The organism is Bacteroides bouchesdurhonensis (assembly GCF_900155865.1).
In the GTDB taxonomy this organism is placed as follows: Bacteria; Bacteroidota; Bacteroidia; order Bacteroidales; family Bacteroidaceae; genus Bacteroides; species Bacteroides bouchesdurhonensis.
Window position 1 is genome coordinate 4,227,801 of record NZ_LT707006.1, and the last position, 57,671, is coordinate 4,285,471.

Annotated in this window: 49 protein-coding genes, 1 other RNA gene and 2 pseudogenes (2 of these 52 cut by a window edge); 17 read left to right on the top strand and 35 right to left on the bottom strand. The window is 39.2% G+C overall.

Annotated elements, in window-relative coordinates; genetic code table 11:
- The 5 genes in view from CZ225_RS18565 to CZ225_RS18585 are tightly spaced (at most 37 nt apart) and all read right to left on the bottom strand, a layout consistent with a single transcriptional unit that may run on beyond the window.
- A protein-coding gene (locus CZ225_RS18565) for a zinc-dependent alcohol dehydrogenase (RefSeq protein WP_077155887.1) crosses the window boundary here: on the bottom strand, nt 1-838 show its 5' portion. The gene continues 197 nt to the left of window position 1, outside the view; only the first 838 of its 1,035 coding nucleotides appear in the window; it begins with the start codon at nt 836-838; its stop codon lies off the left edge, out of view.
- Between the two features lie 25 nt (nt 839-863).
- Nucleotides 864-2,381 carry a xylulokinase gene (xylB, locus tag CZ225_RS18570; RefSeq protein ID WP_077154968.1) on the bottom strand — a complete coding sequence of 506 codons (1,518 nt, stop codon included), beginning with the start codon at nt 2,379-2,381 and terminating at the stop codon, nt 864-866.
- 32 nt (nt 2,382-2,413) lie between these two features.
- Nucleotides 2,414-2,893 carry a Lin0368 family putative glycerol transporter subunit gene (locus tag CZ225_RS18575; protein ID WP_077154969.1) on the bottom strand — a complete coding sequence of 160 codons (480 nt, stop codon included), beginning with the start codon at nt 2,891-2,893 and terminating at the stop codon, nt 2,414-2,416.
- 13 nt (nt 2,894-2,906) lie between these two features.
- The gene (locus CZ225_RS18580) at nt 2,907-3,278 is read right to left on the bottom strand and encodes a Lin0368 family putative glycerol transporter subunit (RefSeq protein WP_025076276.1); all 372 of its coding nucleotides are present in this window, start codon (nt 3,276-3,278) and stop codon (nt 2,907-2,909) included.
- A gap of 37 nt (nt 3,279-3,315) precedes the next feature.
- Nucleotides 3,316-4,404, bottom strand: a complete 1,089-nt coding sequence (locus CZ225_RS18585; RefSeq protein ID WP_077154970.1) for an SMP-30/gluconolactonase/LRE family protein — start codon at nt 4,402-4,404, stop codon at nt 3,316-3,318.
- A 584-nt stretch (nt 4,405-4,988) separates the two neighbouring features.
- Between CZ225_RS18585 and CZ225_RS18590 the strand changes: the two genes are divergently transcribed.
- The 4 genes from CZ225_RS18590 (at nt 4,989) to CZ225_RS18605 (ending at nt 8,090) form a co-directional block, all read left to right on the top strand.
- Nucleotides 4,989-5,282 carry a hypothetical protein gene (locus tag CZ225_RS18590; protein ID WP_077155888.1) on the top strand — a complete coding sequence of 98 codons (294 nt, stop codon included), beginning with the start codon at nt 4,989-4,991 and terminating at the stop codon, nt 5,280-5,282.
- Between the two features lie 13 nt (nt 5,283-5,295).
- Nucleotides 5,296-5,586 (top strand): cell division protein ZapA, encoded by a 291-nt coding sequence (locus CZ225_RS18595; RefSeq protein WP_077154971.1) that lies wholly within the window; start codon nt 5,296-5,298, stop codon nt 5,584-5,586.
- A 119-nt stretch (nt 5,587-5,705) separates the two neighbouring features.
- Nucleotides 5,706-7,241: a ribonuclease Y gene (rny, locus tag CZ225_RS18600; RefSeq protein ID WP_077154972.1), complete on the top strand. Its 1,536-nt coding sequence runs from the start codon at nt 5,706-5,708 to the stop codon at nt 7,239-7,241.
- A gap of 87 nt (nt 7,242-7,328) precedes the next feature.
- On the top strand, nt 7,329-8,090 hold the full coding sequence (locus tag CZ225_RS18605; RefSeq protein WP_077154973.1) for a copper homeostasis protein CutC: 762 nt from the start codon (nt 7,329-7,331) through the stop codon (nt 8,088-8,090).
- An 11-nt stretch (nt 8,091-8,101) separates the two neighbouring features.
- On the opposite strand, the gene CZ225_RS18610 is transcribed toward CZ225_RS18605, so the two are convergent.
- Complete coding sequence (locus CZ225_RS18610) at nt 8,102-10,879, bottom strand: transglutaminase domain-containing protein (RefSeq protein WP_077154974.1); 2,778 nt, start codon at nt 10,877-10,879, stop codon at nt 8,102-8,104.
- 180 nt (nt 10,880-11,059) lie between these two features.
- Between CZ225_RS18610 and CZ225_RS18615 the strand changes: the two are divergent.
- Together CZ225_RS18615 and CZ225_RS23960 are read left to right on the top strand one after the other, a co-directional pair.
- A pseudogene (locus CZ225_RS18615) lies at nt 11,060-12,262 on the top strand (IS110 family transposase).
- Nucleotides 12,263-12,767: 505 nt separating this feature from the next.
- A complete protein-coding gene (locus tag CZ225_RS23960) occupies nt 12,768-12,905 on the top strand; it encodes a hypothetical protein (RefSeq protein WP_168770337.1) in 138 nt (45 codons plus the stop codon).
- Nucleotides 12,906-13,251: 346 nt separating this feature from the next.
- On the opposite strand, the gene CZ225_RS18620 is transcribed toward CZ225_RS23960, so the two are convergent.
- The 5 genes from CZ225_RS18620 to CZ225_RS18640 form a co-directional block, all read right to left on the bottom strand.
- The gene (locus CZ225_RS18620; protein ID WP_077154975.1) at nt 13,252-14,799 is read right to left on the bottom strand and encodes an SUMF1/EgtB/PvdO family nonheme iron enzyme; all 1,548 of its coding nucleotides are present in this window, start codon (nt 14,797-14,799) and stop codon (nt 13,252-13,254) included.
- Nucleotides 14,800-15,100: 301 nt separating this feature from the next.
- Nucleotides 15,101-17,035, bottom strand: a complete 1,935-nt coding sequence (locus CZ225_RS18625; protein WP_083714671.1) for a heparinase II/III domain-containing protein — start codon at nt 17,033-17,035, stop codon at nt 15,101-15,103.
- A gap of 107 nt (nt 17,036-17,142) precedes the next feature.
- Nucleotides 17,143-18,234 (bottom strand): DNA polymerase IV, encoded by a 1,092-nt coding sequence (gene dinB / locus CZ225_RS18630; RefSeq protein ID WP_077154977.1) that lies wholly within the window; start codon nt 18,232-18,234, stop codon nt 17,143-17,145.
- 136 nt (nt 18,235-18,370) lie between these two features.
- The gene (locus CZ225_RS18635) at nt 18,371-21,157 is read right to left on the bottom strand and encodes a glycoside hydrolase family 78 protein (RefSeq protein ID WP_077154978.1); all 2,787 of its coding nucleotides are present in this window, start codon (nt 21,155-21,157) and stop codon (nt 18,371-18,373) included.
- A 29-nt stretch (nt 21,158-21,186) separates the two neighbouring features.
- Complete coding sequence (locus CZ225_RS18640; RefSeq protein WP_077154979.1) at nt 21,187-21,453, bottom strand: hypothetical protein; 267 nt, start codon at nt 21,451-21,453, stop codon at nt 21,187-21,189.
- Nucleotides 21,454-21,713: 260 nt separating this feature from the next.
- On the opposite strand from CZ225_RS18640, the gene CZ225_RS18650 reads away from it, so the two are divergent.
- The 6 genes and pseudogenes from CZ225_RS18650 to CZ225_RS18665 all read left to right on the top strand — a co-directional run bounded on the left by CZ225_RS18650 (nt 21,714) and on the right by CZ225_RS18665 (nt 27,538).
- Complete coding sequence (locus CZ225_RS18650) at nt 21,714-23,153, top strand: DUF4419 domain-containing protein (RefSeq protein ID WP_077154981.1); 1,440 nt, start codon at nt 21,714-21,716, stop codon at nt 23,151-23,153.
- Between the two features lie 204 nt (nt 23,154-23,357).
- Nucleotides 23,358-23,609, top strand: a pseudogene (locus CZ225_RS24505) (carboxypeptidase-like regulatory domain-containing protein); the annotation flags it as partial.
- Nucleotides 23,604-25,013, top strand: a complete 1,410-nt coding sequence (locus CZ225_RS18655) for a DUF4419 domain-containing protein (protein ID WP_234983196.1) — start codon at nt 23,604-23,606, stop codon at nt 25,011-25,013. The pseudogene CZ225_RS24505 and the gene CZ225_RS18655, both read left to right, overlap by 6 nt.
- Before the next feature lie 170 nt (nt 25,014-25,183).
- Nucleotides 25,184-26,095, top strand: coding sequence for a helix-turn-helix transcriptional regulator (locus CZ225_RS18660; RefSeq protein WP_077154982.1), 912 nt, complete (start codon nt 25,184-25,186; stop codon nt 26,093-26,095).
- Nucleotides 26,096-26,217: 122 nt separating this feature from the next.
- On the top strand, nt 26,218-26,382 hold the full coding sequence (locus CZ225_RS23750) for a hypothetical protein (protein WP_159441789.1): 165 nt from the start codon (nt 26,218-26,220) through the stop codon (nt 26,380-26,382).
- A 427-nt stretch (nt 26,383-26,809) separates the two neighbouring features.
- Nucleotides 26,810-27,538 (top strand): DNA-deoxyinosine glycosylase, encoded by a 729-nt coding sequence (locus CZ225_RS18665; protein WP_077154983.1) that lies wholly within the window; start codon nt 26,810-26,812, stop codon nt 27,536-27,538.
- 510 nt (nt 27,539-28,048) lie between these two features.
- On the opposite strand, the gene ssrA is transcribed toward CZ225_RS18665, so the two are convergent.
- Nucleotides 28,049-28,445: a transfer-messenger RNA gene (ssrA, locus tag CZ225_RS18670) on the bottom strand.
- A 438-nt stretch (nt 28,446-28,883) separates the two neighbouring features.
- On the opposite strand from ssrA, the gene CZ225_RS18675 reads away from it, so the two are divergent.
- Nucleotides 28,884-30,041 (top strand): lactonase family protein, encoded by a 1,158-nt coding sequence (locus tag CZ225_RS18675; protein WP_077154984.1) that lies wholly within the window; start codon nt 28,884-28,886, stop codon nt 30,039-30,041.
- Nucleotides 30,042-30,654: 613 nt separating this feature from the next.
- Here the strand turns inward: CZ225_RS18675 and CZ225_RS18680 are convergent.
- From CZ225_RS18680 to CZ225_RS18715, 8 genes are all read right to left on the bottom strand, one after another.
- Nucleotides 30,655-31,290, bottom strand: coding sequence for a M23 family metallopeptidase (locus CZ225_RS18680; protein ID WP_077154985.1), 636 nt, complete (start codon nt 31,288-31,290; stop codon nt 30,655-30,657).
- A gap of 16 nt (nt 31,291-31,306) precedes the next feature.
- Nucleotides 31,307-31,969, bottom strand: coding sequence for a B3/B4 domain-containing protein (locus CZ225_RS18685; protein ID WP_077154986.1), 663 nt, complete (start codon nt 31,967-31,969; stop codon nt 31,307-31,309).
- A gap of 28 nt (nt 31,970-31,997) precedes the next feature.
- Nucleotides 31,998-32,810 carry a peptidoglycan editing factor PgeF gene (gene pgeF / locus CZ225_RS18690; RefSeq protein WP_077154987.1) on the bottom strand — a complete coding sequence of 271 codons (813 nt, stop codon included), beginning with the start codon at nt 32,808-32,810 and terminating at the stop codon, nt 31,998-32,000.
- Nucleotides 32,807-33,970 (bottom strand): GTPase ObgE, encoded by a 1,164-nt coding sequence (gene obgE / locus CZ225_RS18695; protein WP_077154988.1) that lies wholly within the window; start codon nt 33,968-33,970, stop codon nt 32,807-32,809. Before obgE ends, pgeF begins: the two co-directional genes overlap by 4 nt.
- A gap of 20 nt (nt 33,971-33,990) precedes the next feature.
- On the bottom strand, nt 33,991-34,560 hold the full coding sequence (locus CZ225_RS18700; RefSeq protein ID WP_025075236.1) for an adenylate kinase: 570 nt from the start codon (nt 34,558-34,560) through the stop codon (nt 33,991-33,993).
- A gap of 33 nt (nt 34,561-34,593) precedes the next feature.
- Nucleotides 34,594-35,130: a hypoxanthine phosphoribosyltransferase gene (hpt, locus tag CZ225_RS18705; RefSeq protein WP_077155890.1), complete on the bottom strand. Its 537-nt coding sequence runs from the start codon at nt 35,128-35,130 to the stop codon at nt 34,594-34,596.
- A gap of 40 nt (nt 35,131-35,170) precedes the next feature.
- Nucleotides 35,171-36,715 carry a peptide MFS transporter gene (locus CZ225_RS18710; RefSeq protein WP_077154989.1) on the bottom strand — a complete coding sequence of 515 codons (1,545 nt, stop codon included), beginning with the start codon at nt 36,713-36,715 and terminating at the stop codon, nt 35,171-35,173.
- Between the two features lie 182 nt (nt 36,716-36,897).
- On the bottom strand, nt 36,898-37,122 hold the full coding sequence (locus CZ225_RS18715) for a winged helix-turn-helix domain-containing protein (protein ID WP_129585831.1): 225 nt from the start codon (nt 37,120-37,122) through the stop codon (nt 36,898-36,900).
- 292 nt (nt 37,123-37,414) lie between these two features.
- Here CZ225_RS18715 and CZ225_RS18720 point away from each other — a divergent pair, with 292 nt between their 5' ends.
- From CZ225_RS18720 to CZ225_RS18730, 3 genes are all read left to right on the top strand, one after another.
- Nucleotides 37,415-38,926, top strand: coding sequence for a bifunctional ADP-dependent NAD(P)H-hydrate dehydratase/NAD(P)H-hydrate epimerase (locus tag CZ225_RS18720; RefSeq protein ID WP_077154990.1), 1,512 nt, complete (start codon nt 37,415-37,417; stop codon nt 38,924-38,926).
- A 72-nt stretch (nt 38,927-38,998) separates the two neighbouring features.
- The gene (locus CZ225_RS18725) at nt 38,999-40,063 is read left to right on the top strand and encodes a DUF4831 family protein (RefSeq protein WP_077154991.1); all 1,065 of its coding nucleotides are present in this window, start codon (nt 38,999-39,001) and stop codon (nt 40,061-40,063) included.
- Between the two features lie 4 nt (nt 40,064-40,067).
- Nucleotides 40,068-40,358 carry a hypothetical protein gene (locus tag CZ225_RS18730; RefSeq protein ID WP_077154992.1) on the top strand — a complete coding sequence of 97 codons (291 nt, stop codon included), beginning with the start codon at nt 40,068-40,070 and terminating at the stop codon, nt 40,356-40,358.
- Here CZ225_RS18730 and CZ225_RS18735 read toward each other — a convergent pair.
- From CZ225_RS18735 to CZ225_RS18805, 15 genes are all read right to left on the bottom strand, one after another.
- Nucleotides 40,323-40,688, bottom strand: coding sequence for a PqqD family protein (locus tag CZ225_RS18735; RefSeq protein ID WP_077154993.1), 366 nt, complete (start codon nt 40,686-40,688; stop codon nt 40,323-40,325). The two genes, CZ225_RS18730 and CZ225_RS18735, sit on opposite strands and share 36 nt — an antisense overlap.
- A gap of 107 nt (nt 40,689-40,795) precedes the next feature.
- Nucleotides 40,796-42,184, bottom strand: a complete 1,389-nt coding sequence (locus tag CZ225_RS18740; protein ID WP_077154994.1) for an MFS transporter — start codon at nt 42,182-42,184, stop codon at nt 40,796-40,798.
- A 246-nt stretch (nt 42,185-42,430) separates the two neighbouring features.
- On the bottom strand, nt 42,431-42,829 hold the full coding sequence (gene secG, locus CZ225_RS18745; protein ID WP_077154995.1) for a preprotein translocase subunit SecG: 399 nt from the start codon (nt 42,827-42,829) through the stop codon (nt 42,431-42,433).
- A gap of 7 nt (nt 42,830-42,836) precedes the next feature.
- Nucleotides 42,837-43,589, bottom strand: coding sequence for a hypothetical protein (locus CZ225_RS18750; RefSeq protein ID WP_077154996.1), 753 nt, complete (start codon nt 43,587-43,589; stop codon nt 42,837-42,839).
- A 5-nt stretch (nt 43,590-43,594) separates the two neighbouring features.
- Entirely contained in the window at nt 43,595-44,122 is a 528-nt protein-coding gene (lptE, locus tag CZ225_RS18755) for an LPS assembly lipoprotein LptE (protein WP_077154997.1), read from the bottom strand.
- Entirely contained in the window at nt 44,109-45,332 is a 1,224-nt protein-coding gene (locus CZ225_RS18760; protein WP_077154998.1) for a sigma-54 interaction domain-containing protein, read from the bottom strand. The genes lptE and CZ225_RS18760 overlap by 14 nt, the downstream gene beginning before the upstream one ends.
- Nucleotides 45,333-45,339: 7 nt before the next feature.
- The gene (gene pdxA, locus CZ225_RS18765) at nt 45,340-46,434 is read right to left on the bottom strand and encodes a 4-hydroxythreonine-4-phosphate dehydrogenase PdxA (protein WP_077154999.1); all 1,095 of its coding nucleotides are present in this window, start codon (nt 46,432-46,434) and stop codon (nt 45,340-45,342) included.
- Nucleotides 46,435-46,438: 4 nt separating this feature from the next.
- Nucleotides 46,439-47,476, bottom strand: a complete 1,038-nt coding sequence (locus CZ225_RS18770; protein ID WP_077155000.1) for a DUF4837 family protein — start codon at nt 47,474-47,476, stop codon at nt 46,439-46,441.
- A 19-nt stretch (nt 47,477-47,495) separates the two neighbouring features.
- Entirely contained in the window at nt 47,496-48,530 is a 1,035-nt protein-coding gene (gene rlmN, locus CZ225_RS18775) for a dual-specificity RNA methyltransferase RlmN (RefSeq protein WP_077155001.1), read from the bottom strand.
- A 140-nt stretch (nt 48,531-48,670) separates the two neighbouring features.
- Complete coding sequence (locus tag CZ225_RS18780) at nt 48,671-50,809, bottom strand: peptidylprolyl isomerase (protein WP_077155002.1); 2,139 nt, start codon at nt 50,807-50,809, stop codon at nt 48,671-48,673.
- A 120-nt stretch (nt 50,810-50,929) separates the two neighbouring features.
- On the bottom strand, nt 50,930-52,186 hold the full coding sequence (locus CZ225_RS18785) for a hemolysin family protein (protein WP_077155003.1): 1,257 nt from the start codon (nt 52,184-52,186) through the stop codon (nt 50,930-50,932).
- Between the two features lie 19 nt (nt 52,187-52,205).
- A complete protein-coding gene (lptC, locus tag CZ225_RS18790; protein ID WP_077155004.1) occupies nt 52,206-52,805 on the bottom strand; it encodes an LPS export ABC transporter periplasmic protein LptC in 600 nt (199 codons plus the stop codon).
- A gap of 44 nt (nt 52,806-52,849) precedes the next feature.
- Nucleotides 52,850-54,175, bottom strand: coding sequence for a tetratricopeptide repeat protein (locus CZ225_RS18795; RefSeq protein ID WP_077155005.1), 1,326 nt, complete (start codon nt 54,173-54,175; stop codon nt 52,850-52,852).
- A gap of 63 nt (nt 54,176-54,238) precedes the next feature.
- The gene (locus CZ225_RS18800) at nt 54,239-55,513 is read right to left on the bottom strand and encodes a BamG family beta-barrel-assembly machinery protein (RefSeq protein ID WP_077155006.1); all 1,275 of its coding nucleotides are present in this window, start codon (nt 55,511-55,513) and stop codon (nt 54,239-54,241) included.
- Entirely contained in the window at nt 55,500-56,288 is a 789-nt protein-coding gene (locus CZ225_RS18805) for a type III pantothenate kinase (protein WP_077155007.1), read from the bottom strand. The genes CZ225_RS18800 and CZ225_RS18805 overlap by 14 nt, the downstream gene beginning before the upstream one ends.
- 275 nt (nt 56,289-56,563) lie before the next feature.
- On the opposite strand from CZ225_RS18805, the gene lnb reads away from it, so the two are divergent.
- A protein-coding gene (gene lnb / locus CZ225_RS18810; protein ID WP_077155008.1) for a lipoprotein N-acyltransferase Lnb crosses the window boundary here: on the top strand, nt 56,564-57,671 show its 5' portion. The gene runs 77 nt beyond the window's last position; the window shows 1,108 of its 1,185 coding nt (coding positions 1-1,108); the start codon lies at nt 56,564-56,566; its stop codon lies off the right edge, out of view.

A 57,671-nucleotide genomic window follows, 5' to 3' on the forward strand; every position in this document is an offset into this window, starting at 1 on the left:
TATAAGGTGCTTTCGATAAATCGAATGTCGGATTCTTTGTCATTACCCCATACACACACACATCACCGCCCATCTTTACCAAAGGCAATACGGAATTAACCACTACATCCAGACCTACTGCATCAATAACAGCATCATATGAGCGTCCTGCTGCTGCAATAAATTCAGGAGTACTAATTTCAGCCGGTGTATATCCATTGTCAGCTCCCATCTTACGAGCCACTTCCAGCTTGGAAGGAAGCATATCGACAATATCAACCTGTCCCAGTCCGAACAGCTTACCCAGCTTTACAAAACTTAATCCTACCGGACCTGAACCCACTACCATGACTTTTTTGCCCGGAGCCAGATTGAAATCTTTAAACGCTCCCAAAACTTCACGCCATGTACAAGAGATAACTGCTTCTTCCGGCTGCACATGTTCGGGAACTGAATTCTGAATTTCAAAACTGTCCCAACATCCTTGTTCAGGTGTAGCCAACCCTTCTTCTTTCAGAACTTCAAAATCGTTCACTACCACATATTCGCTGAAACCACCCCAGCCACTGTCTATACCTTGAGCACCAAAATCAGAGATCAGTCCACCGATAGCACGATCACCCACTTTGAAGTTACGTACTTTCTCACCTACAGCTACTACGATTCCGGCATTTTCATGTCCTAAAGCCAAAGGATAAGTATCTACTCCGGGAAATTTTCCGGCAATCAATTTACTATCCGTCGCATTGCATAAAGCAACCATTTCTGTTTTCACCAAAGCCTGATAGGCATTGATTGCAGGAGTTTCCACCTGTCGTATTTCTATTTTACCGGGAGCCGGCACAATTACTGTTTTCATTGTCGTCATTTTCAGTTATTATCAATTATAGTTTAGTTTTCGCTATCTCGCTATACATTCCACATAAAGCATGATAAGCTTTATCAAAAACAGGCATCCAAGTTTCGTACTTCTTCACATTCTCCGGAATCGGTTGAACAGTCTGTTCGATACGGACAAAACGATCGATTACAGAAAAATCTTTAAAGACTCCCGCACCGATACCTGCCAGAATAGCTGCTCCCATTGAGGTTGCTTCTTCCAGATAGTTAGGTACCCGAATCTCGGCCTGATATATATCCGCCATCATCTGACGCCAAACAGGATTCTGAGCACATCCGCCAATAACCGTAACTTGATCAATAGGAACATGTTTACGGAAGATATTGACGATAAATCCGAGATTGAGAGTAATACCTTCCATCACAGCACGCAACATATCTCCATGCTTATGTCCTAATGTCAAACCAATAAATGCTCCTTTGGCGTCCACATTCCAACGAGGCGTCCGTTCACCCAGCATATAGGGTAAGAACAAAAGTTTATTGGCTCCAATCGGAGATGAAAGTATCTGCTCGTCAATCAGTTCAAATACACTGCGTCCCGATTGAGCAGCCAGTGCCCGTTCGTTTTGACAAAGTTCGTTGATCATCCAGTTGTAGGAAGACCCGGCTGCTTGCATCGTTCCCGACGGGTGTAACATACCCGGTACGACATGCGCCCAATTCATGGTACGGCGTTGTTCGTCCACAATCGGTTTTTCAACAGTAAGAGCCACCCATGAGGAAGAGCCTAAATAGTTGTACGCACTTCCCGGAGCCACACAACCAACGCCTACTCCGGCACAACTACCATCTCCACCACCACATATGACAGGGGTTCCTACCAACAATCCGGTTTCCTTAGCCGCTTGAGCTGTAACCTCACCGATCACGTCAATAGACGAACGGACCTCCGGAAAGAGAGACAGGTCAAGTTCTGCAGCTTCTATAATTTCTTCACTCCACTGCCAGCGATTCAGATCGTATGCATTCGTACCCGAAGCATCCGAAGGATCAGTAGCGATAGTGCCACACAAACGGAAATTAATATAATCCTTTGCATTCAGGACTTTAGCAGTCTGCGCAAAAACTTCCGGTTCATTACGCTTTACCCACATCAGTTTTTCGATTGAGTACGAAGCACTGATTCTATGCCCTGTGATTTCATAAAAATGAAGCGGATCAATCTTTTCAGAAAGCGTAGCTTCTTCTTCCTGAGAACGCTGGTCACAATAGAGCATGTGCGGACGAAGCGGTATCCCGTTTTTGTCCACGCAAAGACAGCCCATCATTTGTCCGCTAAGCGCGACTCCCGCAATATCATTGGGAGAAACAAGTTCCAAAAGAGCTTGTGTGGTATCCACAATGGCTTTCCACCAATGGTGCGGATTTTGTTCCGCCCGATTGCCGGTAGCATAATCCGTAGGGTAAGCAGCTGTACGCGAAGCTATCAGTAAACCCGATTCATCGAACAAAGTCGCTTTATTGCCACTAGTACCCAGGTCATGTGCTAATATATACATATTTATATCTTTCTTTATTTTAGTAAATAAAATTAGAGTGCGGCATTCGTATAACCGGTAAGTCCTACGAAGATTCCTCCGACAATACCACCCAGGATAATTACTATCCAACGAGGGAATGCTTCTTTCAGCAATCCGGCACGTGTACCTTTCGGTGCACAAAGCACATCAGACAGAATGAATCCCATTGCAATCGCCCATCCCATGTCTACCCAAGGAGCACTACCACGATTACCTTGATGAATCATACTGAATTGCATAGGCAAGCCGTTTGGATCATTCAATAGTCCGGTTGAAAAACCGAATCCGGGCAGTTTATGATTAACCAGCCAGAAAGTACCTATGATAACGGCAGCTGCCATAAATCCGCCTATCGGACCGAAGTCTTTCACCAGTTTAGGCCAGCACATCAATACAGTGAATGTCACGGCAAAAGCACCGAAAATAGAGGTGATGATTCCTGCATGATACATGCCGAACCATTCGTTATAGGTTTGTAACCATTCGCTCATTGTTCTTTCCTCCTTAGTTTATTTTTCGGGCACAATCGCACGAACGGATTTTCCATACTAATATTCCTGCCAAGGCTCCTCCTATCAAGCAGCAGATTAATGTTGGCACAGCATATAGGAAATTGGAAATGTCACCTTGAAAACGGACAATTCCCCATGCTATACCGGCAGAGCCGATACACCATCCCTGGTCCAGCCAGATTTTTCCCGGAGGATTCAATATAGCACCATTATAATGGTTCATATACCACATGATACCGATAATCAGTGTCGCTGCTATCCATCCCCCCATCAGACCATACGATTTCCAGAGTTCCGGCCATATACCGAATGCGAATCCGCCACAAATGGCAGATCCTGCAAACGTCGATAAATATTTTTTCATTTTAATTACGTGTTTTCCGGTTTGTGACTATTCTTTTTTATTCTAATGCTAGTTTAGCCAATGTAAAAGGTTTATCATGTTTAGTATTCACTTTGTCCGGTCCGGTCACAAGATCAAAACATGATACGATCATCTGACCGTTCCACATAATCGGTTCACCCGGTTGATCCAATTCTCCCTTACTACCATCGCTATCAGGACTTTGAGCAATACGTTGAATTTTACCCTCTTTGTCTACACGAGCGACAGCATTTGCAGAGAAATCTGCAACCCAAATATTTCCTTTGTTATCAATACACATACCGTCTGTCGTACGTAATTGTGTGGTATCTTGTGCCCATACATCGTTACTAAGCACATTTCCTTCTGCATCCATTTTGATACGATGAATTGCACCGTCACCAAAGTTTCCTACATACAAATCTCCCGCTTCATCAAAAACAATTCCGTCCAGTCCGTACTGTACTTCGGGATTTTGAGTAACTACTGCCGTAATCAAATTCTTGTCCTCGCTTGTATTGGTCACTACGATATCACGATCGTTCATATCAAAGCAATACACTCCACTGACCAGCAAACCGGAAGGATCTTTAATCTGCGATAGAGAACTTTGAGTAACATACAACTTTCCATTACGGATACGAATACCATTAGGATGTTCCATGCCGGAGGCTACCGTAATGGTTTCTACCAACTGATCATTGTCAAACCTCAAACGAAGAATCCGTCCTTTGTTTTTAGCTTTTTCTGCTCCACTCCAACCTTGGTTATCACAAATAAACAGATCTCCTTCTTCATTAAAAACAATTCCCATCGGAGAAGCCCATCCGGTTTCTTCCAAAACAGGCACATCCAGCCATTTTGAAATTTTACCGTCCTTAGTAATGCGCATCAGACAGGCTGGTTGAGTAATGTCGGCAAAGTTCGGACATGCCAAAATTAAATCTCCATTAGGAGCAATTGCCATACCATCCGGTGTAGGACAACAATCCGGTAGTTTCATAAATAGTTCACTCTCTTGAGGAAGGCTTTTCGCCACTTTGTTGTTTTTCGGAGAAGTACATTGAATGCAAGTCGTCCCAATCAACGAAGCCGCAATAAAAGAAAATAAATAATTCTTTTTCATGGTTAGTAAATACAAATGTTTATGTTTAAAATTTGGTCTGTTAGTTCGTTTGCAAACATACCGTAATTTATCGATGAAATGGGAAAACTATTATTCAATAAAGGAAAAAATTGATTCAAATCCACATAAAATCAGATTAAATCTGATATAAAAGGTTAATTCATTCCCTAAAAACAATATTTCTCTTTTCTAATTAATTTATCAATGGAAGCCTTACATCCCATGTAAATTTCATCATTATTGAAACGATCAAAAAGTTCAATACTACTAAAAACACGACAGTTATTTAAAGCCCTATGGGAATGAATCAAAAAGCTAAATCTAACATCTCGATTCACGATCACTATTTCATGGGACCAAAAGATAACAACTGTGGAACGAATAAGAATAACTATAAAATTAATATAGAATATACATTAGTTTAAATTAGAGTATACATACGACTTACTGTGTGATGAGATACATTCATCTCCCCCTTTCTTCATTGCTTCCGGCTATTTTTAAGCAAAAAAGAACATTTTCTCTAAAAAAGTTTTTGTAATATCAGAGTTAATCGTATTTTTGTGTACAATTTTGGTGTAGTGATGACAGAAGAAGATAAAAAGTTATTGAGTACCTTTGAAACGCAGCTACGGCATTTGATTTTTTTGCATGATGAAATCAAACGTGAAAATGCCGAGTTGAAAAGACTTCTTGAGATTGAAAGACTGAAGAACGAGAAGATACAAGCTCAGTATGATGAATTAAAAGTCAGCTATACAAACCTAAAAACAGCTACGGCAATCAGCCTTAACGGCAGTGACGTGAAAGAGACGAAACTGCGATTGTCAAAATTAGTGCGTGAAGTCGATAAATGCATCGCTTTATTAAATGAATAAATAAGTAAGATGTATGAACGATAAAATAAAGATAAACCTGCAAATAGCAGATTCTAACTATCCGCTTACTATCAACCGAGAGGAAGAAGAAATGGTACGGGAAGCTGCTAAACAGGTAAACATCAGGCTTAATGCGTACCGGGGATATTATAAGAATCTTGAACCGGAAAAGATTATTGCCATGGTGGCCTATCAGTTTTCGTTGGAGAAACTGCAATTGAAGCAACGTAATGATACTAGTCCGTTTACGGAAAAGGTACAAGAACTAAATGAATTGCTGGAAAATTATTTCAAAGAGGAATAAGAAATCCCAGTCGTTCGCTGATAAGAGAAAACAACCACGCACTGCATAATATCCGAACATTCTATTGTTCTGATGTTTGGCGGTGCGTTTTTATTTATATATTTAAATTATAATGTAGAATGATAGCAACAATATCAACAGCAATTGCTTGCTTCATCGTAGGAGGAGTCCTGTCGTATGTACTGTTTAGATACGGTTTGAAATCCAAATACGATAATGTCCTGAAAGAAGCAGAGACAGAAGCGGAAGTAATTAAGAAAAACAAATTACTGGAAGTGAAGGAGAAGTTCCTGAACAAGAAAGCTGATTTGGAAAAGGAAGTGGCACTGCGTAACCAGAAGATTCAACAAGCTGAGAACAAGTTGAAACAGCGTGAAATGGTCCTTAACCAGCGCCAGGAAGAGATTCAACGTAAGAAAATGGAGGCGGAAGCTGTAAAGGAAAACCTGGAAGCTCAGCTTGTCATAGTAGATAAGAAAAAGGAAGAACTGGATAAACTGCAACATCAGGAAATCGAGAAATTGGAAACTATTTCCGGTTTGTCTGCTGAAGAAGCTAAAGAACGTTTGGTAGAGTCGCTGAAAGAGGAGGCTAAAACCCTGGCACAGTCGTACATCAACGATATTATGGATGATGCCAAACTGACTGCCAGCAAGGAAGCAAAACGTATTGTGATTCAGTCTATCCAACGAGTAGCTACTGAAACTGCTATTGAAAACTCTGTAACTGTATTCCATATTGAATCGGACGAAATCAAGGGACGAATTATCGGTCGTGAAGGACGTAATATTCGTGCGTTGGAAGCTGCTACCGGTGTTGAGATCGTAGTAGACGACACTCCGGAAGCTATCGTACTTTCTGCTTTTGACCCGGTTCGTCGTGAAGTTGCCCGCTTGGCACTCCATCAGCTTGTGACTGACGGACGTATCCATCCGGCACGTATCGAAGAGGTAGTAGCCAAAGTGCGTAAACAGGTGGAAGAAGAAATTATTGAAACAGGTAAACGTACGACTATCGACTTGGGTATCCATGGTTTGCATCCTGAATTGATCCGTATCATCGGTAAGATGAAATATCGTTCTTCTTATGGTCAGAACCTGCTGCAACATGCTCGTGAAACTGCAAATCTTTGTGCTGTTATGGCCTCGGAACTTGGTCTGAATCCAAAGAAAGCAAAACGTGCCGGACTGTTGCACGATATTGGTAAAGTGCCTGATGAAGAACCGGAATTGCCACACGCATTGCTGGGTATGAAATTGGCTGAGAAGTATAAAGAAAAACCGGATATTTGTAATGCAATCGGTGCTCACCATGATGAAACGGAAATGACTAGCTTGTTAGCTCCTATCGTACAGGTATGTGATGCTATCTCTGGTGCTCGTCCGGGTGCTCGTCGTGAAATCGTGGAAGCATACATCAAACGTTTGAATGATCTGGAACAATTGGCCATGTCATATCCAGGTGTAACCAAGACTTATGCTATCCAAGCCGGACGCGAACTTCGTGTAATCGTTGGTGCTGATAAGATCGACGACAAACAAACAGAAAGCTTATCCGGTGAAATCGCTAAGAAAATCCAGGATGAAATGACTTATCCGGGACAAGTGAAAATCACCGTAATTCGTGAGACACGTGCGGTAAGCTTCGCTAAATAAAAACATTCAAAAGAAGATTCATACAAGGGCGAAGGTATTCGCCCTTTTTTAATATCTGGTCCTATCGTTAAATAACTAGTATCACTCATGAAAAAGTATCAATTTGAAGTCTGTGCCAACTCAATAGAGAGCTGTTTGGCTGCACAAGCCGGTGGAGCCGACCGGGTAGAGCTATGCGCTGGTATTCCTGAAGGAGGAACCACTCCTTCTTATGGAGAAATCTCTGTTGCACGTGAATTACTGACAACAACTCGTCTACATGTTATTATCCGTCCCCGGGGAGGAGACTTTCTTTATTCTCCCATTGAAATAAAAACGATGTTAATGGACATAGAGACAGCTGGAAAGATAGGAGCAGATGGAGTTGTATTTGGTTGTTTAACGGCTGAGGGGGAAATCGATCTTCCGGCAATGCAACAATTAATGCAAGCTTCCAAAGGGTTATCTGTTACTTTCCACCGCGCCTTCGATGTATGTCGTAACTCCCGGAAAGCTTTAGAACAAATAATAGAATTAGGTTGTAATCGCATCTTAACCTCAGGACAACAATCTACAGCTGAACTTGGTATTCCTCTCCTCAAAGAGCTACAGATACAAGCAGCAGGAAGAATCATTTTACTTGCGGGGTGTGGAGTAAATGAGAAGAATATTTCCCATATTGCCCGAGATACGGGAATTGAAGAATTCCATTTCTCAGGCCGTGAAACAATCAAAAGTGATATGAATTATAAAAATGAATCAGTATCTATGGGCGGCACTATACATATCAACGAATACGAACGAAATGTAACGACCGCCCAAAGAGTTACGGATACGATACAAGCCTTATGCAAATCTATAGATAAGTAACAATACTACCATTATAATCCGTGAATCACCTTCATCAACTGCTCTCCCAACCCAATCGTATATCCTTGTGAGACAAAAACTACCCGATTAAATGTGTCAGCAATGATAAACATTGGAAGAATAGTTTGATTGGATAATTTCATCGATTCAGCAATCTGTTTCTGGATACTGTTATCAATGTCGATGCCATATATTATAGTAGATGGTAATCCTTGAAATTCAGCAGGACGAAACTTTTTATATTGTTCTTCGGAAGGGAAAAGAAATACCATCTTTCTACCCCATTTTTCAAATTCACTACCTAATGCGGCAATATCTCTCAAAGCGTGATTAGTAGGCTCCTGCCCTACTCCTAGCACACCGACAACAAAATATCCGCGTCCGCAAGCCTGAAGAAGACTTTGTGATGCCATATCCTTAATGTCTCCCTGAACAGTTCCACAACTTTCACTAGTCAGGTTGTTTCCACTTTCTGTTCCTATAGGGCGATATAATGACTCTGAATTGAAGTTTCCGATTACCTGAACTTGGTCTTTACTTTCACGCATTACCAAATCCACTGTAGTTGTTTTTTCCGGCTCTACATTGAAAAAGCTAACCTGGGATAGCACCGCTCCGCTAGCCATACGCGTTCCTGAAACAAGCATATAGTAACCAGCATCCAATCTTATACCTTTCTTCAAAAGATTTGACCAGGTAGCACCTCCCCCCATATCCACATCACCTTCATCATAATTCAAAAGCCGGAACGTTCCATCCTTATATTTAGAAAGGGTAAAATGAGAGTAATACTTAGGATCAGATAAAGAAGGAATAGGATGATAAGTAGCATACAACAATCCGGTAGAAGCTCGAACAGGAGTACTTGCATTGAAATTTACGTCTAATGTCCGTCCTTCTTTTAAATTTATTTGCTTTCCATTTTCCATAAAAGGATTCATATCCACATACTGCACTTTACCCGTCACTTCATCGATCCATGCCGGAATGCCTAATGTACGTGCCATTGCAACAAAGAATATATCACGTGATTTTTCATCTGCTACACGCGCTTTCCACACTCCTTCCGGAGAAATAGGAATACGTTGTGAATTCAAATCATTATCTATCTTAATTTCCTTCTTACACCATTCCACTAAACGAGTAGGATCTTTCACAAAAGTTTCTGCATCCGACTGTGGAATCGCATTACGCAGAAAACTACGGTACGGAGTCAGCATTTCATTTGCTACACGCGGATTAATAATTTCCACACTTGTACCCAGCCTTACTTTCTGTGGATCGGGGGCATTCTGATAATGATCCTTCAATACTTCAATTGAAACATCTCTCCAATCTTTAGCAGAAAGAACTCGTAACAATTTTATCGCAAGGTCCTCTTTTCCTTCACCGGCAGCATTTTTCAAGAAATCGATTAACGTTTGGTAATTACCGCGTGAAGCGACTAATATTTTAACCATCTTATCGATTTCAGACTCATTTAGTTTAAAAGTAGAAAGAGCAGCTTTCGCGCGTTCTTCTGTCATCATGGTACCCACATAAGCATTACGGATTGAGTCCTCTTTCGCTAAACGGAGATCATTCGTTGCCCGTTGTCCAGGAGTGACTTCCGGAAGATTGGCTCCTTCTACAGGAGGGACAATATCCAAATCAAGAGTATATGTTTCTCCTTCTTTTTTATCTAACGTAAGAACAAGCGCATCTTCTTTTCCGAGAGATAACTTACTATATCCAAATTGACCATCTTTAGAAGCCCATACTAACATATCTCCCTTACCTGCTGTTAATGAAGTTTGCCCGTTGGCATCGGTATATTTGGTAGCAACAGTATAGAATTCCGCATAATTATAGACTTTAAAGTCTACTTTAGCTCCCGCTATCGGTTTACCGTCTGTATCAGTAACCGTTACTAACGCCTTCGCAGTCGGAGCATAGTTATCTATTACATTTATTTCAGTATAGTTCGGTGTTTCAAGCATAATTTCTTCCGGTCCGTTATAACGCCCGAAGACCTTGGTATGCATCAGCATTCCCCGACTGGCAGGTGCATTAAACCATCCCAAATTCAATACAGGTTCCGGTTCACAGGCTCCGAAAAAGTACCATTGACCATCTGCCCAAGCCTCTACCCAAGCATGGTTATCGTCTGTATGCGCCCAACGGGGGGTGTACACTTGCCTTGCAGGAATCCCAACTGCCCGAAGTGCAGCCACCGTAAAAGTAGATTCCTCTCCACAACGACCGTAAGCCGTCTTCACCGAAGCTAGCGGAGAACTGGTACGGGCATCACTCGGACGATATACAACTTTTTCGTGACACCAATGATTCACTTCAAGAATAGCCTCCTTCATAGACAAATTCTTTACCCGATCCTTTAATTCTCCATAAAATACTTTACGGGAATCATCCAGATTCTCGTTATTCACCCGAATAGGAAGTACAAAATGGCGGTATAACTCATCAGGAACGATTTTTCCCCAAGGCATTTCTCCACGAGTTTGCTCAGACAAACGGAAATTTTCCAGATAATAATCTCCCGGATAATCGGTTACATCACCTATTGGCATATAAGCATATAAAAACATGAGGGCTTCCCGTTCGGAAGCCGTTAAATCTTTATTAGAGAATATAGCAAATAGATCTCCGTTAGGAAGAGCTTGTTGTTTCTGCTCAAAATCTTGAATGACTTGATTCCGATACGTTTCCTCTTTCAGAAAGTGGGGTTCACTACAAGATACTATCATCGCCGACAATATCGGTACAATCAGAAGTTGAATCTGTGTTTTCATGCTTATGTATTCCATATATATAAAGTATGAGGGTACTTACGTACAAAATTATATAGAAAAATCGAGTTTTTCTACACCAGCGTAATAAAAACCGAGGCCAACCCGCAAACTCTGCTTCATACTTCGTTTAATTGTTATGAATGTCCTATATTTAAGGAGTGTAACTAAAAAATCTCAAATATGGACAAAGACAGAATCGTGGCCGGCCTTGATGTCCACAAAGATACAATTTATCTCTGTGTGATGGACAATACAGAGTCCGTTATTTTTGCAAAAGTTTATGGTACATTGACTCCTGATTTACAACTTATGTGTTCCGACATGGTTTCTCATGGGGTGACAGAGGCAGCAATGGAAAGCACTTCGACCTATTGGGTTCCAGTGTGGAATGCCTTGTGCGAGAGCATGTCTCTCAAATTGGTAAATCCTTATTTTATAAAGCAGCTTCCCGGTCGCAAGAGTGATGTGAAGGATGCCCAATGGATAGCGGAATGCTTGTTGAAGAATCTGATTCGGGGAAGCTTTGTGCCGGATAAGACAGTGCAGGACATGCGCAAGTATAACCGTCGCATCTTCGACCTGAATGAAGACCTGACGTATAACACCAATAAACTGGACGCTGCTTTACAGCGATGTGGTTTTCGGTTAAGTAACTATGTATCCCGAGTCAATGGAAAAAGCTATCAGAAGTGCGTCCGTGCAATAATAACCGGTATAACAGACCCTGAGGAGCTGGTGAAACTCATTCATGGAAAAACTCTGCGTAAATACGGACGCAACATCATAAAGGATGCCGTAACGGGTGACTTCCACCAGGCAGACATCTGTTTGTTAAAGCAATACGCAGAGCTTATAGAGGTAATCGAGCGACAAATCGAAGAATGCAGGAATGCCCTCATTGCCATGTGCCAGGAACACTTCCCGAAACAATTCAAACGTCTACAGAGCATCCCCGGTGTTAAAGAACGCGCCGCTTCGGCTATAATTGCGGAGACCGGGGCTGACATGAAACCGTTTGAAAAAGCAACAAACCTCGTAGGATGGTGTGGATTGAAACCACGCAATGATATAAGCAACAATAAAGTCAAGAGCAACAGGACGACGCATGGGAACCGATTCCTGCGTCAGATATTGATTGAAATATCCTGAGTCGCATCCAGAACCCGAAACTGCTTTTTCTCAAACTTCAGCTACGTGCAATGCACCCAACGCCATAAGAACAAGATGAAGATACAAGTAGCCATCGCCCGAAAGCTATTGGTCGCGGTATGGCACATGCTGACAAAAGACGAGGATTTTATAGATGTTTACCTCAAGCGTCTTGAAAAGGAGGCGGAATGGCAAAATGATATTCAGGCATTAGAATCGTTATGGGTCGGATAGACCTTTCCGATATACCTCTATCGACAACATAATTACCTTTGTGCTGCCACAGGAGCGCGTTTACAAAATTATTGTATCCATAGAGGGATTGGACACCGGCGTAGTCCTTTCAGGCTGAAGAGGAAAGTAACAAACTTTATTACTTCGGACGACAAAACACTTGTCGTCTTAGGCGTTTTGTGGGAAAATTTACGGACTATAAGTATAATTAATTAGATACAAGTAAGTTACATACGAATATAAGAGCTGGGGATTTTTCTTTTTAGAGGAAAGGTACAAGATTTTTTCTTAAAGTAATTACAAGTAACCTTATTTGTATGTAACAGGTTTGTAATATCTCTGCATTTATCCCCTCTATAAGAATAAAAATCAGACAAGAAAGAAATATTTTATGTTATACAGCATATATTTCAAGAACTTTTCGTACCTTTGCAGCGTTAATAAAGAAAACAAGATGTAAAACCGCTCTTCAAAACGTGGAGGGCAAAAAAAGAGGAAACAAATTATGAAAAAGAATGCAAATGAAAAAGTAATGATGTTACAGTACCGTATTAAACGCTATCAAGCAATGGGAAACGGTGCAATGTGCCAAGCCTTGAATGGTAAACTTCAAAAACTGCTGAATCAGCAGCCTACCATGTAAATAAACACACACTATATTATACAAAGCGAGAGCGGAAAAACCAATTGGTTCTTCCGCTCTTTTTTATATACTCTGAGACACTTTTCATGTGCTTCCCATCTTTTACTTCTCAGATATCGCCATGAGAATCTTATCCATTAAGAAATTTGTTTTAAATCAATAGGAAATTTACATTCAATCACTTCGATGTTTTTACATTTTTTTTAGAAGGCAATAAATAGTTATGTTCAAAGCTGGTTACAAGTCCTTTTTTATCTTAAGACATAAATTCTTCTATCTTTTCATCTTCAAGTTGTAATTCATCAAAAGCATATTTCACTTTATATTTATTACCGGGTATCCCATATTATTCTTCTATCCTAATGATTACTCTTAATCCTAAACCACTGGTTCTTTTATCCGGTTTACTTGGATATCGCTTAGCCACTCTACAGTTGCATGCTTCATGCCACCAACTGCCACCACGACGGATAAAATATTCGCTCATCATATCATTGTTGTTTTGCAAATATGAATGAGCCGGAGTTTCAGTCCATTCCCAAATATTACCGCTCATGTCATACAATCCGAGTTCATTAGGCTTCTTCTTTCCTACCGGATGCGTTTTACCATCCGAGTTATCTTTATACCAAGCTACCTCGTCAATATCATTACTTCCGGAATATTTATAATGCCTGCTCTTTTGACCTCCACGTGCTGCATATTCCCATTCTTCCTCACTAGGCAACGTGAATTGGATTTTAGTCATAGAAGACAGACGTTTTACAAATTCACGTGCTTCAAACAAAGAGATACACTCGGCAGGAAGTCCGTTGTCAAGGTTTGATATTGCTCCCCAAATGCCACCAGCTATTGTTGAAAATGCACCTGGAAATAACCAACTGACAGCTATACCCTTTGATACTCCTTTTGTCATTTTTCTCATTGTCGATTCTTCTTTAAAACGAGACTTATTGTATCCCATCACGACAGACCATAATGTTTGTGTAATAGGAAACTCCGACATATAAAACGTTTTAACAGATATTTTATGGGCAGGTTGCTCGTTCACTTCCGCTTCAGTCTGTTCTTCTGTTGCCCCAACAAACATTTCTCCACCAGCAACACGAATCATCCTGAATTTATGAACACCAACAATTACATCATAGGTATCACCTTCTATTACTGGTTTTGTAAAACCTGTATTCTCAGGAAGTGGCACCGTACGCTCTGGCCATGATATATCGACCAACTGTTCTTCATTGGAATCAATAGATACATTTATGATCTTGTTCTCCATTGTGTAATTATTCACACATTTATATCGATATTGTCCTTTACGTTTCACAAACAAATAGAAAGGTTCGTCAGACTGTCCCGCCAATGTACATACTATTTTCTTTCCTTCATATACCTTACAATCTTCTGTTGAATAGAATTTGAAAACAGAAAGATTTGACTCTTTATTGATAGCTTCTGCATACAACATTTTCTTGGAAATGAGTTTATCTATATATGCATCGAAAAAAGCAATATCAAACTTAGGAGCATTATACTCGGTTATACCCCGGATTTCTTCCGGCAGGGTTTCGGCAGCAGGCATATCGAAGTCTTTCAACAACATCGGGATGATGTGTTTTTTGTTCGCTAGAGCTATTTGCAGTTCCTTACAAAACCAATCATCATTATAGGTACCATTATAACAAGCAGACAAAGACTCGTGTTCCAATAAAATGAACACATCCTTGGCATTCTTGATATAATTCTCTATCTGTTGAGGAAACTTATCTGTACGCATCTCCTCCAAATCAAAAAAGACACTATACCCCTTTTGTGTTAAACGGTAATAGAGGTTATTGGCCGTCTCAATACTTATACGCTTATAACTAATGAATATGTCAAATCTTTCATCCATATTTAGGAACTGTATAAATTAAATAACGGTATTTATAAGTTGAGCATTGCCTTTCTTTCTCATTCTTTAAATATATGGACCAAACCATATTTAAAGAGTAATGAAATAAGATGTTGCATTGACCAAACTGATAAAGAGTGGCAAGTTATAGAAAATATTTTATATAACAAAGGACATAAGCGTAAACATTTTAGCTATTGCATTATTATGATATTTCTCGATAAATTTCCCCAATTAAGTGATAAGAACTATAGTTCTGTTTTTTGATTTAGCTGACAATACAAACGTCAAAAGTTCTCCTCTATTTAGCCTGTTGAATTACAAATTTATAGTTTCCTGTTATCTTCTTCTCCTCTGTTTTTAATGTAATACGATAAATCTCTTTTCCCCAAACATTGGAAAGCCTAGGGTCATCCAACTTAACAGTCTCAAGCTCTGCTTTAAATTGAGAGGGATAATTCAACTCTACTTTCTGTCCCTTTACTTCGATAGATACTTTTCCTATAGACGGGAAGGTTACTTTCCCCCATGTCAGGAAATTAATCTGGTTTGAAGCAAGTACCTCACTCAGTACATAACTATCGGAAATAGTCAATTTACGTCCATCCAAAGTATAAGAACGAATCCAACTTTTAACTTTAGCTTCTGCCGGATATGCTCCTGCAATATCAGTAGAAAAAGTGTGTTTCTTTTCACTGCAAGTGGTATTTGCAGCTTTATACTGCTGACCAAACTTCTGCGGAATACCATTAATCATTGGTAAATTATGGTAATCGCTCTGCATAGTCCAAATGGTATAGCGGTCTTTGCTAAATGTCTGTTTAGTATATGTGCCTACTCCTGCATCAATAAAAACAGGAATCGTATTCACATATAAAGAGAATGTACCCACATCATTATGATTATGACTTTCATTATTAAAACCACCTTTCGTTGCTAAAAACAAACCATTCTTATTTTGCATATAGCAGAATTCAGTTTCAGGATACCAAGTTATGTCGGGAGTGTCGTGTTTTGGAGTGACTCGTCCCAAATCGTTATAACAAAGTAATGATTGAAGAGAGCGGAATGCATCATTTCCCATCGTCGCATAAGGTTTCTTGCCCTCCAAAAGATAAGCGGCGAAACTCATCATCTCATCACTATTGACAGCTTTACCATAGCGGTAAATCAATAAAGGATCTCCTCCCCCTTGCGCTGAAGCATCCGCAAAGTTCACCACCCATCGATTACCAACATAAGAACGGGACATATACTCACCCATACGACGAATCATAGGTTCAGCAAACAGAGACAGTTTACCTCCGGTACCTTCGGAAAGGATTTGCAGGTAATCGTAAAGTTTCCCCGCTGCATGTCCCCAATAAGAAGTTCCTTCTTCACAGGCACCATCAGATTTCACAAAGTTGATGAATTTATCAACAGATTGCATGGTGCGATATACCGCTTTAGCCAAACGGTCTTTATCATTCTCCATTAAAAGGAAACATTGCAATACATTAGAGTTACACCAAGGATTCCAATTATTTATGATTTGTCCCGGTTTCCAATGGAAAGCCATCCACCATAACTTATCATTATTCATATACGGATCTAAAATACGTTCTTTGATTGCTGCACGCATCTGCAAAGAAACGACAGGATTAATTTTGTCGAAAGATTTATGAAAGAAAAAATGTATCCATGCCATCAAAGCACCGTAGCCACCCGATCCTAGGTCAATTACCTGTTCACGAAAATCAGGTAACGAACGTTTACTACTTTGGTAAGGCAAATGAGCAGACAAAACCCATGAGTTCATTTCACAACTCATATATGCTCCATTAAGCAGTTGATCAATGAAACGTCCTTTTCCTTCGGCAAGTTCAGCAAGCATCAGCGTGTTCAGAGCTTGTGTATTAGCTCCATATGGATTCTCCATCACCTTACGATCTCCCGTACGTTCATATTCCAGATAGGCAGTGGCAGGAATGAGTTGCCACTTATAATTGAGAAGTTTTTCTCCGGCTTCGATCAGACGTTGTTTGTTAGGTCCCATCAGTGCATCCCATGCGGTACGGTCCGTATAGGCGGGGTAAGGTACCCATGCCTGTTGCATTACTAATACATTTTTCAACGTAGTTTCATCCGCTGCTTTTTGCAGCATATTGCGTTCAGTATACGCATTCGCCTTAAAGGAGATATTTCCCAAGGCTACCACTAAAAAAATACAAAGTAGATGTTTCATTCGATTCAAGGTGTTTTATTCATTTAAGTAATACAAAGATAGTATATTTAATTGAAAACGAGGCAAACAAATCATGTGAACCTGATGATAATCAGAGGGAAACAGCCCCTTCGTTTTTAGTCCCAGTCACTAAATTCAAAACTCAACTGTTCCCAAGCCCTATGCCGGTCATCCGCTTCTTCTTTCGGATTAGAAACAGAAAGTCCGATGAGACGGATAGGGTGTTGCTCATATTCAACACTTTTCATCAATTCTTTGGCAAGTGGAAGAATAAGATCCAAAGTCGTCAATTCCTGTGATTGAGTAATGCTTCGTGTAATCTGGTTAAAATCGTGGAACTTGATTTTCAATGTCAGAGTATTCCCTTTGAACTCTTTCTGGTGAAGACGTTCGATCAATTCCACAGCCACATGATAGAGTTCAATGATAACGGAAGAGCGTGTAGAAATATCCTTTTCTAAGGTCCGTTCACAACCGATGGATTTTCGGATACGAATAGACTCAACGGGTCGTTCATCAATTCCGCGGGAACATTCATAATAGAGTGCACCAACCTTGCCAAAGTGAGCAGTCAGCATCTCCAATGAGCATTTCCGAAGTTGCAGTCCATTACTAATTCCAAGCATATGCATTTTCTTGGCAGTAACAGGTCCTACTCCCCAAAAAGATTCGATAGGAAGGCGAGCTATAAAATCAAGTGCCTGTTCCGGGTGGATTGTACAAAGTCCGTCCGGCTTGCGATAATCAGAGGCAATCTTAGCTAGGAACTTATTATAAGATACTCCTGCGGATGCAACCAGATTCAACTGTTCCCGAATACGAAGTTTAATTTCTTTTGCAATATCAACAGCCAAAGAGATATCCTTCTTATTCTCCGTCACATCCAAGAAAGCCTCATCTAACGAAAGAGGTTCAATGATATCTGTATACTCATGGAAGATTTCATGAATCTGGCGGGAAATGGATTTATAAACATCCATTCTACCCGGGACGAAAATCAGTTGCGGGCAAAGACGCTTTGCTTTCTGAGAGGACATAGCAGAACGAACGCCATAACGACGTGCTTCATAGCTGGCAGCAGCTACAACTCCCCGCTCTTCGGCATGTCCTACAGCTAAAGGTTTTCCGCGAAGCTCCGGATGATCACGCTGCTCTACAGAAGCGTAGAATGCATCCATATCTATATGTATGATCTTTCGCAAAGCCATTCTCTATTCAGTTAGCAGAGCAAACTTACTACAAATTTCCGAATAAATAAAACATCTTTTTTGCTGCTATTTATTCATTGTTGAGATTAAATGCAAAGCGATAGAATCTGTTCAATTTCTATTTTAAACCCAGAAGTTATTTACCTATAAAAACTTCGAACAAATATGATCCTGAACCAATCGCCCATTTCGTCTTACCATTTACAGTTTCAACCAATGTAATACCTTTTTGTTGTGTTATAGGTCTGCCAAATTCTTTAATCATGTTCACATCAGTTGTAGGTAAACAAACGATAGCTTTACTATTAGCAGGAATACTCACTTGTAAAGTATATACTTTATCATCTTTTTTCCATTCACAATCAATCCGTCCATAAGGAGATTCGTAGGAGGTTTTAGCCCCTTTTACATCTCCGACAATTTGCGGGTCAATGAATACCGTTTTATAAGCTATTGAATTTTCATTTTGACGGATACCTCCTACCCCACCAAATAACCATTCCATTAAATGACCTAACATAAGATGGTTATTAGATACATTCTCATAAGCTTGCCATGATTCTGTCAAAGCTGTTGCACCATGGGCCAACTGCCAGCCATATCCCGGCACATCATACTTACTGTTCATTTTGAAAATCAAATCCGATTTGCCATTATTCTCTAATGCACGCAATACATAACGATAACCAACATCACCCGCAGTCAAAGCATAATCACGTCCGACAATATCTTTAACAAGATTATCCAGTACTCTTGTCTTATTTTCCGGTGTTACTAAGTCCATGTATAAGCTGATAGCACTGGCTGTTTGGCTGTTTCTATCATAAGTTCCATCTTCCGGATGAAAGAATGCATCATTATATGCTTTTTTAATATCCTCAGCCAATGTCGCAAAAGATTTCTCATCATCTTCTTTTCCCAATAATTTAGCCATTTCCTTCAGCACCATTGCATTATAGTAATAAATGGCAGTTGCCGTCACCCCATTGGATGTTAATTGCGCATAGCCGGGACTTTTAGGACCAATATCAAACCAGTCTCCCAATCCATAAGCAATGATATGATTATTGGAACGTGTACCTAAATATTCCAGATATCTTTTCATAGCCGGATAATGTTTGATAATCAAACGCTTATCTCCATACCATTGATATATATACCAAGGACAAATAATGAAAGAACAACCCCATTCAGGAGTGTCTTCAAAACCATCGGCAAAGCGTACATATTCCGGAGCAATGGTTGGTATAGCTCCGTTTTCCAGTTGAGAGGCTGCCATATCATCCATTATTTTAGCATAAAGGGATACCAGATTATATCGGTATTGCATAGAATATTGCATCAGATGATCTTGTTCCAGCCACCCCAATTTCTCACGATGAGGACAATCCGTCAATACACTCGCCATATTGCTACGTATCGCCCAATCTATCAAATTATAAATTTGATTGAACATTGGCTTCGAACAAGAAAAAGAACCTATTTCCGGAGCGACATTACAAGTATGCAGCCCTTCCAGCTCCACAATCTCCGGTAAATGATCGGGATTTTCTTTTCCTACAGGAACCGCTCCTTCCACTTGCACATAACGAAAACCGTAATAACTAAATTGTGGTTGCCAATTTTCTATTTCCCCTTCACCTTTAGTTATATATTTAAAATAAAAAGGGTCACCTGTAGCTCTCTGATTGACTGTTTTATCAGCACTCTGTAGTTCACCAAGCCGAAAAATGACAGCCTGTTTTTTCTTACCTTTTACTTTAGCACGAATAATTCCAGAAAAGTTCTGTCCTAAATCATATATCCAATATCCTTTCTCATTCTTATAACAAGTAACGACCGGTACAATCTCCCTCACTGTCAAATGCGTTCCAATCTGACTCTTTAACTTTATGTTCTGTTCTACCTCTATTGCTTCCTGCCAATGACTATCATTAAAAGACGGTACTTCCTTCCAGCCATTTTGTTCTAATGTAGCATCATAATCTTCTCCACCATAAATACTGGAATAAGTAATAGGACTGACTGCCACACGCCACGATTGATCACTTATTACCTCTTCTGTAGACCCATCAGCATAACAGATACATAGTTTTAATCTCATTTTAGGGGCTCCGAAAGAACCCAGCAATTTATAATATCGTTCACGAGGAATATTATAAAATCCATTTCCTAACATCATGCCAATTACATTATCCCCATTTTTTAGTTCATCCGTAACATCAAACGTTACATATAAGGCTTCTTTATCATATTTTGTCCATCCCGGATCCAGAAAATGATCACCTACCTTCTTTCCATTCAAAAAGAAATCAAAATGTCCCAAACCGGTCACATAAGCCAACGCTTGTTTTATCTCTTTAGAAACGGGAAATACTTTCCTGAACTGGGGCAATTGATACTTTCCTACCATTTCATCTTTCAATTCATTTTGCACCAAAGGAGCATGAATGGCAGGAATCACCAACTTCCCATCTTTTTCTAAAGCAATCCATTTCGCTTTGCCCCAATCCTGTTCGTTCATCAGCCCCGTTATAAAGGTCGCCGGCTCACTCCATCCGGAACATTCCTTCTTTTCATTCCAAGAACGTACCTTCCAATAATAAGTTGTGGCAGAAGTTAATTTCTTACCTGCAAAAGGAATTAATACAGAAGCATCAGAATGGACTTTTCCACTATTCCAGACATTACCCTTATCTTCTTTTATTAGTTCTTCCGAGTCCGCTACCAATATTTGATAAGCAGATTGCTGTGTACTACGTTGAGTACTCTGCAATTTCCAACTAAAACAAGGTGTCTGCGTGTCTATGCCAATAGGATTTTTCAATTGTTCACAAGTCAAACTATATATCTGATAAGATATATTTGCAGACATAGCATAACTACTAAATATAACAAAAAATAAGATAAACAGTCGTTTCATATCTCTACTTAAATTTGACTTTTATATATTTATACAAAAAAATGATTATTAAAAACTACAAGAAATGCGGAGGCAATTAAAATAATTCTCACTATCACAACTGGCACACGTAACCAATATCGCTTAAATTTAAGCTCTCCAGTCAATAAGCATAATCCCAAGATTACATAAAGACCATAGTCATCTTGCTTGATAATTAATTTCCAAAGACTTGCAAGAGTCAATATAATTAAAATAATGACAACCAATTTTCTTATTATCTTTAAATATTTATCAGAATCGTCTGTGTTTTCCATACTTTTCAAATTTATATTATACGACAATTTTGAATAAATCTCTTTTCAATGAATATACCTTCAATACATCATCAAAAAAGATGAAAAGTGCATCAAAAGTGCCGTAAATTATCAATAATTGATTAAATGAACAAGAATATCTGAAAATATTCCTGCTTTTATATTCAATTATATTCATAATAATATTATATTTGTAAAACATCACTATAAATAATGCTACTTTATAACCGGAAGTCTAATACAAATAAAAAATTACTATTATGAGAACACTACTAGTCAATATTTTAATTCTTTGTTGTACTACCAGTACGTATGCTCAAAATGGAATTACTTTTGAAGTTGAGAAACTTTCAAAACCTGCAAGCTTACTCCCGACAATATCTGATGAAACTCTTTACCGAAAAATAATATTATCCGATGCCGGTATAGACGCTCGCTCTGTAGCAGTAAATAACAAATACCCTTATAACATTATCGCAAAAAATGAAACTCCCGATAATTTAGTAGATGCCGGCAATAGTGCTTTTTTTAAGGGTATGCACCTTGCCTATGCAGAACATAGGCCTTTTATCCTATCTCCAGATATGATATGGTTGCTAATCAGTCAAGGATTTGCACAACATATCAATGCAAATAAAGAAGAAATGAGAAGCTATCTTGTCGATTTCTCAGGCAAGCAATCTTTAATCGCACAATCAAAGAAGTCACTGAATGATTCGACTCTTGTATGGGAAGAGATTTTCTCTCAATTTACCGAACAAATAAAGAAAAATGTCAAAGGCAACTTGGTTGAATTGCTAACCTGCAATTTCTCAACAACAACTTCATTAGAGAAAACCGCTTCTGAGATAACAATCATGGAAACAATGAAGCCCTATTTCGAGTTTATTGTTATATACATTGTTTGTGGAATCCCGGAAATTACTCTTGAAGGAACGCCGGAAGACTGGGAAAAGGTATTAACCAAAGCCAGAGAACTAAAAGAATATAAACTTGAATGGTGGATTTCTGAACTAGAACCGGTTTTAGAGGAATTTGTAAAAGCCTCAAAAGGGAAAGTTAACAAAGAATTCTGGCGTAATATGTTTAAATATCATTCTAAGGGATGCGGAAATCCAGAAATAATTGACGGATGGATTGTTAAATTCTTCCCTTATGATAAATATGGAATAAGGAATGATTTAAAGCAAATTAAAGGAGGAGATAGCCTGCCTAACGAATTTGTAAAAGTCGATGTGAAATTCCTAGAAGTAGGTCATAACTTAACCGAAGAAACTGAATTGGAAGTTTGGTCAGGTTTTATAGGTCTGAAACAGAATAAGGATAATTTTGCTTTAAGACCTCAAATGGGTTGGATGGTCAGAAAGAAAGAGACTCAAAATACCGAATTAGTACGTAAATTAAAGACAAATGCTCAAGATAAAAGTTCTACTCCTGGTAGCGGTATTTGTCTAAGAGTGAAAAAATTCCCTCCCGTTGTATTATCTGAACTTCTAAGAATCTCAGAAAACAGAATTGAGAAATTTACAATAAACAGATTAGAATTACAGTTTGTTGATGATATCAATATACCGGACGAACTATCTAAAGTTAATATTAAAGAATTAGTATTATCCGGAAAAATAAGTATTACAGGAAAGATGCGTATTAAAAAGCTGTTCCCTAACACTAAACTCACTATAAACGGGGACAGATGGTAATGTTATATCACTTCAACTATACTAACAAAGATAAGAATAGAAATGATAAATCACAACGGATAGAAGAAAAATAAAAAAACTTTAGTCTGTTTATGGAATTTATGTGTATTCTGCATCTTTATAGTAAAAGTGAATTAATAATAACATTAAATACTTGTAGTTATGAAAACAAATCAATTTAGAGTGTTCATGCTCATGCTGCTAATGGCAGTTATTTCTTTGGGAGAAGTAAGTGCACAGCTTATAGAAGTAAAAGGAACAGTTGTAGATAACAAGAATAATCCGTTGATAGGTTGTAATATAACCGTTAAGGGAACAAAAGACGGGACTATTACAGATATCAAAGGAGCTTACTCTATTAAGATAGCTAAAGGTGGAATTTTATGTTTCTCATATATAGGTTATGAGACAATAGAGGTGACTGTTAAGTCTGAGAAAATAAATGTGGTGATGAAAGAATCTGCTACAGACGCTGTAACATACGCTCAAAAGGGGATTACTTTCAAGGTTGAAGAGCTTTCAAAGCCCGAGAAAATACTTAAGACAAAATCTTATGAGGAGATCTATCCCAGTCTCATACTATCTGATACCGGATTAACGCCATTTGAAGTGAAAGAGAAGAATATAAATGTACCCTATAATATTCTTGCAAAAAGCAAAGCTCCCGATCAGCTGGTAAACTATGACTACAACTCATTCTTTTACGGCATGTATGAGGCTTATTCAAATCACAGACCATTCATCTTATCCCCCGATATGATTTGGTTATTAATCAGTCAAGGATTTACAAGACATGTAAAAGCCAATCCGGAGTCTATGAGAAAGTTTTTTGTCGATTTCGTTGGAAAACTATCTTTAGTTGTAGAATCATATAAGCCCCTTAATGATCCGACTCTTGCATGGGAAGAAATTTTTCCTAAATTTACTGATCAGATCAGACAGCATACCGGAGATGAGTTAGTCGAATTATTATCCTGCAATTTTTCAACAACTACATCTGTAGAGAAAATCGCTTCCGAAATAACCATCATGGAAGCAGTAAAACCTTACTTCGAATTTATCATCCTATATGTAGGATGTGGAATTCCAGAAATAACACTTGAAGGAACGCCGGAAGACTGGGAAAAGGTTCTAAACAAAGCCAAGGAATTAAAAAAGTACAATCTCAAATGGTGGATTTCCGAACTGGAACCTCTATTGCAGGAATTTGTAAAAGCCTCAAAAGGAGACATTAATAAAGAATTTTGGCAGAATATGTTCAAATATCATTCACAAAAGAAATATGGAGCTCCTAATATCATTGACGGATGGATAGTCAAGTTTTTCCCTTATGATAAAGACGATAAAAGAAATAATCTGAAACAGTTGGAGGGTGGCAAAAACCTACCTAACGAAATTGTGAAAGTTGATGTCAAGTTCCTAGAAGCAGACAAAGACTCTATTATAGAAACTGAATTAGAGTTCTGGTCCGGTTTTATTGGGTTGGAACAAAATACTGATAATTTTGCTCTAAGACCTCAGATAGGTTGGATGGTCAGGAAAAAAGATATTAATGATAGCGGGCTAGAGAAAAAATTAAGACTTGATGCCCAAAGGGATAACTCCGGTTTTTATAATGGTATTTCACTCAAAGTAAAAGAGTTTCCTATTATTTTATTAAAGCTAGATAATATCAAAAACTTGCAACTCCAATTCAAAGATGAAATAGACATACCTGACGAACTATCAAAGGTAAAAATTGGAAAATTAGATTTATCCGGAAAAATTACGCAAGAAGGAATAGAACGAATTAAAAAACTGTTCCCTACTACTATAATCAGAATAAATGATACGATTGTACAGGGAAAATTATCTTGGTAAGTAGAGCTCCTTGTCGGCACTATTTAGTTTAAAACTAGTCTCTACTCATATAAAGTAAATGCCGAAAGTTTATTAAAAGAGAAGATGACCGGAATAAAATTTGTTCAACGACACGTTTTGTCGCTTGCCTTCAATATCTTTGCCCATAATAAAATCAAATTTATTCTAATATGGGGAAAAAACTGGAAGGATTACAGCGTATGCTGGTTATCATCAATAAACTGAAAGGACTTCAACGGTATGTACCCCGTGAAGAACTGGAAAATTATGTGGCTCACCGCATGGAAGAACGTGGCGAGACGCCTATAGACCTCAGAACACTGCAACGGGACTTTAATGCGATAGAAGAAATGTTCGGCATTCGCATCTGTTTTGACAAGAAACGAAACGGATATTATATCAATGAAGAGGATGACATGAAAATGGAACAATATGAAAGGCTTCTTCTCAATTTTGATATATTGAATGTTTTGGATACTTTCTCCGGTATTCATACTTATGTAATTGCAGAACATCATCGTCCATTAAATAACGAATACTTGCCACTTCTAATCAAGGCTATCAAATTCTCACATCCTATTACTTTTAAATATATGTATGTTCGGGAGAATGGAAAGGTCCGTGAAAAAGAAGTGCTTCCACACTATTTGAAAGAAGACCAATATAGATGGTACCTTCTTGCTTACGAAAAAAACATATTGAAAACTTTCAATGTGGACTGTATTATTGACCCTCAGATATTGTATGGAAAAACATTCAAGCGTAATATGGACATAGACATAAACAGCCTTTTTAAAGATTGTTATGGCATTTGGAACCAGACGAATATTCCTATAGAAGAGATCGAATTGAGTTATAGTCCTTTGGATGGCAGTTTCCTGAAGACTGTTCCATTGCATCATTCCCAAGAAATTATTGTAGATGATGAAAAAGAATTCCGGATCAGGCTACATCTCCGTATTACCAATGATTTTGTGATGGCCCTACTTTCAAGAAGCCGCTCGCTGACAGTCATCAAACCTCTACATCTGAGGAAACAGGTGAAGACTGTTTATGAAGAGGCACTGAGAAGAAACAGATGACAGCGATTCGTTCCCTAAATAAAACCATCTAAAGATAAAAAAACTGAATAACAATTCTTACTGGAGCAAAAGTAATCTTATGAAAGGCATAGGCACTCTTTGCGTCCTTATCATTTTTGGATATGACTGGAAAAATGCAGAATGCAGAATCTGGGGACTTGAACGATTGCAACACCTTCAACGAACATCCGAATGAATATCTTGAAGACCTAGAAGATGAAGCCACTTATCCACCTGAAATCTATGATGCACTGATAAATGACTCAGAAGAGTTGATGACAGAATAAATTAATTAACAAAAAACATAATAGTATGAATCATTTCAAAACATCCCGTACAAAAGAAGCATTTCTATTTAAAGATGCGTTCATTCTTACCTTATTTACAGTTATTTGTCCTATCTTGGGGATTCCTCTTTTATGGCTACTGCAAAGACAGAGCAATTGGTATTATCCCTTCTGCCTAACTGGCATTCTATTATTCATTTGTTGGATTACTTTTGTGGAACAACATTTTGACATTGTATATAAACCATAGTTTTGTCAGAAGTGAACAACAATATCCACTTTGAGTTTAACAATCCATAAACTTTTTGTAACTTCGCAAAGATACGACATGGCTGGTTAGAACATACACAGTTTATTGGAGAAAGCTTATAGAGAACGAAATTTACGACTGAAATAATAGAACAATAATATTAACATATTACTGATTATGAATGAATCACTAAAGAACAGAATACAATCATTGCAGCCTATTATTGACGAAAATTCCGAAATCCTAATATTAGGAACCATGCCTGGCAAAGAATCACTGGAAAGTGAAGAGTACTATGCTTCGCCCAATAACAGTTTTTGGAAAATAGTAAAGCAATTATTCAATTCCAATAGGGAATTCAAAGATTACGAAGAGAAAATCTCATGTTTAAAAAAACACCATATTGCATTATGGGATACGCTACATACTTGCACACGGGAAAGCAGTTTAGATAGCGATATAAAAGAAGAAGAATATAATAACATTGACGGTTTGTTGGCTCGTTATCCCAAAATAAAAAAAATTGTATTTAATGGAAAGAAAGCTACAAACTATTACAAGCCCCAACTGCCATCTTGTATAGCTTGCTCTACCAGCAATGCTTTCGCTAAAAAGATAGAAGAAAAGATAAAGATTTGGGAATCCGCCCTAAACATTAAATATCAAAAAAATATTATGAAAAGTAAGAAAGAATTCAATTCAGAAGAAGTTTGCAAAATTAAAGAATTAATCAGACTAAAACTACAAGCCTCTAATATCGAACAAAAAGGCATTAGAGCCAAGATTCGAAAAATTGGCTTCTTTTGGGAAGATTTTCATCCCAAAACAGAGAAAACGAAAGTGGAGTATAATGTTGAGAACTTTGAAAAATTGATAAAAGACGGATCTATTACTATTCGAGAATAGTACCTATTCAATATCAAATGGCACTATAAATATTTAATATGAATGTGAAATACGGATTTCATCCCTTACAAAACTGAACATCCATAATGTGTTGATCAATAAATTAAGTGAATATTTATTTCATGATAACGCCAGAAGAACTAATACAAGATTTAATAGATTTTTATGGATATGAAGTTGATTTATCCTATGCTATCAACTACATAGACATGGTAGGTCAATATGCAGAAGTTGACAGTTTCCATCTATGGCTACAGGATTTGTCAATAACATAGCTCCAGAATAATGATTGAATGTCTGACCATTTACTTTATTGATTTCAAGATTGATAGAAAGCAAATTTCCTGATTAATATCTATATCTCTTCCAGCGGATTGAAGACCTTGTTTTGTAGTTTAATAAGTTAAAGTAGTATATACTTAAGGCTCCTTTTAATGGGGAATAGGATGGGGAAATAAAGAGATTAGTAAAAAGAAAAAGCTCTGATAATCAGAGCTTTTATTTGTATTTAAGTGGAGCTGGAGGGAATCGAACCCTCGTCCAAACGAGGAAATCATAAGCTTTCTACATGCTTATCTTTGCCTAAATTTTCGTGTTGGAACAGAACCAAAGCCATCAATTCCAACCTTATCCTCTAAAGTTTCATCAAAAGCACGAGGCTACTTTCGACTATCCCCGATGTAACTGCACCACTGGACCGGAATGCTTCGGAGCAACAGCTTCCGAGTGATGTCTCGTCCTGGCACCTAGTGCCTGGATTAAGCTAATCTACTATGATTCGATTAAGCAGCAAGAGCGTAATTAGTTTCGCCAGATAAAATTTTGATAACTGATATTTAAGTGGAAATTACCGACCCACTGCATGCTTACCTACCATTTCTGCCCGCTGTCAAATCCAGTCAACCCCAGAATTCACTCGTACAGAATAGCGAGTTTCAGAACTCTTTCCGAGGGGACAAAGATAGGAAATGTTTTCGGATTTACGATGAGCTATTAGCAAATATTATATTCATCAGGCTTTCATGAACTACTATTAGAACTTTTTCGTACGAAAACAACTAACGAATCACATTCTTGCCGCAAGATATGATTAACGCTGAAGATATAATGAAGAAGTATACGTCAAATCACCCTATCAAGTTATCAGAATGAAATGAGAAAACAGCTAATAACGTTATTGGTAATAAATTAACTGCTTCTTGGAAAGATAACAGGAAAGATTACATTATCTTTGTCTCGCAGAAGGATGTCAAAGTAACGTGGCAGAAACAACGAAGTTGGCATCGCAGAAGTAAAGTCCGTTACCCGAAACAAAAAAATAATAACCATTAAATATACCAGTTTTATGCTCAAAACACTTGCTACCATTTGTGTAATCGGTATGGCCGCCACAAGTTGCACGTCCAAAAGAACGCCCCGGCAGGAAAATTCGGAAGAGCTGAATCACGAACTGACGATGGTCGTAGGCACCTACACTACTGGAGATAGTAAAAGCAAAGGCATTTATAGTTTCCGTTTCAACGAAGATGACGGAACAGCAACTCCACTTAGCGAAGTAGCCATTGAAAATCCGTCTTACCTTACTCCATCGTCTGACGGTAAATTTATTTATGCAGTGAGCGAGTTCAATGATGAACGGGCTGCGGTAAATGCACTGGCTTTTGATAAAGAAAAAGGAACTTTCCGTCTCCTAAACACACAAAAGACAAAAGGCGAAGATCCTTGTTACCTCATCAGCAATGGTAAGAATGTGATAACAGCTAACTATAGTGGTGGAAGTATTTCAGTTTTCCCTATCAGCAAAGATGGCTCTCTCTTGCCTGCATCCGATGTTATACAGTTTCAAGGTTCAGGAATAGATAAAGAACGTCAGGAAAAGCCTCATCTACATTGTGTCCGCATTACTCCTGACGGGAAATATCTGTTTGCTGATGATTTAGGAACAGATCAGATACACAAATTCATTATCCATCCTAATGCTGATTCTGAAAATAAAGAAGCCTTTTTAAAAGCAGGTGATCCGGCCTCTTTTCAAGTGTCTGACGGTTCAGGTCCCCGTCATCTGACTTTCTCACCGAACGGAAAATACGCATACCTTATTAACGAACTTTCAGGTACAGTTATCACTTTTCAATACACTGACGGGATACTAAAAGAAACACAGGTAATTGCTGCAGATACGGTTGGAGCGAAAGGAAGTGCAGATATTCATATTAGTCCCGATGGGAAATTCCTATATGCCAGCAATCGTTTGAAAGCAGACGGGATTGCAATTTTCAGTATTCATCCGAATGATGGAATATTAACAAAAGTGGGTTATCAACTAACGGGTATTCATCCTCGGAATTTTATTATCACTCCTAACGGAAAGTTTCTGTTGGTTGCTTGCAGAGACAGCGATGTCATTCAAGTATACGAAAGGAATCCGGAAACAGGAATGATTAAAAATATACATAAAGACATCAAAACAGATCGACCGGTTTGCCTGAAATTTATTCCATAAACTGTAAAAGCGTCAAACTTAGTACATAGATAGCTCTACATAAGAAAAAACAGCATTTTCTCTATCAACCTATCACCGACATCCTGTACTCCCCTATTCATCGGACATACAAGTGGTGATAGGTTGAAAAAAGATCTATCACCACATCTATCACCTATCACCACTGATACTATAACAAATGACTAATCCCCTGAAGCATACATATCTTTTCTCTAGTATTAATAACCCCAATATAAAGTATTAATAGCTAACTAATAGGCAGATAATAGCTTCATATTAGGAATTAAATTGATTCAAATCTCAGAATAAGCATACGAAACAAAGTGTTTATACGTTTTAAACAATATGTTCTCCTATATGAAACAAAGTGTTCTCCTATATGAAACAATGTGTTCAAAGGCTTAGAACAATGTGTTCAAAGGCTTGAAACAACATGTGGAGAAGAAACGAACCTCATCATTAATCTAGTATATTGGAAATAAATCAGGTGATAGGTGATAGATGGGGTGATAGGTCTTTTTTTAACCTATCACCACTTGAATGTCCGATGAATAGGGGAATACAGAATGCCGGTGATAGGTTGATAGAGAAAATGCTGTTTTTCTACAGGAGGCTATTTCTTGTTCTGAGCAATACAATTATTGTCCTGGTTTTGTTTCACAATAATTCCATTTCCATTTTTCGTGCATTTGATAGACCCCTTACGTAATGTACCATCTTTCAGATTAAAAATTATATTCGGATTGAAATGCTGTCCATTGATACGGGTTTCAAAATGCAGATGTTCCGTAGTTGCCCGTCCGGTACGACCAGTCAGACCGATAGGTTGCCCTGCTTTTACTATATCTCCGCTATGAACTAAATTCTGGGAATTATGGCTGTAGATAGTTTCCAGTCCGTTAGCATGACGGACTACTACCACATTTCCATAAGCACTATAAGGTTTCGACATACGCACTACTCCGTCGAAAGCGCAACGGATCGTATCTTTAGCACATGTCTTGATATCTGCACCCGAATGTCCTTTACGAGCACCGTAAGCAGAAATGACTTTACCGCCCGGCAATGGGAAAGCATAACCCATTTCTTTCAAAGAATCCAAATGCAAATAAATACTTTTGTCTTGCGAAAAAAGCCCCGGGGTAACTACGCGGATATGGTTTACTTCCATCGAAGAGAAAGATGGCTTATCCTGTGCCTGTATAGAGATAGAAAATAAGATAGCAATTAATAAGGTGATGTTTTTCATGGTGGTTTTTCTTTTATTAGAAATAGCTGATTTCTCCTCCTACCGATTCTGTGTATTTCTGCAATAAAGTCTGAATCATTTCAGCAGCCTCTCTCAATCCTTCTCTCCCATTATAGCCATTGACAATAGCAAGAATATGAGTCGTAGCGATATCCATTTTAGTCCTCTCATGATCACTGGTAGGCGTACCTATTCCACCGATGGCATCCCGGTAAACCGGTAATCCTTCGATATTCAACACACCTCGCCCGATACCTTCGAATGGCTCATTAGCCTTACCAATTCCCAATTCCAGTTGCTTTCCCTGTATCTTGTCCGCATCAAAGCCACCTATAGAATGTCCCGTACGAAGAGATACCAAGTTGATAAGATCAACCAATGTATCAATCTGATACAAAGGAATCCCGCGCATCAAACGACGACGTAAGGCTTCTGCCGAAGGGCGATACCGACCGGGATCTTTCCCACAACGTTTATATGCTTCACGAGTGGCAGCAATGACCGGTTGAAGTTTGATATCATCTATCTGTGTAGTAGTAGTCAGTTCCTTGGTAAATTCATTAATTTCATTCCAAAGCCCTTCACTGTACGTCGAATTTTTGACTGCCGCATATACAGCAGCTCCGGCAAACACCGGACAAGCTTGTTTTATTTCCTGAGATACTTTTATTTCAAACATAGTAGATACATTTTAAAACAGCATAAACTCAATCATTGATCATAATTCCCGACAGTATACGACCGGAATTAATTCCCAGCCTACGTGCCGAGAAGAAATCCTCGTGATTCTTATAAGTACATATACCCGATACCTCAATTTGATTGGCAGGAACTCCGGAGTTCAACAATTCAATCCGGTTTGCTTCCCATAAATCAATATGATGCTTTTTCGTCTCCTCTTTCCAGAGAGAGATGCGTGACATATCAAACCCTTCCTTACGAAAAGCTTCAAACACTTCCTTCCCTACTTCAAATGATTCGAGTGAAATACTGGGGCCAATACAAGCAATGACATCCTCTCCTTTGGTCCCGAACTTTTGATTCATGTGATACAGCACTCCTTGAACAATATGTTTCACAGTCCCTTTCCAACCGGCGTGGACAGCGGCCACTACCTGAAGTTTTTTATCATAAAGTAATACCGGCACACAATCGGCCGTCGAGACACAGATGCAATACCCCGGCTTGGCAGTTATCAATGCATCGATACCGTCCAATACTGCCTGTCTCATAAGCAACGGAAGTCCGAAGTAATAATCATCAATCACCAGACTAGCATCATTATGAACCTGTTGCGGAATGATTAAGTCTTTTACAGGATGTTTTATGCTCTGCAACAGAGTGAATTGATTCAACAAAACATCTTTTGACTTGTCCTCCGTATAAGGTGAACAATTAAATGAATCGTAGTTCCCCTTGCTACAACCTTTACTACGTGCCGTCACAAAATGAGAAATGTTGGAATAAGAGTTTAACAACTCGTATCCCAACAATCTTTTATCTTTTGTAATAGCGATCATTTTTCTTCCCAGTCTTCTTCGTATTCGTAATCTAAATCATCTTCATCCTCTTCCAACTCTTCCTCATATTCATAGTCGAGATCTTCGTCCTCACCCATGTCTTTGAGTTCTTGTTGCAATTTATTTACATCTTTCGGACGATGAACAATTGCTTCTATTTTATTGTTCTCCTGATTCAGTTCCTCCCAAAGAATATCCTTCAATACGGAAATGCCTAAGCCGGAAACAGAAGAGATAAATACATGCGGAATGCCTTCGGGCAACGTCGGCTCTATCTCATCCATCAGCTCCTGATCGAGCATGTCACTCTTTGTAATAGCTAGCACCCGCTGCTTGTCGAGCATTTCAGGATTGAAAGTAGCCAGTTCGTTCAGCAATACTTCATATTCTCTGCGAATATCATCACTATCCGCAGGAACCATAAACAAAAGCAATGAGTTACGTTCGATATGACGCAGGAAACGCAATCCTAATCCTTTACCCTGACTGGCACCTTCGATAATTCCCGGTATGTCCGCCATAACGAATGACTTTCCGTCACGATAGGAAACAATGCCCAGATTAGGTTCGAGTGTAGTAAACGGATAATCCGCAATCTTCGGTTTCGCTGCAGAAATAGCAGAAAGAAGCGTAGACTTTCCCGCATTCGGGAAGCCTACCAAGCCAACGTCTGCAAGGAGTTTCAGCTCTATGATCACAGTCATTTCCTGCATTGGTTCCCCCGGCTGCGCAAAGCGCGGAGCCTGACGGGTAGCTGTCTTGAAATGAGAGTTACCCAGACCGCCTCTTCCACCTTTCAGCAGAATCACTTCTTGACCGTCTTCGGTCACATCACAAATATATTCCCCCGTTTCGGCATTATAAACTACCGTCCCACAAGGTACTTCAATTACTTTATCCGCACCGTCTTTTCCGAAGCTACGGTTCTTACTTCCCGATTCTCCATGACCAGCCATTGCATGACGGTCGAACTTCAAGTGAAGCAATGTCCAATAGTTACGGTTACCGCGCAAGATGATATGACCTCCTCTTCCGCCATCGCCCCCGTCGGGACCACCGTTAGGACAATATTTCTCGCGCCTCATGTGCGTAGAGCCTCTTCCGCCCTTACCGGAGCGGCAGTATATCTTTACGTAATCAACAAAATTCGATTCAGCCATATTGTTTCTATTCCTTTTAATTAAATGTTATCTACTACTTTGCAGATATCAGCAAAAATACCATCCATCGTACCTAAACCGTTGATATGCTGATATTTTTTTTCTCCTTTATACCAATCGATCAGCGGAGCAGTCTGTGAATGATAAACAGTCAGGCGTTTCTTAATTGTTTCTTCGTTATCGTCGGCACGACCGGAATCTTTACCACGTTTGATCAAACGAGTCATCAATTCATCTTCCGGAACTTCCAGATCCAGCATAACAGAAACATCCTGCCCTCTTTCCACCAGCATCTTCTTCAATGCTTCTGCCTGTGCAATTGTTCTTGGAAAACCGTCGAAAATTACACCTTTACTATCTTTAAAGCTATCAAATACGCTTGCCAAAATATCAATCATCAATTCGTCAGGAATCAATTGCCCCTGATCGATATAACCTTTAGCAGTTTTGCCCAGTTCCGTACCATTCTTAATTTCTGCACGCAATACATCTCCTGTCGAGATGTGATTAATTCCATACTTCTCTACAATACGTTCACTCTGTGTTCCTTTTCCAGAACCCGGAGCACCGAAAATTACAATGTTCAACATCTTTTCTTCCTAAAATTTAATTTGTATTTGATTTTAATCTATCACAGTATAAATATCGGGATAATTACGCCCGAAACCGTCATAATCCAATCCGTAACCCACGATAAAGTCGTTAGGTATCTCCATCGCTACATATTCAATATTCAGATCTACTTTCAGTTTGTCCGGCTTTACCAACAGAGAAGCGATGTGAATGGCTTCGGGATTACGTGTCCCCAATGTTTCCAGCAATCGTTGCATAGTAAGTCCCGTATCTACAATATCTTCCACGATAACGACCGTACGTCCGGCAATGTCTTCATTCAGACCTATTACTTCTTTTATCTTTCCCGTAGAAGTCACTCCCTGATAAGAAGCCAGCTTAACAAATGAAATTTCGCAAGGAATTGTGATATGTTTCAGCAAGTCGGCAGTAAACATAAACGAACCGTTCAACACACTAAGAAAGAGCGGATTCTTACCAGCCAAATCACGATTAATTTCGTTCGCTACCCGAATCACTTCTTTCTGAATATCCTGTTCTTTAATTGAAACAGCAAATTGTTTATCTTTTATCTGAATGGTATTCATAACCGGTAATTTTAAAAAAGTTGAGGCAAAAGTACAATTTTTATTCCACTCCATGCATCATCTTCTGTAATTTCTTCGAAAGGAGGAACAGAATCAGGGAGGCAACACCGGACATTACTACGAACACCATAAAGAAATCGTACATGCTGGCAATCTGAAAACCAAGGATTGATTTTACTTTTCCATCTTCGGGGTAAAGTCCGCTTAGCATACCTGCAAACTTATTGGCAGTGGCTGTAGAAAGATACCAGATACCCATCATCAGGGAGGCAAAACGCAACGGACTGAGCCGATTGACCATCGAAAGCCCTATAGGAGACAATGCCAATTCACCCATTGTATGAATAAAATAAAGACCTGTCAGCCAAATCATACTAACTTTCACACCGGGAATCGCATCTTTCACACCAAAACAAATAAAGAGATATCCTAATGAAAGAAGAAGTAATCCGATCGCTTGCTTGGTCGGAGAAGACGGCTCCATTTTACGTTTATTCAGAAAATTCCATATTTCCGGCATAATATAAGCCAACAATACAACAAAAAGCGGATTGAAGGATTGGAACCAGGAAGCGGGCATTTCCCAACCTAATATATCACGATTGGTTTGTTCGGCTGCAAAAAGGGTCAGAGAAGCACCCGCCTGTTCGTAAGCAGCCCAGAAGAATATCACAAAGAAAGCTACAATATAAATCACAAAAATACGACTGCGTTCAATTTTCGTCAATGAACCATCCAACAGAATAAGGATAGGGAATACAATACAAGCGGTAAAAATACCGATACTTACCCAATCTCCGCTAAAAGCATAGCTGAAAAAAATCAATAAGACGGCTGTCAGCAGAGTGATGATAACACCATTACGCCACTTGGTTGCCGAATTCATCTTCGGATGTGAAATGTGTTCGGCTTTATCTTCTTTCTTTTCACGCTTTGCGTCAGGAATTATACCAATAGGTTCTCCGGAAGGATTGAAAAGATATTTGTTCTTCTGAGTTTCAAAAAGGATTACTGTGAATAGTGTCATAATGCCGGATGCAAGAAATCCCCATTTGAAATCCTGTGGATTTCCGGTTTCTCCCAAATATCCGCAGATTAAAGGGGCCGCAAAAGAACCGACGTTTACTCCCATATAAAAGATGGTATAAGCAGCATCGAGACGTTTATCTCCCGGTTCATAAAGTTGTCCGACAAGGGAAGAAACGGTAGGCTTGAAACAACCATTACCTAATATAAGGAAGCCAAGCCCTCCATACATTAACCAATGTGCGAGTTGAGTACTGTCCAGTGTAGAGGCACTCATAAACATCATGAATTGTCCGACTGCCATCATCACTGCTCCCCAGAATACCGAACGACGGATACCCCAGTATTTATCAGCAATATAACCACCGATCAAAGGAGTCAGATAAACTAATCCGGTATAGCTACCATAAATAGATGCGGCCGCTTCTTTATCAAACATTAAAGCTTGCGTTAAGAAAAGAATGAAAATGGCACGCATACCGTAATAACTGAAACGTTCTGCCGTGCTTGTCGCAAAAATAAGATAAAGGCCTTTCGGATGCCCTTTCAATGCACTCATAAATATAAATGTTAGTAGTTTACGAGTTGCAAAGGTATAAAAAATAGATTAAACGGCTCATAAAAGCGAATTCTTATGAAGCAATAAAAATCAAAACGCAGTAAATTCCATTCATCCACCTAATTAAGTTTTCAACAGTATAAATAATCGAGTGGACACCAACCTTCATGCAAACAAAACCTTTAACCAAAGGTAAATTCTACATTCTCAATGTTTGCAAAAAGCATTTCATCTTTTTTCCGAAGAAAGATTTTGTTTTCCCTAGCCAACCAACCGATAGCCAGAGCTACATCTTCAAATGTCAAACCTAAGTCGCGACATAAGTCAAACATAGAAAGTTCACCTTTCTCATTTAAAATACGCCATACTTTTCCTGCATTTACGCCAATTTTAGTTTTCTCCATCATGCAAACTTTAAAAGATTAAACAATATATTTATAATCAGAATTGTAAGCAAAGGAAAATAATACTATTTTATACTATCACAAAGATAATATTTTTTCGCAGAATAACAAATAATCAGCCTCTTCCTATTCAAATAATATGAAAAAAGAGGATATATAAATACTGATACAATGACTAATCGATCAATGAGTAGTAAATAGCAACTCATTTTTCTTTGTGCTATCTTTATCAATAAAAGGATTAATTCAGAGTTTTTGTGTAAATTTGTAGGTCGAAAACTAAAAGAACATTACAATGAAAATATTTCCAAGCAGTAGTATTAAAAGACTGGACGCTTATACCATTGAAAACGAACCGATTGCCTCTATAGATTTGATGGAACGTGCCGCAAAAGCACTTACTAAAGCCATTACTCAAAGATGGGATACAGAAACACCTGTTACTGTTTTTGCAGGTCCGGGAAACAATGGCGGTGATGCCCTTGCCGTGGCTCGTATGATGGCAGAGAAAGGATATGAAGTGGAAGTATTTCTCTTCAACACCAAAGGAGAACTTTCTCCTGACTGCCAAACGAACAAAGAGTTGGTAGAAATGATGGAAGAAGTGAAATTCCACGAGATTACCACACAATTTGTTCCCCCGACATTAACTTCCCGACATTTGGTAATCGATGGTTTGTTCGGTTCCGGACTGAATAAACCTCTCAGCGGAGGATTCGCTGCCGTTGTGAAATATATCAATTCTTCCCCAGCTACTATCCTATCTATTGACGTTCCTTCGGGATTGATGTGCGAAGAAAACACATTTAATGTCAAAGCACATATTATCCGTGCTGATGTTACTTTTAGCTTGCAATTTCCGAAACTAGCATTCCTCTTTGCTGAAAATACTGAATTTGTAGGTGAATGGGACATTTTGGATATTCAATTGAGTCAGGAAGGCATCGAAGAAACTGAAACGAACTATGAGATGTTGGAGGTCGAAGAGATTCGTTCTTTGATCAAACCACGAAAGCAATTTGCTCATAAAGGAAACTTCGGACATGCTCTGCTGATAGCTGGTTCCAAAGGTATGGGAGGAGCATCTGTATTGGCAGCACGTGCTTGTCTTCGTTCAGGAGTGGGATTGCTCACTGTACACGCACCGTTCTGCAATAACGATATCCTGCAAACCTCCATTCCTGAAGCAATAGTAGAAAATGATGCGAATGAAACTTGCTTCGCTATACCAACCGATACGGACAACTACCAAGCTGTAGGCATCGGTCCGGGACTTGGACGAAGTAATGAAACCGAAGCTGCTTTACTGGAACAATTAGAACATTGCCAATCACCCGTGGTACTGGATGCAGATGCACTAACTATTTTAGCCAATCATCACCATACGCTTACTCATCTCCCTAAAGGCTCTATCTTGACTCCACATCCCAAAGAGTTAGAACGTCTGGTCGGAAAATGCCAGGATTCCTACGAACGACTAATGAAAGCTTGTGAACTGGCACGTACCGCAAAAGTACATATCATACTAAAAGGTGCATACTCCGCTATTATCACTCCCGAAGGTAAATGCTATTTCAACCCGACCGGAAATCCGGGTATGGCAACCGGAGGCAGTGGCGATGTACTCACCGGAGTGGTATTAGCGTTACTCGCTCAGGGGTATTCTGCAGAAGAAGCTGCCAAAATAGGTACTTACATTCATGGCCTGGCAGGAGATTTCGCACAAAAGAAACAGGGTATGATAGGACTTATAGCAAGTGACATTATTTCCTGTCTTCCTACCGCATGGAGATTGGTAAGCGAATAAAAGTTAAGAACTTACAGATTTATAAATAACTTCATTAACTTTGTTTTCAGAATCAGCAAAAAATAACCGAATATGAAGAAATTAATAATAGCAACCGGACTATTAATAGCAACTACCGCTTATGCACAGACTGAAGTACTGACAGGTGTCACGCGGGGAAAAGATTATGGAGTAGTGTATACCCTCCCAAAAACACAGATTGAACTTGAAATTAAAGCAAATAAAATAAGATATACTCCGGGTGAATTCAGCAAATATGCTAATCGCTATTTACGTTTGAATAATGTTTCTACTGACCCTGAAGAATATTGGGAGCTTACGAGTGTAAAAGTGACTCCGATAGGTGTACCCAACGGTGATGCGACTTATTTTGTTAAACTGAAGGACAAAACCGTAGCTCCTCTAATGGAACTAACGGAAAACGGAATTATAAAATCAATAAACGTTCCTTATACCAAAAGTAATCCCCCCAAAGCACCTGTAGCAACTCCTACTATACCAAATAAAGTAAACCCTCGTGATTTTCTCACAGAAGAAATCTTGATCGCAAGCTCCACTGCTAAGATGGCAGAATTGGTAGCCAAAGAAATTTATAATATTCGCGAAAGCAAGAATGCCTTATTAAGAGGACAAGCTGATAATACACCTTCGGATGGCGCACAACTGAAAATCATGATCGACAATCTGAATGCACAGGAGGAAGCCATGACCGAGATGTTTGCCGGAACTCGCGATAAAGAAGAAAAAACATTCACTATCCGTTTGACTCCTGATAAAGAGTTAGAAAATGAAGTCGCTTTCCGCTTCTCTAAAAAACTGGGTGTAGTTAGTAATGACGATTTAGCCGGAATTCCTTATTATATCAATCTGAAAGATTTGAAAACGGTTAAAATGCCGCAAGAAGACGAAAAGAAGAAAAAAGATCTGGATGGTATTGCTTATAACGTGCCGGGACAAGCATTGGTGACCCTGACCGATGGTAAAAAGAAACTTTACGAAAGTGAAATCCCAGTTACCCAGTTTGGAATTGTAGAATATCTGGCTCCGGTTCTATTCAACAAAAACTCAACCATCAAAGTATATTTCGATCCGAACACCGGTGGTCTGCTCAAAGTAGAAAGAGAAGAAAATAAATAAGACTATGGTAGGAGAAGGATTTGCATTTGACATGATACGGCGAATTAAGCTTAACAAAGAAGCTTCCCGTTTACGACGAGAACGTGCCAGTGAAAGAGTCCAGCGTATGCATTCTGCTGAGAGTCACTATCCACTGCCGGATACTACTCCTGAAGAAATGGAGAAGATTATTCACCAATCTGAAGAAAAGAAAGAGAAAGATGAAAGTTACTTTAAATGGGGAGGTTTCATCATTTTTGGAGCACTGATCGTACTCACCTTAATTGCTTGGGGTATTTTCCTTATTTATAATTAACTTGATGAATCCATCTTTCTGTAACTGAGAAAGATAAACAGATACACGAGACTCGTAGCCCGCTTCATGATGAAAGTGGTCTGCGAGTTTTTCTATAATATCCTGAACCGTTCGCTTATTGTCTATCAACTCCCAGACAGCCGTTCCATGTTCTTCCAAACGTACATGAATCTCCTTTGACATTCCTTTGGGAACCAGATAACGGTTCATCCACGAACGTTTGAAACGGGGAAAGGAGAGAATCACCTCCTCTCCTTCCTTCACCGCTGTAATATGTTCACTACGACAGGGAATAACCTCTAACAGGTTTATTTTCTTTTTCTCCGCCATTATTTTATCTTTTTTGTTGTCCGCACCTTTACCTAACGTGATTTTGAAAGTACATTGTCAGACAAGTGATATCAAACTCTTTTTGTATCGTATATAGAAATAAAATATTATTTCTTGATATTAGGTTCTTCCAAACCATAACCTTTCTTCCGGTTTTCTGCTTTCAACAGCAAAGCAACAATCAAAGCCAGTACACCGAAGACAGCAAAAATGGTCATAGGTAATGTGTAATCATAAGTCTGTGCACCATCTACAACCGGACCTTTACAGTATGAATTAAGCACCCACCCAATCAACAAAGGTACACCCATCAATCCCCAATTCTGCACCCAGAAAATTAAGGCATAAGCTGTACCCAACTGTTTTTCCGGAATAATCTTAGGAACAGAAGGCCACATTGCAGAAGGAACCAGAGAAAATGCAAATCCCAATATAATCATAATCACAGTAGCAAACCACCATACATTCAATATAGGAAGAGCAAACATAGTATGTACAAAAATCAACATAATGGAACCGATTACCATCAAAGTAGCACCCTTACCAATCCGGTCATATAATGAACCGAACAAAGGTGTCAGCACAATAGCACCAATTGGCAACAATCCAGGAATGGTTCCTGCCAACTTCGGATCCACATTATATTTCTGTACCATCAAATCAGCCGCATACTTAATAAACGGGAATACTGCTGAATAGAACAATACACACAACAAGGCAATCAACCAAAAACCTTTGTTAGTGATAATATATACAATATCTTTCATGCGGAACGGTTCTTCCGGTTCCAAGCCTTCTGCATCCAACGAAGCATCTAGTTTCCTGTCGTAGAACGTATATATAAAGAAAGCGATAGTTCCTACACAAAGCATTACCAGGCAAAACAAAATAGGAGCAGGAATATTAGTATGGAAAGTTCCGGTCTCGTCTGTAGTACCGAAGAAGTCTGCCAAAGGAACAGTCAACACCATAGCCAACGTCGTACCGATACGTGCAGTAGCCATCTCAAGTCCCATAGCAAGAGCCATTTCTTTTCCTTTGAACCATTTCACTATAATCTTAGAAACCGTAATACCTGCAATTTCCACTCCCACGCCAAAGACAGCATATCCAATGGCAGCAAGTGTTACCTGCATCCTAAATCCGAAAAGCATCGAACCTTCGGGAAATGTGGTTGATACCGCATAATATTTTAGTCCACAACCAAATACCATCAACAAACATGCCCCCATTCCTGTGAAACGGACTCCCATCTTATCTAGGATGATACCGCCGAAAATCAGCATTAATAAGAATACATTGAACCAACCATAGGCACTCGTAAAGAAGCCATAGTCCAAACTATCCCATAACAGTTCTTTCTCCAACATGGGTTTTAAAGGTGACATGACGTCGGTAAGGAAGTAGCCGCACAACATTGTAAAAGCGACCAATGCAAGAACACTCCAACGCAACATAGCGGAGTCATTCAATTTTTGTTTCAATTGTTCTGTCATTGTTATATTTCAAAAAGTATTAATAATCAGATTACGGGCAACAAAGGTAGTTAAATATCGTTTGTTTTCCTCACAAAGTGTTTGTTTTTACAGGAAAAAGTTAAGCGCAGAATCAATGAATCACCCAGATATTGATTTACTCCGGGCACTTCATTCAATCTGCGCTTAAAAAGAGAGTGATGCAGTACCATTCTTCTGCATCCTCAAAATAGTTTTAACCGAATAATACCGATGTCTCGCTGAATGTTACTCTGCTGCCGGAGCAGGAGTTTCAGCAGGTGCCGGAGTTTCTGTTGCAGGTGCAGATTCTGTAGGAGCAGCATCTGTCTTAGGAGCGGCAGTACCGGTAGGCATGTTATACGGGTTGGTTTGTTGTTCTTTCTGTGCTTGTTCCATTACTGCATCTTGTGTTTTAGATTTATCAGAAGGAACTACATAAGCAGTCGCAATGCTCATTACAACCATAAAAGCAGCTAAGCCCCAAGTTGCCTTTTCCAGAAAGTCAGTAGTCTTACGCACGCCCATGATGGCGTTTGATGAAGAAAATCCGGAAGCAAGTCCGCCTCCTTTTGAGTTCTGAATCAGCACGATGAAGCACATCAACACGGCTGCAATAACCATTAAGATAATGAATAATAAGTACATTTTTGAGTTATTTTGAATTAGCGTTAATAATCAATTTCTCCAAAAATCTGATTTGGTCTGCAAAGTAAGCATTTTTTTTTGGATATTTCAAACTTAATTTTTTAATTATTTCAAGTGCTTTTGAATATCGTTGCTGTTTTACATAAATTTTCGCCAATGTTTCTGTAAAACAGCTATCATCTTCCTCTTCACTATCAAGAGTCTCTTCCGAAGAGGTAACAGGCACTACATCTTCTTCTTTTAAAGGTTTCACACATAATACAGATTCACTTTTCTCAATAAATCCATCAATGAGTTCATGTCCTTTCAATGGAGGAGTTGTTTCTGCTGATTCACTTGCTACGGTTGTATCTTCCAAGAGATAAGATGTATAGTCCACTGAATAATCAAAGTTTGTCTGGTTGGTCACTTCTTCTGGAGCTGTTGAAAGAAAAGCGTCGATCAAAGCTAATGTACGGTCTACAGAAGGCTCTTCTTCCAACACTTCAGTTAAAGCAGTGTCTTTATCCTTAGCTTGAATAGTAAAACGTTCACCTTCGATCAGATAAAACAGCTTGCGTCGGTCAGAAATATAAAGGACTGCCTTTCGAAGTTCGGCACCGAAATTAATATCATGGAGAATATATAAATTCTTTAGATACAACAAACGGATCGACTGAAAATACGGATAGCGTGCGAGCATATTACGCAGCTCGTACAATGTATCCCTATTCAATGTCTCAGGATGCAGAATCCATTGTTCAAGATTAACAGAAGTCATTAAAATTACCAGTTTGCTACAGTTGCATTAAATATTTGGTCGGTTATCTCTTTCGTCATTTCAGCAATCAATCCGTCCTGCACCGCCGTCAACAGTTGAGTGGAAGAATAGGTACGGAAAGCTGAAAATTGTTGTTCGAAGTCCTCAGCATGATTGGTATTATTAACAAATCGAACATTCACTGTGATGGTCAGCTTCGTTTCCGAAGAGTACCCATCAGCAGATACTGCTTGGTTGTATTGATTGTAACCCGTTATTTCTCCATCGATCTGCAAGTCAGCATTTTGATTCGGTTTCAGCAACTGCAAACGTGTTTGACGAATAAATATATCTTTCAAATCCTCATTAAATTTGGTTGCCAACGGAGCATACACATATTCCGACTTAATCGGAAAATCGGCAATCGAAATGGTTTTTACCTTATCATAATTGATAGAAGAACCATTAAACTTATAGGAAACAGTACACGCAATCACTACCATCGGCAATACGAAAAGTACGGCAACACGTGATATCTTCTTAATCCAATCCATATTCTTTTATTTTTCTATAAAGGGTACGCTCGGATATATTCAAATCCTTTGCTGCGCTCTTCCGCTTTCCATGATGCTTTTCAAGAGCCTTGCGTATCATTTCTTTTTCAACATCATCCAACGACAGGGACTCCTCTACATATTCCTCGGTGTCTTGAATATCATCATCTTCATCTTTACAAACAGCAGCCTGTACCGGGTGAATGATTGCAGGAACAGTGGGTTGATGTGCAGCCACTACGGGAGTAGAAACAATCTGACCTACCTGCTCTACCCGTTCAGCCATCATATTATGTACCATCTTTTTCAGTTCCGCCACTTCCTGACGCATATCAAAAAGAATGGAATAAAGTATCTCCCGCTCACTTTCAAAACTTTTACCTTCACGCATACCCAATAAAGCCGGCAGACGTTGCATATTCTGTTGAGGAAGATATGTATGTAAGATATTCGCCGTAATTTCCCGGTTAGTCTCAATAATCGAGATCTGCTCGGTTATATTCTTCAACTGACGCACATTTCCCGGCCAAGGATAAGCTAGCAATACCTGTTTTGCATCTTCCGTCAGCTGGATAGCAGGCATACGGTATTTCTCGGCAAAGTCGGCGGCAAACTTACGGAATAGCAACAGTACATCGTCTCCCCGCTCGCGCAAAGGAGGTATCTGAATAGGCACTGTATTTAAACGATAATATAAATCTTCCCGAAAACGCCCTTGAGCAATTGCCTGTGACAGGTTTACGTTAGTAGCCGCCACAATGCGTACATCCGTTTTCTGTACTTTGGACGAGCCAACCTTGATAAATTCACCACTTTCCAAAACACGTAGCAAACGGGCCTGTGTAGGCAACGGCAACTCTCCGACTTCATCCAGAAAGATTGTGCCCCCATCAGCCTCGCCAAAGTATCCTTTCCGCTCACCAATTGCCCCTGTAAATGCTCCCTTCTCATGTCCAAATAACTCAGAATCAATAGTCCCTTCCGGTATAGCTCCACAATTGACAGCAATATACTGTCCATGCTTCCGTCGGCTGTATTGATGAATAATCTGTGGAAAACTTTCCTTTCCCACACCACTTTCTCCGGTAATCAGCACAGACAAATCGGTAGGTGCTACCTGTATGGCAACATCAATGGCGCGTAACAATGTTTCGGTATTACCAATAATACCGAAACGTTGTTTCACTTGTTGTATCTCCGCTTTTGTCATTGCTTCTTTAATCTTCGTCTACTGTATCCAGTTTTAATTTATCACTATCATCTCGCTTCTCATAATATTGCTTCCGCAACGGATTTACACGAGCTGCTTTTTCACGTTGGCGATTGCGAAATACATCAATTGCCACATAGATAGCTTGGCGGAAAGAATCTTCGCTAGCCAATCCTTTGCCTGCAATATCATAAGCTGTACCATGTGCCGGAGAAGTTCGGACAACCGGCAAACCTGCAGTATAGTTCACTCCATCATCCATTGCCAAAGCTTTGAACGGAGCCAGTCCCTGATCATGATACATCGCCAGAATTCCGTCAAAGTGAGTATAATTGCCGGATCCCATAAAGCCATCAGCTGCATAAGGACCATAACAAAGAATTCCTTTTTCCTCCATTTCCTTCAATGCAGGAATAATCACTTCTTGTTCTTCCATGCCCAACAGACCGCCATCACCTGCATGAGGATTCAATGCCAACACAGCAATACGAGGAGCACCAATACCAAAATCTTGTTTCAAACAACGATGGAAAATCATCAATTTCTCCTGAATCAATTCCTTTGTGATGGTAGTAGCAATTTCCCTTACCGGAATATGAGTTGTAACCAATGCCATACGAAAATCTCCTTTCATCAAGATCATCAGTGATTTATTACCTTCCCCCAAACGTTCCTCAATATATTCAGTATGTCCGGGAAAAGAGAATTCTTCCGACTGAATCGTATGTTTATTAATCGGAGCAGTAACGATGACGTCAATCAGCCCCTCACGATATTCCTCAATAGCACGTTCCAAAGCACCTAATGCTGCTTTACCCGCTTCTGGATCAGGTTTGGAAAACTCGACTTTTACTTCGTCATCGGTGCAGTTCACTACACTCAGACGATTGTAAGAAGCCTCTGAAGCCGAGTTTATAATACTAAAATTAGTCGGCAGATCCAAAGACTTGCGATGATAAGCAGCCACTTTAGGCGAACCATATATAATCGGAGTACACAATTCCAACATGGTAGGATCAGAGAATGCTTTCAAGATCACCTCATAGCCTACCCCATTAATATCTCCTTGGGTAATGCCGATTTTTATTTTGTTATCTTCCATGTTTTTATTTTTTATCTTTTTCCGCTTCCCTAGTCTCTCCTAATGGTATTTGTGATTCCTGCACTTCCCCCGGAAGTTTCAGTGTATACAAAGAAGCCTCTATTTGGCGGAGTAAATTACGTTTCATTTTTTCGGGTGAATATACAAATACTTCTGCTACAACAACACGATGATTCTTCTCATCTACGCGTGAATGTGATACAAACGGACCACCCATAAAATCACCTTCCATACGCCACAATCCACGTGCCTCCAATGCATACTTATCATGTACCCGGATCGGACGGACATTTGTCCGTAAAGAATCTGTGGACATATAGACCCCTTCCTTAAATCCTGGAATATTAGCTTTCATGAAAGAGTCACGCTTGTGAACAAAATATTCCTTAGTAAAAGTATCTTTATCCGTATAAGGATATGAGTATATTACAAAATTCTGATCAGCTGCACCTTTGTTGGTAGAAGCCCAGAAGAAATCCTTTCCAGTCTTATAATTAGCCAATTCCGAAGGAATCCATATATCAGCACCGAACAAGCTATCCACTCTAGCAGAAATATAGTTACTGTGTTTTTTCTCCAACGAAATAATCTGGCGATTCATCTCAGCACGGGTAAAGAAGTCGATTATAACCTGTTTATTCTCTGTTACAAATTTCTCGAATTCCTCTTCATTCGGAGCCTGGATAGTCAAAATCAGCTGAGGCGAAGCATAGACATCTTTTGCAAATTTGAAAGATCCTTTCGTGAAAGTATCTTTAATATCCACAATGATAATATTACGAACCAACTTTAACGTAGAATTATAATCTTTCGAAGAAGTATACATAATCCGGAAGGAAGCTTCCGGCTGCGGCAAACCAGGCATTTCGGAATCAAGTACATCATGTAAGGCTCTTCCTGCAGCACGGTCCCATACACCGGGATCTACAACAACTAGAAGTTCATACGGACGACCACTGGAAGTATGATTTCCTCCCATGCCACATGAGGCAAATACGAAGGCCATTAAGGCCATGCTCAAATAAAAAAAGTACTTTTTCATGATGATCGATTTTTATAAATTAACTTTTGTTATTTTCCTCCTGCTTCGCTGTCGATAACATACCACAAGCAGCAAAGATGTCTTCTCCTCTTGAAGCGCGAATCGTTGTAAACAATCCATGTGAAGTGAGATAATCACGAAAACGAATCATCGTCTCCATATCAGCTCCTTCTAAATTTACTTCCGGAATGGCATGAAAACGGATCAGGTTAATCCGGCAATCCAATCCTCGAAGTAATTTCAACAGTTCCTTAGCATATACCTGCGAATCATTGAGTCCTTTAAAAACAATGTATTCAAACGAAAGTCTACGTTGTTTACTAAAATCATAGTTTTTTAACAGTTCCACGATCTCGGTTATAGAAAAAGCTCTCTCTGCCGGCATTAGCACTGAACGTTGTGTCGATAGCGGAGAATGCAGACTGATAGCAAGATGGCAATCACTTTCTTCTATAAATCGCTGCAATCCTTTCCGCAAACCAACCGTAGATACGGTGATGCGCTTCGGGCTCCATGCATATCCGTAAGGAGCTGTCATAATCTCCAATGCTTTTAATACTTCATCCAGGTTATCGAGTGGTTCGCCCATCCCCATCAAAACAACATTTGTCAGTTTGTCTCTTTCGGGCAATGAGTGAACCTGATTGATAATCTGGTTGGCAGTCAGATTGGCTGTATAACCCTGTTTTCCAGTCATACAGAACTTACAATTCATCTTACAGCCTACTTGGGAAGAGACACAAAGTGTCGCCCGATCATCCTCAGGAATATAAACTGCTTCCACAAACTCATTTTCTCCAACCCGGTAGAGATATTTCACTGTACCATCCACCGAACGCATTTCATCTACAGGAGTATATGCTCCTACCTCATAGTTCTCCTTTAGTAACTCCCGATATTTCAACGACAAGTTTGTCATTTCATCCAGTGAAGTCACTTTCTTATCATATAGCCACGACGCAATCTGTTTAGCGGCAAAACTTGGCATACCCAGCTTTTTCGCCACCGATTGCAGCTCTATGAGAGTCATTCCTAAGAGAGGATATTTAGACATATTTCTTTCAGTTCATGGTTTATATTTGCAAATGTAAGGAAATTAAGTCGATTTACGTACAGTGCGGATGTAAAAGTTAGCAAAAAAGGTCATTCCCCGAAGAGGAACGACCTTTAGAAGTTATCGTTTAACAATTAATTCTAGAAGAACATATAACGTGTATCTTTCACATTTGCTTTCAGATACAAGTCATTCATCAAACGACCTGCAAGACGTTCGTGCATAGAAGTTTGTTTAGCTTCTTCCTCTTTTGCATCAAATGTTTCGTTCAATTTGTCCTTCGCATACATTTGCAATACAAATACTCCGGCATTACCCTTAATAGGAGCACTTAACTTATTCATCTCAGCAACAGACGCATAAGCACCTACCAACGGCTCGTTGCTACGCAAAGCTGCTACATAAGCAGGAGCAGCAAATGTAACCATCTTCAAAGAATCGCTAACTGCACCATTCATAGCCTTATACTGATCCAATGAAACCGCATTGGCAGCTTTCATATCAGCCATAATCTTTTCAGCTTTCTTATCTTTGATGATCTCAGCTCTCAACTGACCCTGTACTTGTTTCAAAGAACGATATCCTTCCGGAGTAATACCCACCAGACCTACTACAAGCATGTGGTCACTTTCACCACATTCATACAGTCCTGAAACTTCACCCGGTTTTGCTTTATCAAATACCCATCTCAAAGCCTCTTTAGTACCTCTTACACCTCCGATAGCATGTTCATAGCTATATAGGTTTTCTCTGTCGAGCAACTTATATCCGGCTTCTTCCGCATTGGCTACCATTTTCTCAACTGTAGGATTAGCAGCGATAAACTGGCTGAAATCATTATAAGCACGATTGTATGTATCCTTACTGAATTCTACCTCACGTTTGATAACAGCAACTTTATATTTGTCTTTTACAGCTTTCTTGTTAGTCACCTGAAGAATGATATTTGCCTGACCCATAGGCAGATTAGTCAGTTCATTTACATTTGCATTGGTAATAGTTGTAATAAATTTCAAGTTATCACCATCGATCTGCGCGCCTTCATACTGTGCAGAAGTCAGCCAGCTAGTATCACCATTCTGGCCATATTTTTTAGCTAACTCAACGAAATCAGCACCACCTTTAATTGCATTGTAAATACTGTCAGCCAATGTTTTTGTTTTATCTGCATCTTCTGCAAATACTTGAATCTGACGGAACTCAATAGAATCGGGAGCAGCAGTCTTAGCAACTAATTTAAAAGAATTGATTGTATTATCGGTTCCATTATAATAAGGTCCGTAAACAGAACCTACAGAAACTGAGTCCAAACGAGCGACAACATCTGCCGGGAAAGCAGTCTTGTTATAGAACAAGTCTACATAAGGAGCTTCAGAACCAACCGAACGAATGAAAGAAGTATAGTCTTCTGCAGTAGCCAGTTGTGCAGTAGCTTCATCTACTTCTTTCTGAATAGCAGCTCTATCTTCTGCACTTGCAGTTACCTGTACATCAATATATTTAATATCGCGGGCTTCCTGATATTGTTTAAATTGCTCTTTCTTCTTATTATAGAGGTCTTTCAATTCAGACTCAGATACAGTCAATGTAGAATCTACTACTGTAGAATAAGGAACCGCAGCCATCAACAAGTCATACTGATTTACTCTTGCGTCGAAAGCATCTTGTGCTTCTACGGGGTTAGAAATAAGAGACTTCGTGATTAATGCCTGATATTTCTGTGCCAGACGGCTTTGGATCAATGTCTTTTCAATGAAGCTCCAATATTTATACATTTTGTCATATTGTTCAACATATTGAGCTGGCATTTGACTATCATTCATCTTAGAGTATTCCACTAAGAATTTATTCAGCATATCCTTGTCAAAGCGACCCGTTTGCGGGTTACGGAAAGGAGTTTGTTGCAACAATGGATTAGCACCTGTATTCAAAATGTCTTGAATTTCAGAAATAGAAACAGTTAATCCCAGTTTTTCAGCTTCTTTTTCAATCAGTTTATTGTTTACATAAGAATTCCATACTTCGTCGCGCACTTGGTTAGTTTGTTCGTCATTCAGAGAATTCAATCCACGTGAAAGCTTTAACACTTCGGTATATTCTTCTACTAAAGATTGAAACTCCTGAGCAGTAAGAGCATCTCCGTTCACCTCACCTACGTCATGCGTCTGATGCGGCTGTAACACCTTCCATGCGTCACCCGCAATGAAGGCAAACAGTGCCAAGCCGATAACAATCACCAATAGAGGTCCTTTCGACCTGATGTTTTGTAATGTTGCCATTTTGATTAATACAATTTATGTTTATTATTTATTTCTTCCTAATGTCATTTTAGCGCACGAAGATACAAAAAATGCTAATATGCTTCTATTTATTAGCCAAAAATTTCATATCTATCGTCATTATTCCATGACTTTTAGTCGCACAAGTTCTATTTTAGTCGCCGTAACCTTGATTATCTTGAACTGATATCGCCCTATCCGAATCAATTCATGCAATTTCGGGAAACTTTGATACTGGTTAAGAATTAATCCTCCCACTGTCAGATATTCGTCCGACTCGGGCAAATCAAGTCCAAATGTTTCATTCACCTTTTCAATTTCCAAACGGGCAGACAATACATACTCATGCTCTTCAATTTGTTTGCAGATATAGGACGTATTATCATGTTCATCTTCAATGTCGCCAAAAATCTCTTCTACCAAATCTTCCAGAGACACAATTCCAGATGTACCTCCAAACTCATCCACTACCACAGCAATCGTCTTTTTTTGTTGCATGAAAAGCTTCATCAATTTATTGGCAGACATCGTTTCGGGCACAATCGGGACTTTCTTCACATTATTACGCCAATCATCCGGATTACGGAACATTTCTGACGAATGGATATAACCTACCACATTATCTATATTTCCATCATATACAATGATCTTTGAAATTCCCGATTCAATAAAACGCCCCTTTAGTTCGTCTAACGAAGTAGTCAGATCGACAGCCACCACTTCAGTACGAGGGACGATGCAGTCGCGAATCTTTATATTTGAGAAATCAAGTGCATTCTGAAATATCTTCACTTCCGTATCTAGTTCCTCTTCATTCTCAGCATTATTGATACTCGTTTGAACAAAATAATCCAGATCCACTTTACCAAAAGCTTTGTCAGACACTTCTTTATTCACCTTCATTCCCAAAATACGTAGGAACAAATAGGACATTCCAGAAGAGAGTTTAGAAATTGGATACAGAACAATATAACAAATAAAGAGAGGGACAGCGAACACATTCAGAACCAGATTCGGATTAATCTTGAATAATGTTTTCGGCAAAAACTCTCCCGTCACCAGAATAATCAAAGTAGAAATAACAGTTTGCGCCAACACCATCAGGAAATGGCTTTCTATAAAATTCGATAACAAATTATCTCCTATAATCTGAGCCATCAAAATACCATAAATAACCAGAGCAATATTATTCCCTACCAACATGGTAGAGATAAATTCATTCGGATTTTTAAAGAAGATGGCAAGAATACGTGAAGTCATGCCTCCTTTGCGTTCCATTTCGAAACGCAGCTTATCTACTGAGACAAAAGCAATCTCCATCCCCGAAAAAAATGCGGAGAAAGCCATCGTGATAAGTAAAGAGAAATAGATATTCATAGCTTATTTCACAAAATCCTTATTTCAGTGAATCCGGTTGAGTAATCGGTTTTACTTCCGGCTGAATAGGAGGTTCATCATCCACATCAAAAATACCAGATACATTACGGAAAACATACTGAGTAAATTGCTCGTTCGAGTCAAATCCGTATGAATGGATAACTCGTTCAGGTTGTTGAATCCGAATAAAACGATCGGTATATACTTTTTTAGTTGCCTGATTCCAGTAAAGCAATTCTGTATTGAAACGCTCCCCTATCCGGTTTTGTATATCCACATGCCCTATCAGTTTCCAAAGCTGTTCTTTGTCATAATAGTAGGCAGTATCTGCTTTTATACTGGCTTCTACATGAAAGATAGAGTCAAATTGTTCCAGATATATCCCCTTCTCAAAAGCCCAATACGAAGGCATTTTACGGTCATACACCAACCATTCTTCAGTATCTACCTTGTAACGAGTCACTCCCGAATCGGAAATAAAAGTGGTTACTCCCAAAGTTTGCATTACCGGCAACGAGTCACGTTCGGTAATAGCATCTCCCATAGCCTTTTTCTTCCCTCCACAGGAAGAAAATAAAAGAAGCATAACAATTGCCTCGAAGGCAATTGTTATGCTCATGCATTTATGCAATAAACGTATACTTCGTTTTCGCGACATAAAATTTATCTAATCGTTGTGGTCTCTCCAATCCAGCCACCGATTGTGATACGATCACCAGCTTTATACCCTAGCATAAAGAGATCTTTAGCCTGCGGAGTGTAAGCTGAGTATACAGCAATCTGTTTATTAGCTTCTTCTGCGACACTAGGATCTACAGTTTTTGCACGCTGTAACTTATCAAGGATTACAAAATAGGTACATTTATTTAATGCTGATTCATCACTCCAGTTCGGACTAGTTGCATATAAAGCAGCTATTAGCAAATACGGATCACCATAATTCTCGTTAAAGCCGATGGCCTTCTGGCAATAAGTTCTAGACTGTGCCAATTTTTTTGCTTTATACAATGCAACCGCAGCTTTAAATGCATACTCAGCCTTCTTCACATTATCCGTTTCCAGATCAATAGCTTCATCAAAAAACTTCAAAGCTTCATCAAGGTCACCTCTTTTGTTTGCTTGCAGTGCACAAGCAATAGCAGCATCGACTGTCGGCTCCATCTTATACACATAATATCCTGCTTGCAGATAAGCCTCACTCTCTGTACATTTCATCTGCTTTAAGATACCGATTATCTTCTTTAAAGCAGCGATATCTGTTTTACCAGCTTCCACTTTAGGACCATAAATAGCCTGTAAAGATTCACAATCAGCAGCACCACTGCTTACAAACAAAGCAACCAGATTTTCTTTGATTCCATTCAATCTTTCTTTATTGGCATCCACTGTCTCAGCAGCCAAAGCAGCTTCCATATATTCAGATGCATTCAAATAATCCTGAATAAACTGTTCCTTATGAGCAGGATCCGCCTGTAGTTTATTTAAAGACGTTTGGAAAAAATAAAAAATAACTGCCGGATCAGATTCCGCTTTTACAGTATTTACAGATTGACTAAACCATTGATAAAGTTGATTCAAATCAACCTTTGGTGCTAACGCCATGTAATCTAAAGCTTTGATACCTAAAATTTCATCAACAGAAGCCACCTTGACTCCCTTTGCCAAAAAATCAGGAGTATATTTCATACGTAAATCATGCGTATTCATCAATTCATCAAAGTACTTCTGGTATTCCGGATTATTTTTATCTTTGATTTGCTCCATCAAACCTTTCAGAATTTTAAATCCATCACTAAAAGTATAGTAACGAAGTGTCGGGCAATTTTCCAAGACAGCTTTCCAAGGAGTATAAGCGTCTTTAAAATTTCCGGCTTTCACCGATTCATGTGAGATACTACTATTCGAATTACAGTTAGCATCATCCTGCGCCATTACAGTAGTCGCCCCGGCCGATAGGAACAACATAGCTACAAGCGTCTTAATTTTCATTGTATCTAAATTTTAGTTGTTATTATTTAATCGTCTATTCTCTCTCAAATTTTTCACTTTACTTTATTCTACTCTGCGTTTGAAGAACCAACGTTCATTAAACGTAAGTCCTATGCTCACGCGGAATACATTTTCATTTAACATATTTACTTCTTTTCCTTTCACATGAACAAACTGTCCACTAATGCTAAGGATAGAACGCGAGCGAGGAACGGGCAAACCAAAACCAGCTGTCACACCAAATTCGGTTGAAGCCTTTTTACCCTCGATCTTATAATACGGTGTGGAATAAAAAGCACCCACACGATATTTTACATGGGCGAGATAAGAACGTCCCAACAAATTTGGGATATATTCTGCACCCACAGATATTCTTGAACGATCGCAAAAGGCATACGTCTCATCAAAATTCTGACGTAAATCCTCATCACTCGTTGCAAGAGAAGACTTTACCTTTGACCATTTCTGCAGGCTATAATCCATACCTACCGTCAAACGTCTGTCATATTTATAAGTAACTCCGACTCCAAACGTATTAGGGGTTTCCAATGTTGCATCGGGAGTCACAGTAGTGATCGTACTAACCTGTCTGGTAACTGTAAAATCATTTTTCAGACTCTTTTTCGGAGTATATACCGCGCCAAAAGTCATCAAACCTTTTTCATTCAGCTTTTGTGTATATTGCACACCGAAATCCAGCTTATAATCCGAAATAGATGTCAATGTACTTTCCTGATATGAAAAAGCACTGGACTCATTCGGAAAGAATTGATTACGTACACGAGTGATATCACCCCAAAAATAAGATACATTCACACCTACCGACAAGTTCTTCAACACTTTCACTCCCAGTCCGGCATACAGTTGGTGTAAACCGCCATCACCTGTAAAACTTCTACTATATTGCAATCCGTTATCCGTGGTCTTAGTATCCGACACCGAATATCCAACACTTGAATATGGCAACAAACCAATACTCATCGCCATCCATGGCTGCAAACGAAATTGCATGGCAAGATAGTCTAAACTAGAATTCTTTGCATTTAGTTTCACACCTCCGCCGCTTATGTTCATATTCTGCATAGTGACACCACCTTCAAACAGAAACGTTATTGAGTCAATAGCTGTATACGAAGCAGGATTCAGCACATTGATCTGCGCTCCATCCCGAAGTCCGTAAGCAATTCCCCCCATTGCCTTGCTGTTTCCAAAATACTGGTCAGACAAATCGCCAAAGCCATATCGTGTATAAGGAGAGTTTGTATTATTCTGGGCAATTGCCATTCCGGTAATCATTGTGAGCAAAAGCGCACAAAGCGTGTGTTTATATCCTACCATTATTATAGTTTAAAATTCTATTTAATCCTTTCAACACTAAAAATCTATCTGCAAAGATGACACTTTTTACGTTGGTTTCAAAAGAAAATTCATCTCCGCCCGTTAAAAAAACCAAAAGTTCAGGATATTTATGCTTCATAGACTCAATATAACCTGAAATCTCATATTCAATCCCTTTCAACACTCCTGCTCGCATGGCAGTCTCAGTATCCCTTCCCATCGGGAGTTTACGACCATTGGAATCAATCAACGGCAAGCGTCCGGTAAACTGATGCAGCGCTTTAAAACGCATCTGCATACCCGGAGAAATATTACCACCATGATATTGTCCTTTTGAGTCAATAAACTCATACGTAATACAAGTTCCAGCATCAACCACTAAAATATCCTTGTCAGGAAATTGTTCATTTGCCCCTACTACGGCAGCCATACGATCGTATCCCAATGTTTCGGGAGTTTCGTATAAATTAACGACTGGCAATGGAGTTTGATGATTTAACCATAACAGAGGAAACGACAATGCGGCCAGATCTGTCAAGACCTGTTCATTCAAATCAATGACAGTAGCAACAATTCCTTGTTCTATCGGATATCGGGCACAAAGTTCAGCCAAGCAACCCAATGAATAATTGGATTCGGTTAGCACCTCGACTATATCATTGTTGTCGAAGAGTGCTACTTTAGCCATTGTATTTCCTATGTCAATAATTAAATTCAATGCTTTTCCTTCTTTTGCGGGCGCAAAGGTAAAGCAAAAAAAGAGAACTAAAAGCATATAAAGAGAATTATCTTTCCAAATGTATTTTTTTAATATCAAAAAATGCCTATTTTGACAAAATTGAACGATACATACTGTTATATTTTTAATTATTATTGTCTTGATAACGTTTTTAGTCATTTCTATTTACACGACAACTCATTAATTATCGGATGATTATAGGATATTCGAGACTGTTGTAGAACCCCTGTTAACACAAAACGGAGCCTCTCCTTTTCACGAATCCAACAATTCTTCGTATCTTCGCCGCGAAGATAAAACAGGCACTTTTTATGAAACAGACCATCTTATATATATTGCTTCCTTTTTACTTGCTACTCCTGCCCTACGGACAGTCGAAAGCAAGTAACGATTCCATCCGGGTGAGTCTTTTGACATGTGCTCCCGGAGAGGAAATTTATTCTTTGTTCGGACATACAGCAATCCGTTACGAGAATCCGGCACAAGGAATTGATGTCGTTTTTAATTATGGCATATTCAGCTTTAACGTACCTAATTTCGTACTTCGTTTTTCACTCGGCGAAACAGACTACCGACTGGGAGCAAGTGATTATGACAGTTTTGTAGCCGAATACACAAGCGACAACCGTAGCGTATGGCAACAGAACCTAAATTTGAATGATGTGGAAAAAGCCCGTCTTTTCAACCTTCTGGAAGTAAATTATCGCCCGGAGAACCGCATCTATCGCTATAATTTTTTCTATGACAACTGCGCTACCCGTCCACGTGATAAAATAGAAGAATGTATCACAGGCAAAGTTATTTATCCCGAAGACCCTCAGGATGGCTCCCGTTCCTTCCGGGATATTGTCCACCAGTATTGCAAAGGTCATCCATGGTCACGTTTCGGTATAGACCTCTGTATCGGCAGCGAAGCCGACCGCCCGATCACCCGGCGACAGATGATGTTTTCTCCGTTTTACCTGATGAATTTCTTCGCTAATGCAAAGATAGATCACGACGGACAACAGCGTCCACTGGTTACATCCACAGAAACAATTGTCGATGTGACGCCCGATACGAACGAAAACAATTGGATCCCTACCCCTCTGCAATGCACGTTACTCGTGTTTATAGTAACTGCTGCCGTCACCATCTACGGTATCCGCAAGAAAAAAGGACTCTGGGGATTTGATCTTGTCTTGTTCGGTATCGCCGGTCTTGCAGGATGCATACTTGCCTTCCTTGCTTTATTTTCAGAACATCCGGCTGTCAGTTCAAACTATCTGCTGTTTGTCTTTCATCCGGGACAACTTTTGTTCCTTCCCTACATTATATATTGTATCCGAAAAAGGAAAAAATGTTGGTATATGACCTTAAATGCCATTGTTTTAACATTATTTATAGTGCTTTTTCCACTCATTCCGCAAAGAATTGACT

Excerpts from the sequence above, each read along its gene's own strand:
- pdxA (WP_077154999.1), bottom strand. The coding sequence starts at position 46,434 with ATGGAAGATAACAAAATAAAAATCGGCATTACCCAAGGAGATATTAAT.
- secG (WP_077154995.1), bottom strand. The coding sequence starts at position 42,829 with ATGTACTTATTATTCATTATCTTAATGGTTATTGCAGCCGTGTTGATG.
- CZ225_RS18770 (WP_077155000.1), bottom strand. The coding sequence starts at position 47,476 with ATGAAAAAGTACTTTTTTTATTTGAGCATGGCCTTAATGGCCTTCGTA.
- CZ225_RS18595 (WP_077154971.1), top strand. The coding sequence starts at position 5,296 with ATGAACGATAAAATAAAGATAAACCTGCAAATAGCAGATTCTAACTAT.
- obgE (WP_077154988.1), bottom strand. The coding sequence starts at position 33,970 with ATGGCTGAATCGAATTTTGTTGATTACGTAAAGATATACTGCCGCTCC.
- CZ225_RS18750 (WP_077154996.1), bottom strand. The coding sequence starts at position 43,589 with ATGACTTCTGTTAATCTTGAACAATGGATTCTGCATCCTGAGACATTG.
- CZ225_RS18720 (WP_077154990.1), top strand. The coding sequence starts at position 37,415 with ATGAAAATATTTCCAAGCAGTAGTATTAAAAGACTGGACGCTTATACC.
- CZ225_RS18655 (WP_234983196.1), top strand. The coding sequence starts at position 23,604 with ATGAAAGAATCTGCTACAGACGCTGTAACATACGCTCAAAAGGGGATT.
- CZ225_RS18740 (WP_077154994.1), bottom strand. The coding sequence starts at position 42,184 with ATGACAGAACAATTGAAACAAAAATTGAATGACTCCGCTATGTTGCGT.
- CZ225_RS18610 (WP_077154974.1), bottom strand. The coding sequence starts at position 10,879 with ATGAAAACACAGATTCAACTTCTGATTGTACCGATATTGTCGGCGATG.
- CZ225_RS18780 (WP_077155002.1), bottom strand. The coding sequence starts at position 50,809 with ATGGCAACATTACAAAACATCAGGTCGAAAGGACCTCTATTGGTGATT.
- CZ225_RS18605 (WP_077154973.1), top strand. The coding sequence starts at position 7,329 with ATGAAAAAGTATCAATTTGAAGTCTGTGCCAACTCAATAGAGAGCTGT.
- CZ225_RS18650 (WP_077154981.1), top strand. The coding sequence starts at position 21,714 with ATGAGAACACTACTAGTCAATATTTTAATTCTTTGTTGTACTACCAGT.
- pgeF (WP_077154987.1), bottom strand. The coding sequence starts at position 32,810 with ATGATCGCTATTACAAAAGATAAAAGATTGTTGGGATACGAGTTGTTA.
- CZ225_RS18795 (WP_077155005.1), bottom strand. The coding sequence starts at position 54,175 with ATGAAAATTAAGACGCTTGTAGCTATGTTGTTCCTATCGGCCGGGGCG.
- CZ225_RS18665 (WP_077154983.1), top strand. The coding sequence starts at position 26,810 with ATGAATGAATCACTAAAGAACAGAATACAATCATTGCAGCCTATTATT.
- CZ225_RS18575 (WP_077154969.1), bottom strand. The coding sequence starts at position 2,893 with ATGAGCGAATGGTTACAAACCTATAACGAATGGTTCGGCATGTATCAT.
- CZ225_RS18710 (WP_077154989.1), bottom strand. The coding sequence starts at position 36,715 with ATGAGTGCATTGAAAGGGCATCCGAAAGGCCTTTATCTTATTTTTGCG.
- lptC (WP_077155004.1), bottom strand. The coding sequence starts at position 52,805 with ATGAGCATAACAATTGCCTTCGAGGCAATTGTTATGCTTCTTTTATTT.
- CZ225_RS18635 (WP_077154978.1), bottom strand. The coding sequence starts at position 21,157 with ATGAAACGACTGTTTATCTTATTTTTTGTTATATTTAGTAGTTATGCT.
- CZ225_RS23750 (WP_159441789.1), top strand. The coding sequence starts at position 26,218 with ATGACTGGAAAAATGCAGAATGCAGAATCTGGGGACTTGAACGATTGC.
- CZ225_RS18800 (WP_077155006.1), bottom strand. The coding sequence starts at position 55,513 with ATGGTAGGATATAAACACACGCTTTGTGCGCTTTTGCTCACAATGATT.
- rny (WP_077154972.1), top strand. The coding sequence starts at position 5,706 with ATGATAGCAACAATATCAACAGCAATTGCTTGCTTCATCGTAGGAGGA.
- xylB (WP_077154968.1), bottom strand. The coding sequence starts at position 2,381 with ATGTATATATTAGCACATGACCTGGGTACTAGTGGCAATAAAGCGACT.
- CZ225_RS18680 (WP_077154985.1), bottom strand. The coding sequence starts at position 31,290 with ATGAAAAACATCACCTTATTAATTGCTATCTTATTTTCTATCTCTATA.
- CZ225_RS23960 (WP_168770337.1), top strand. The coding sequence starts at position 12,768 with ATGAAAAAGAATGCAAATGAAAAAGTAATGATGTTACAGTACCGTATT.
- CZ225_RS18675 (WP_077154984.1), top strand. The coding sequence starts at position 28,884 with ATGCTCAAAACACTTGCTACCATTTGTGTAATCGGTATGGCCGCCACA.
- CZ225_RS18730 (WP_077154992.1), top strand. The coding sequence starts at position 40,068 with ATGGTAGGAGAAGGATTTGCATTTGACATGATACGGCGAATTAAGCTT.
- lptE (WP_077154997.1), bottom strand. The coding sequence starts at position 44,122 with ATGGATTGGATTAAGAAGATATCACGTGTTGCCGTACTTTTCGTATTG.
- CZ225_RS18640 (WP_077154979.1), bottom strand. The coding sequence starts at position 21,453 with ATGGAAAACACAGACGATTCTGATAAATATTTAAAGATAATAAGAAAA.
- CZ225_RS18660 (WP_077154982.1), top strand. The coding sequence starts at position 25,184 with ATGGGGAAAAAACTGGAAGGATTACAGCGTATGCTGGTTATCATCAAT.
- CZ225_RS18585 (WP_077154970.1), bottom strand. The coding sequence starts at position 4,404 with ATGAAAAAGAATTATTTATTTTCTTTTATTGCGGCTTCGTTGATTGGG.
- CZ225_RS18805 (WP_077155007.1), bottom strand. The coding sequence starts at position 56,288 with ATGCTTTTAGTTCTCTTTTTTTGCTTTACCTTTGCGCCCGCAAAAGAA.
- CZ225_RS18620 (WP_077154975.1), bottom strand. The coding sequence starts at position 14,799 with ATGGATGAAAGATTTGACATATTCATTAGTTATAAGCGTATAAGTATT.
- dinB (WP_077154977.1), bottom strand. The coding sequence starts at position 18,234 with ATGGCTTTGCGAAAGATCATACATATAGATATGGATGCATTCTACGCT.
- rlmN (WP_077155001.1), bottom strand. The coding sequence starts at position 48,530 with ATGTCTAAATATCCTCTCTTAGGAATGACTCTCATAGAGCTGCAATCG.
- CZ225_RS18590 (WP_077155888.1), top strand. The coding sequence starts at position 4,989 with ATGACAGAAGAAGATAAAAAGTTATTGAGTACCTTTGAAACGCAGCTA.
- CZ225_RS18700 (WP_025075236.1), bottom strand. The coding sequence starts at position 34,560 with ATGTTGAACATTGTAATTTTCGGTGCTCCGGGTTCTGGAAAAGGAACA.
- CZ225_RS18725 (WP_077154991.1), top strand. The coding sequence starts at position 38,999 with ATGAAGAAATTAATAATAGCAACCGGACTATTAATAGCAACTACCGCT.
- hpt (WP_077155890.1), bottom strand. The coding sequence starts at position 35,130 with ATGAATACCATTCAGATAAAAGATAAACAATTTGCTGTTTCAATTAAA.
- CZ225_RS18580 (WP_025076276.1), bottom strand. The coding sequence starts at position 3,278 with ATGAAAAAATATTTATCGACGTTTGCAGGATCTGCCATTTGTGGCGGA.
- CZ225_RS18685 (WP_077154986.1), bottom strand. The coding sequence starts at position 31,969 with ATGTTTGAAATAAAAGTATCTCAGGAAATAAAACAAGCTTGTCCGGTG.
- CZ225_RS18760 (WP_077154998.1), bottom strand. The coding sequence starts at position 45,332 with ATGACAAAAGCGGAGATACAACAAGTGAAACAACGTTTCGGTATTATT.
- CZ225_RS18715 (WP_129585831.1), bottom strand. The coding sequence starts at position 37,122 with ATGATGGAGAAAACTAAAATTGGCGTAAATGCAGGAAAAGTATGGCGT.
- CZ225_RS18785 (WP_077155003.1), bottom strand. The coding sequence starts at position 52,186 with ATGAATATCTATTTCTCTTTACTTATCACGATGGCTTTCTCCGCATTT.
- CZ225_RS18735 (WP_077154993.1), bottom strand. The coding sequence starts at position 40,688 with ATGGCGGAGAAAAAGAAAATAAACCTGTTAGAGGTTATTCCCTGTCGT.